This is a genomic window from Brevibacillus sp. HB2.2 (assembly GCF_013284275.1).
GTDB lineage: Bacteria > Bacillota > Bacilli > Brevibacillales > Brevibacillaceae > Brevibacillus > Brevibacillus brevis_D.
The window spans coordinates 1-57,671 of record NZ_JABSUV010000022.1 but is presented as its reverse complement, the minus strand read 5'-3'; the positions used below and the strand labels follow the sequence as shown (position 1 = coordinate 57,671).

Genomic DNA, 57,671 nt, shown 5'->3' with positions numbered 1-57,671 from the left:
GGGCAATCGACTATTACGCGATTGCGATGACGACCATGGTTGCGCTCTACTCGATGTTCTCTGCGAGTTACTTGTTCACCGGAGAGCGAACGAACAAAACATCCACACGATTAATGGCAGCACCTGTCAGCAAAGGTGTCATTTTTACCGGCAAAATTATCGGCAGTACGTTCGTCAATCTGTTTTTCGTGCTTGTCGTGTTCGTAGTCAGCAAGTTCGTGTTCCAAGCAGATTGGGGCAACCACTACGGAATGGTGATCCTCGTGCTTTTGACAGAGGTGCTGCTAGCCGTCAGCCTGGGTCTGGGGATCAGCTTTCTTTTCAAAGGTGAAGGGGTAAGGTCAATCAACAATATTTTTACGCAGGTCGCCTCCTTTGTAGGCGGTGCCTATTTTCCCGTTGATCAATCAACTGGTTTCTTTGGCCTCCTGTCCAAGTTCTCTCCCCTTCACTGGGCGAATACAGGTCTGATGCAAATCATTTACACAGACAATACGAGAGGCGCATGGTTTGCGATTGCAATGAATGTGAGCATCGCTACGGCGTTCATCATCATTTCTGTTATCACGATGCGCAGACGGGAGGGTGCTTTCGTATGAATGAAATGCTGTGGCTAATTCGGAAAACGCTGATGGAGACGTTTCGGAGTAAAAAAAGCTGGTTCACTTACTTGGGTTTGCCGATCGCTGGGGTTCTACTGTCTCTTACCCTGTACAGCAATGCAGGTAGCGGCACAATCCATGTAGGAATTATCAATCAGGACGGGGACCAGGTGATCACGCAGGACACGATCCGGTTTATCGAGGGATTGGAATCTATCAAAGTCACAGTCATCGACGAACAAACGATGCGTGAACAAATCGTTTCTGGTGAGCTGGATAGCGGAATTGTTTTCGAGTCAGGGTATGCTGCTAGTGTTCGAAATGGGGAGCCGGCACACTTGAATATTGTTTCCGTAAAGGGTGAACAGGTAACTGCCTACGTGAAGGCCATGCTGCACAGTTATATCGGCAATATTGCCGCGATTGGAAAAGTGGCACAGACAGATGAGGCAAAGTTCACGAAGCTGTATACGGCCTACCATGAGCAAAGCTACAAGCTCCATACGGTAACGCTTCAAGACACATCAAACGTGACGCGCATGACGAATCAATCGATTGGATTCCTCATTATGTTCATGATGCTTTCAGCGGTGAACATGTCAGAGATCATTTTAAAAGAAAAAGAGAATCGCACCTTTTTGCGCCTCCTTTCTTCGCCGATGTCGGCCAGATCCTATGTATTCTCGAATATTATCGTCAACATGTTTATTTTACTGCTGCAAATCATCGTGACCTTGCTTGTCATGAAAAACGTCTTTGGCATAGATGCAGGCGTCTCGTATGGTCAAATGATTCTGCCGTTGTTCGTGTTTGCGCTGGGCGCTATCGCCCTTTCTCTGATGACCGTTGCCTTTGCGAAGAGTAGAGCAGGTGCTGGAGCGATTTCCAACCTGATCATTGTACCGTCATGCCTCCTGGCCGGCTGTTTCTTTCCAATGGAAATCATGCCGGACACCGTGCGCAAAATTTCAACATTCTTGCCTCAGCATTGGTTGCTCGATGCAGTGAATAAGCTTCAACAAGGGTATAGTCTGGGGAGCTTGTATTTGAACATAGCTATTTTACTCGCATTCGCTACGGTTTTTGCCTTGATCGCCATCTATCGGTTTGGGCGGAATAACGATAGCAGACAGTTTGTGTGAGAAAAATAGGAAGAGGTGGACTGTAATTTGACAAGGGATAATTCGAATCGTGTCGAAAGATGATCTTACTATGATAAAGCAAAGCAACTATAATCGGAGTCATTCAAAAGCACTCATAAGTAAGCATCTTGTGATTCTTCTCTTGTTTTTAGCATTTCTCCTAGGTCTTCGAACGTTTTGGTTTTCGTTTCATGCATCACCAGATCATCCGCAAGCGATTCAAGGGGTTCTTGATATGCGCGGGTGGGACTTTGAAAATTCCCCGTCCATTTCACTGGATGGGGAATGGGAGTTTTACCCTGATTCTTTCATCACGCATGAAGATTTCAAGCAATCATCGAATGACGAACGACAGTACCTTGAAGTACCTGGCAATTGGAGCAGCGCTTTTTCCAGGGCCTCTCCTTCACCGTATGGCTATGGTACATACCGTTTGCGGATTTTGGTCGATCAACCACTAAATCAGCCATACACCTTATGGGTTCCGGAAGTGGAAGCATCTTCTACCGTAGAGGTTAACGGAGAGATATTAGCCAGAATCGGAGTGCCTGCGACAACAGCGGAGGAGTACACGCCGCAGAAGGCATCCTTCACGGCTACGTACATTGCGGGTGATGCAAAGGTCATTGAAGTGCTTGTCCGAACGGCCAACTTTCATAATCCAATCGAAGGAGGCATCGTCAGATCGATTTACTTCGGGTCGCAGGCCGCTGTTGACACCGAACGTTGGTACTCTATCGGCTTCCAGATGGCAACCTTCCTCATCTTGTTGCTTCATGGCTTGTATGCCGGCATCCTGTACGTATTGAATGCCCGCCACAAAGAGTTTCTGGTGTTTCTTCTGTTACTTTCCTGCGTAGGGATAAAGACTGTTTCTGATTATGACAATCTGCTGTTACTTTGGCTCCCGATCGATTATACATGGTCGATCAAGGTAGAAGTGCTCGCCTACATATGGCAGCCTCTGCTGATGATATTATTGGTCAGGAGTCTATCTGATCAGGAGGAGAAAGAATACTCCAAGCCGTTTCGGGCATATCTTTCCGTGCTCAGTCTTTATTCAGCAGTCATCATACTGGGAACAGCACAATGGGTGTATATATTAGCTGGAACGCCATTTTTAGTCATTATTTATTTTGGTCCGTTATTCTTGTTTATTTTCAAAATCAGCCGCATGCTTATGCATGACAAGAATGATGCTGTGTTTTTGCTCATTGCTGCAACGAGTATTTTGTCCAATGTCATATGGTCCGCCATTATCGAATATAAAATGATCGATATCAAGTACGTGTATTATCCGCTCGACCTGATTGCTGCACTTGTCAGTTTTTCTGCTTACTGGTTCAAGAGATTCTTTCGCAATTCAGAGGAAAAGGCAAAGCTAACGGAGCAATTGAAAGAAGCGGACAAGCTCAAGGACCAGTTTCTCGCCCATACCTCGCACGAACTGAGGACGCCGTTGCATGGCATCTTGAATATCGCCCAAACTGTCGTCAACAATGAAAAGCATGTCATAGGTGGTCGGAGCAAGCAGGATATGGAGCTCTTAATCACGATCAGCCGCAGAATGTCGCATTTACTAGATGATTTGCTAGATGTCGTACGATTGCAGGACAAGCATATCGTGTTGCAAAAGAAACCGTTGCGTATTCAATCGGTTGTTTCCGGCATCATCAGCATGCTCACTTATATGGTAGAAGGCAAGCCTGTTCAACTGAAAATGGACATACCAGAGTCCATCCCGCCAATCTTGGCAGATGAGAAGCGGCTAGTCCAGATTCTGTTCAATCTTGTTCACAATGCACTGAAATTCACGGAAGAAGGATCTGTCGTCGTTTCGGCTAAGAGCATGGACGGACAGGTGGCGATCTATGTATCTGATACAGGAATCGGGATGGACGAGTATACCAAGGCACGTATATTTTTGCCGTATGAGCAGGGAGCTCAAGCAACGAACGACGGCGGAGGAATTGGCCTCGGTCTTGCTATTTGTGCCCAGCTGGTAGAGCTGCATGATAGTGAGCTAAGAGTCGACTCTGAACCGGGCAAAGGTTCGGTATTTCGCTTCTGGCTGCCCGCGGTTAGTACAGATGAGATGAAAGCAGCAGAGAGTCAATATGTGGAGCAGATAGATAAGAGTAATCAAATGACGGCTATTAATCAGCTGGGGCAGAGTGAAGCTCCAGATATTTTGGCTGTTCAGCAAACGGCTGCACATGCGTTTGTAGAAAGAAAGGCGAACATATTGGCCATCGACGACGATCCGGTTAACCTAAGGGTGCTGGATCGAATGCTCTCCTCCTCGCATTATCAAATTACTACGTGCGCATCGCCAAGAGACGCGCTCGATCTGCTTTTTACAGAGCAGTGGGATTTACTTATTATCGATGTCATGATGCCCCATATGTCGGGCTATGAGCTGACGCAAAGGGTCAGGGAGCATTTCTCTGTTTCAGAGCTTCCGATCTTGCTCTTAACGGCGCGCAGCCAGTCTGAGGATGTATACACCGGGTATTTGTCTGGTGCGAATGACTATGTTTGCAAACCAGTCGATGGCATGGAGCTGAAATACCGCGTCTGGTCGTTGACGACACTCAAGCAAACCGTCGATGAACGACTGCGTATGGAGGCTGCCTACTTGCAGGCACAGATTCACCCACACTTCTTGTTCAACACACTTAGCTCGATTATGGCGTTGAGTGACATTGATACAGAGAAAATGCGTAAACTCGGGGATGCGTTTACCGCCTTCTTGCATATCAGCTTTGACTTTTTGAATACAGGAAAACAAGTAGCACTCTCCCATGAGCTGGAGCTCGTCCAAGCGTATCTTTACATTGAAAAGGAACGATTTGGGGGGCGGTTACAGATCGTGTGGGAGGTTGAGCCTGGTATCGATCTTCACATCCCACCACTGACCATTCAGCCGTTAGTGGAGAATGCAATCAACCATGGTCTTCTTACCCAAATAGAGGGGGGAACACTCCATATCCGCATCGTCCGGCAAAAGGCTGCCACTCTTTTTGAGGTGAAGGATGATGGTATCGGGATGGAGGAAGCGACTGTGCGGCAAATTCTTGACTTGTCGAAGAAGGAAAGAGGCGGAATTGGCGTGTCCAACACGAATCGGAGACTGACGCAAATGTATGGGAAGGGCTTGCGCATTACGAGTAAGCCGGGTGAAGGAACAACGGTGTCGTTTGTGATACCGGATCGGACGCAATAGAGTGTGTGGCTGTTTTTGCACCCTGCATCACTGTTACTGGTGAAGCAGGGTGCTTTTCGCGTTTTCTATATCGAGGAATGCTGTTCACCCGCCCTTACATTCTACGGAATTACAATAGTTACAGTCATAGTCACCAAACCGATTACCATATATGGCACATCTACTACAATGGTAACAACAAAAAGCCCCACTCGGATTATTCGGATTCAACTCATTACATTCATCCCTCAGGTGATTACTTAGGTCTCTACGACGTTCCAGAGAAGGTCCATATTGTACCAAGCATCTAAAGGCTTTCTTGAGACCCTTCGATTTTTTTCTTTTCAAGAATGCCCCCATCCTTTCATGACAATCTAATACAGAATATGCCATGGTTTTTTCATTGATTGGACATTCGGCTTCTTCTGTTGAAAATTATGGAGAAATCATAAGGGGTTGAAAATCGACATCATTGTCGTTTATGATAATCTCATCAACAAAAACGACACTCATGTATATTTTGCTCAAAGGAGGCTGACCCAAAACCCCATGGCCCCAAAAGTAAGCGACGAATACAAAACCAAAAAGAAAATCGAACTGCTACAAGCGGCAAAACGTGTGTTTATCACAAAAGGCTATACACGGGCCACCATGCAAGACGTCATGGACGAGGCAGGCGTATCACGAGGAGCCTTGTATGCCTACTTTGATAATCTGGAGCACTTATATTTAGAGCTGCTGCAATTCAAGGATCAACAGGATGCACAATTTTTCGCGCCTGTTGATGGTGAAAGGTCTTGGCAGCAAATCACCAAATGGGTTAACAAGCAACAGGGCGAGATCGAGAAAATCGATCAAACACTGTCCAAGGCTAACTCAGAGTTTTTCCTGTCACTGAAGGATCAGCAAAAGCAACAGAGCTATCCATACATCACGACTCGCTATGAAAAAATGGTCGACGTGTTGACAGCTTTCTTCGCGCATGGGACAGCGACAGGTGAGTTCAAGCCAAAGCTACCACCTGAGGTGATCGCTCGCTATTTCATCTCGGTTATCGATGGGCTGATGCTGGATACCGCGCATTTGGGCCCAGACAAAACAAAGGTGCCCGAGCAGATAGAAGCACTGTTGTTTTCTTTGAGAGCGATGCTGGGACCGACTCAATAAGGAGGGGTACGAATGTTGTTTCAAACAGAGAGAATCTATTTGAGAAAAATGACGGGGGAGGACGTGGACGTCTACCACAGGTGGAGAAATGACGAAGAAGTCATGCGGACAACGAATCCGTCCATGGACGTCTATACGTGGGAAGATACGAACGGGTTTGTGAATCAGGTCATTCTGCATGCAAGCGCCTCGAAGAGCTATATGATCGTAGACAGCCAAACCAATCGACCGATCGGGATTACCTCTCTCATCCAAATCGACCTGAAAAACCGCAATGCGGAGTGCATCATCGATATTGGGGAGAAGGAGTATTGGGGAGATGGGTATGGACGAGAAGCGCTGAAGCTGCTGCTGGATTATGCATTCCTGGAAATGAATCTGCATCGGGTATCGCTGCGTGTTTTTTCTTTTAACGAAAGGGCGATCAAGCTGTATGAGAGGCTCGGATTCAAGCAGGAGGGGATCTCGCGGCAGTTTTTGTTTCGAGAGGGAAAATGGCATGATATTGTCCACATGGGAATTTTGCAGCAGGAATATATCTCATGAAAAGAGGCTGGGGGTACGATGGGTACCACCAGCCTTTTGCGTATGAAGATGTCTCTTATTTTCCGTCGTAAATCGGTACTTCCCACTTCACATTTTTGTGTTCAACCATGCGTTTCTCGGAAGTAATGATCAGTTGTTTAGGCAGGGATGTGAGGTTTTCCAAGAAGATGGAACCACCAAAAATCGCCCGGCCATTTTCATACTCAGTCTTGTCGATCAAGTAGTTTCCATCTTCGTACTTTTTCCCAGTCTCGTCTGTAATGGTCCAGTATTGATATGGACCCATAGCGGCAGTATCTGGAGAGAGAGTTGCCTCGAATGTCAGGTGGTAGCCCTCCACTTTGGTGGTAGACCCATCGTCATTTACGCGGTGATACCCGTCATAGCCTTCAAAATCAACGACCGCGTTTGGATCCTTTTGATGTTTTTTGAAAGTAAACTGATCTCCCTGGTCTTCCACTGTGATGACTTCTTTCTTTTCGAGGCGATTGGTGTCCAACTTGGCGTTAAGCTTAGCGGATTCCTCTGTATAAACAGACCCGAGCTTGAAGGTAAGGCTTTGGCTTTCATCGATTGGATAGAAGTAATGAAAGTCTCTTGCTCCACTCTCGGTGGATTGAGTATGCTCCCATTTCACATCCCTTGTCACATTACTTCTTTTGTTGGCTTCATGAATAACCGCAGTCGAATCCCAAGCAGCGACCACTGTGCCCTTGTCGTTCACCAGCTCATAGCTGTATGCGTTATTCTCGTTAGCAGCAAGGGCTCGATCAATGACCATCTCCACTCCGCTTGGCGCAAACGTAATTTGTTTGACGTTCAGCTTGAGTCCTTGTGGGGTCGTGTAGGCTTTGTTAATTTCATGTGTCTTCATTGCTGCTTTTGCTTTTTTCATATCGACAGGTACGGACAGCTTCCAGTTCCCCTTGATGTCATCTAGTTGCTTGATGTTAAACTCTACGATCAGCTCGTCTGGCACCTTGTTTACATCATCAAAATAGCTTCGCAGCTCGCGATCCAAGATCATAACACCATTATCGACAAACATGGAATGATCCCATTGTTTATTGGGGTATTGAGCATTTTCTTCCTTAGAGGGTATAAGGATGTTTCCTTGTTTGTCTTTGATGATGATAAGTGGCTCTTTGTTAGATCTACCCACCATTTCCGATATAAAGCTGTCTAATGCCTTGCCGTTCTTGTCTTTTAAAGAAGCTGCTATGCTAATACGCAGCGGGTCAGCCACCACTTCATGCACGGTAAAAGTGAGGCCTTGATCGGTCGCACTTACATCAACGGACTGCGCGAATCCATTCTTGGCTGCTTGAGCAATTCCTTTGTCCGCTAATTTTTCTAGTAAGCTATTGCTCACAGGTGCTACAGGATCAGCCTTGCCAATCGGGCTGTTCGTAAAAGCAGCATGGACATAACTAGAAAAGGTCGGGGAGACGAGCATTCCTCCCGAGACGACGATGGTTAATGCAGCGGCGGCAAGCGTCATTCTTTTCATGATCGTGATACTCCTTTGTTTCCACGCGGGTGGTTGATGTGAAGGGGTTGCAGGGTTCAATACTCTCACGGGATGAGGGGAGAGCATCTGAATAATCTTTTGATCCATATTTGGTGAGAGGGAGTTTTCCCACATCGTTTCTTCTGTTTGGTGCAGCTCATCGATCCATTGCTCCAGCTGGTGCTGGCAGTGTGTGCAATGATCGAGGTGACTTTCGACATTTCGTTTGTTCACTGGCGTTAAACGATCTTCCATGTAGGCGATCAGCTGTCTTTGCGTAAGGCAATTCAAAGCGGGGTGCCCCCTTTTTTCTCCGGCTTGCTTAGCTGGTCTCGCAGCTTTTTCCTGGCATAGGAAAGGCGCATTCTCACGGTATCTACGGACAAAGATAGTTTGTTGCCGATCTCTCGGTAGCTTAAATGCTGGAGATAATGCAAATCGAGAATCGCCCTATGGTTCTTGTCCAGTGTCATCATCTGCTGTCGCAAAGCATGACGCTGTTCTTTTTCCAGATAATCTTCCTCTGGGATCGGACATTCGTCTTTGATCTCGACATCGATCTCCGTTACGGAAGGCATCCGCTTTCGTTTTCGCAGCTCGTCAATCCCGCGATTGATCGCGATTCGATACAGCCAGGCAGAAAAGGAGCAATTGGGTTTATAATCTGGCAGACTATAGTACGCCTTGATAAAAACCTCCTGCACCATGTCTTCGGCATCATGAGAATGATGGAGCGTGCGCTGGAGAATCGAAGCGATTTTTCCCTTGTATTTATTGACGATCAGAGCATAAGCTTCTTTATTTCCTTGAAGAACCTCCGCAATGACCTCTCGATCGTCCTGCATGTTTGTTACCTCCTTGCAAAAAGGTGCTGCGCAGCTTTCCTTTTTGTGAAAAACGTCTCGACGTTTTTCGCTTGTGGTCAAACAAAACGGACAAAACCGTTTTGCTGTTCATTACTATAGACGATGAAGAGAGGGGACCCCTCTCAAACTTTTTCATGATTTTTCAAAATGGCATAGGAAGAGGATGCCTCTCTTCGTTTGATAGAAGGGCATCCTCTTTCCATTTTACCGTGTAATCCGATAAACCTCGCCACTCAACCGTCCTCGAATTTTATAAACCTCGCCGACGGAAACAGCTATATCCTTCACACCTTTAATCAAAATTTCTTGCTCCAGTCCTTCTACATACAGTGGGAAGTGATTTCCGCCAATATCGTGTGTAAATAATCTGTTTACACGCCCGATGACCTCGTGCAAGGAGCGAGCTCCAATATGGCTAAGCGATGGTTCCATACTATTATCCAGTTGGGTCAGATCTAAAGCACTAAATGATACATGTTCCATGTAGAGGGAGACGACAAGGTGATCATTGACCTTGGTATACTCTGAATATCCCCCCGCAAGCATGAAATCACCCGGGCAAAAATATTCAAACTGAAGCAAAAAGTCATTATTCAGCTTGCGTACGTGCAAATCCCTAACATTTCCGCCAAGCTTCACATCGGTAATGACGCATTCAAATTTGTCGTTTTGTTCCAAATAGGCTAATCTTCGGGTCATCTGCTGATTCAGCCATTTGAGATAATACGCTGCAAACGAATCACTGACGAAACGCGCACCCTGTCCATTACAGGTATCGATGTAGTACAGCTTTCCGGCAAGCTCACCTGATACAATCAGGACAATAAAATACCCGCAACCATCGTTATGTAAGGTGATGGTACCGTGAAGTGCCTCCGTAATCATCTGATCATATCCATCGTCCGTAATCGTATCGTCTTCTGCTTCGTCTAAATCATCGTCAAAGCAACGGTTACATTTGTCCAAGGAAAAGGGGAGACTCATATATTCTAAGCCAACAGTTTTTCGTAAGCTTTCTTCCAAGCACCCATTTGCATGTGACAAGGACAGGGGAAACTGTTTGGCATGCTTCCCGCCATTTCCGATGTAGAGCAGGAAATCTTTGTAGTCTTGCGGTAATACTATGTGAGCCGAGGATTCGAACTGTTCGATTTGCTCCAATGTCAATCGTTCATTCAAAACATACGGACAATTTCCGTCATAGAGGCTGTGATATTGATCCAGCATTTCTTTAACCTTTGTAATAAACGCGCTTTTGGGGGCGGTATCTTTCATCCTGTCTAGCACCTCAATTGTAAAGGAGTATATGACCTTGAGCCAAAACAACCATTCCATCGCGGTGATTTCTGACGTACACAGCAACGCCTTTGCATTAGAAGCTGTTCTGCACGACATAGATTCCCGCGGAATTGAAACGATTGTGAATTTGGGCGATACCTTATTTGGACCGCTTGATCCGATCAAAACAGCAGAGCTCTTGATGGAGCGAGCTGAAATCATCCACATCATGGGTAATTGTGACAGATATTTACTGGGAGAGCAAATGGAGTCAATGACCTTCCAATACGTGAAACCACTGCTTACAAAAGAAATGCTCAGCTGGATCGGGTCGTTTCAAAAGCAATGGACACAGGATGATCTCTTATTTTGCCACGGGACACCTTTTGCCGATGATGTCTATTTATTAGAGAACGTCGCTCCATACGGAATAGAAGACAAAAGTGCGAATGCGCTAATGATTGAGCTGACAGGTATCCAACAAAAAGTCATTTTTTGCGGACACTCTCATGTGCCCAAATCCGTGTGGCTCCCAGATGGGAAGCTCGTAGTAAATCCGGGGAGTGTCGGGTTGTCTGCGTATTTTGAAGAAACGCCGTACCCGCATTCGATGGAATCGAAGACGCCCCATGCCAAGTACGTCACGGTAAAAAAGCAAGGCGGCTCGTGGTTAGTTGAGCACGTATTAGTTCCGTATGATTTCGAGCAGGCAGCCAGAAAAGCAGAGGAAAACGGGCGCAGAGATTATGCCTATGCAATCCGAACGGGAAGAGCAGAGCTGTAGCATGTGGCTCATACAGCAAATCCATACCCCATGAAAAAAAGGAAGAGGACAAGTGCCCTCTTCCTTTTCCCTATTAAGCCTTTCCTGCTTCGCCCTCCGGCTTCTGTCCCATTTTCCCACTACGCAGTGGAATTTCCTTTAGGAACAGTGCGATGATGACAGCTATGCCTGCTACAATCGCCCCAGTCAAAAACGTAGTCGTAATCCCATAGCTCATGGCTTCCCGGATCATATCCAGCATGTGAGTAAACAGCGGCTGTAAATCCGGTGGCAAACTAGCCAGCGCGGCTTCAATTTTCGGCTGATCCAACAAATTTTGTGGATTCGTAAAGAGCGACAGTTTCTCTGCCAGGGCAGGATCGGCTGCTGCGGGATTGTTCACCTGACCCATGGCTCCCGACAGTTGCGTCATTTTCGCAGTCATGCTAGCACTCATGACGGTTCCCATGACAGCAATTCCAATGGTCCCACCGAGGTTGCGGAAAAGCTGCGACGTTGCTGTAGCAACACCCAATTGCTGTGGTGCGACTGCATTTTGCACCGTCAAAGAGAAGACTGGCATCGCAATCCCGATCCCCAAGCCGAGAATGATCATGTAGATCACGAGCAAGTAAATCGGTGTGGTTGGCGACATGAAATACATCAGCACCATGCCCAAGGTCATGACGAGAAGTCCACCCAGCGCCATCTTTTTATATTTTCCCGTCTTGGTCATGATTTGTCCGGCGATTGCAGAGGTCGCGAGCATGGCAATCGACATCGGCATCGCTACATAACCAGCCATCGTCGGAGAGATGCCTTTGACCCCTTGGACAAAGAATGGCACATAAATGATAGCGCCCATCATCCCTGCGTTGAGGAAGAATCCGACCAGATTAGAGACAGTAAAAATACTGTTTTTGAACAAGCCCAGCGGAAGCACGGGAGTCTTTACTTTCCTCTCAATCATAATAAACACGATCAACGCAATGATTGTGGAGGCAAACAGACCAATAATTTGCCACGAGCCCCAAGCGTGTTTGCCTGGGCCATTACCTGTCCATGAGAAGGCGAGCAGCATCGGTACGATGGTGAGTGTCAGGAACAGCGAACCGAAGTAGTCCACAGACTCTCCTTCTTGCTTCGGTACTTTTGGGAAATGAATCATGATCAACAGAAAGGCAATTACGCCAATCGGCAAGAAGATCCAGAACACCCAATGCCAGTCGAGATGGTCGACGATATAGCCGCCCATCAGAGGACCAAGCACACTGGATACACCGAAGACGGCACTCATGATTCCGCCCCATTTGGCGCGCTCGCGGGGCTCGTACAGATCACCCATGGCGGTAAAAGCAGTGGACATGATGATCCCGGCACCCGCCCCTTGAATGCCACGATACGTAATCAGTTGAAAAATATCGGTAGAAAACCCGGATAACAAGGCTCCGATACTAAACAACGCAATACCCGTCAAAATAAACGGTTTTCTTCCATATATATCGGAGAGCTTCCCAACCAGCACAGAAGCGACGGTTGAGGTCAGCAAATAAATCGTAATCGCCCACGAATAGTAATCCATGCCACCCAGCTTCGAAATAATACGCGGCATGGCAACCCCGATAATGGTCTGGTTAATCGCGGCGAAAAACATGGCCGTAATAATCGCGATCATAATCGTCACTTTCTTTTTCTCTGTCAGCTGTTGCAATCTTGATTCTCCTCTCTTTGTTGATCTATATTCTTCAGAACCTGGTGATAGATGCGGACTAAGTGTTGTTTGTCTTCATCAGATACGCCTGCAAAAAACTGTTCAATCGTGCTCCTTACTACGGCTTTGTATTGCCGCAGGATATCTTTTCCTTGATCGGTTATGTCCAGTTGCACGACGCGGCGGTCCGTACTGTCACGATTTCTCGTGGCATAGCCGCAAGCAATCAATTTATCAGCGAGACTCGTAACGGCTCCGGGGGTAATATTCATACGTACTGCAATAGAAGATGCTTTCTGCGGACCGTTCATATCTAGGATTCGCAAAAGCATCGCTTGTGATCCTGATACGAGTGGATCCAAACGCTTGTGTGACTCAGCCGAAACCTTTCGTTGGAGTTGTATATAAAGTTCTTCAAAATTGACTTGGCTTTGCATCGTACCCTCTCCTGTTTTTATTGCTTAATTGTATATGGCGTTAAATGTTTACCCCCTAAAACATTTATGAGTATACATCGATTCATGAAGGAGAGTCAAATTAACCTTTTACCAATTTGACCAATTCAGGTGGTCATTATGTGATCAATTTCTCATGAATCGGGGAAAAATACTATTTTTCGACCGGACTTCATGGAATTTTCAGAGTTGCGATGCTACAATCAGTTTTGGCATTCTTTTCATCTTAGATAAATAGATAGGTGGGATTTTAACGTGTTTGGGAAAAAATTAACCAGCGCATTGCTCGCTACAGCGCTGATCTGCCCGATGTCGGCTTTTGCCGCCCAAGGGACAAAACAGCCAGCAGATGTCGTATTAACGAACGGTGCGGTCTACACAGTGGACAATAAGGACAGCTGGGCAGAGGCAGTGGCCATTCGCGGTGATGAAATCGTCTTTGTCGGCGCAGATGAATATGCGAAAGCACACATCGGCAAGAATACGAAAGTAATCGATCTGAAAGGCCAAATGGTATTGCCGGGCTTTATTGACAGTCATACGCATGCAAGCAAAACGACGGGACTCATTTACTCCATTGATTTGTTTGACGGAGGCTCTGTCGAGGAATACGTTGCGACCATCGGGAAATTCGTAAAAGACCATCCAAACGAACCAGCATTGCAAGGACGCGGCTGGAGCAATCCGGTAGTGCCTGGTATCGGTCCGCGCAAGGAAGTATTGGATAAAATCGTGCCAACGACTCCAATCGCGCTGACCTCCGATGATGGACATTCTTTGTGGGTGAACTCGGCAGCATTGAAGCTGGCCGGAATCACGAAGGGCACGCCAAACCCTGAGGGCGGCATTATCGAGCGTGATCCGAAAACAGGAGAACCATCTGGAACGTTGCGGGAAAGCGCAATGAATCTGGTGCTTTCAAAAATCGGCGGATACACCGTGCAGCAATACAAGTCTGGAATTGAAGCCTACCAGGAAAAAGCCGTTGAACGCGGTGTAACGACAGTGCGCGACCCGGATATGCTGCGCTATCCAAACGTATTGGAAGCGTACGAGGAGCTCGCGAAAGAGGACAAGCTGACCATCCGCTTCCGTAATGCGTTGACAGCGAATCCAGAAAAAGGACCTGAGCAGATCGCAGAATTTGTAAAAATCCGTGAGCGTAATCAAAATCAAAATCCGTTATTCCAGGTGAACGCCGTCAAAATCTTTTTGGATGGAGTCGTAGAAGGCGCCACAGCTTACTTGGAAAAGCCGTATGTCCATAAGGAAACAAACGGAGAATTAATCTGGAAGCCAGAGGTTTACAATCAAACAGCAGCCGCAGTAGACAAGGCAGGCTTCCAATTGCATGTCCATTCCATCGGGGATGCTTCTACCCGCATTGCACTAGACGGTATGGAGCTCGCTGAGAAACAAAATGGCAAGCATGACGCTCGCCACTCGCTCGTTCACTTGCAGCTGGTCAATGAAACAGACATCGAGCGCTTCAAAAAGCTGGGTGCAGTCGGAATCGTGCAGCCATTCTGGTTTATGCAGGAAGAGGGGTACTACGATGAGATCGAAGTGCCGTACTTGGGCCACGAACGCGCAGAAAAAGAATACCCGATGAAGAGCTTCCTGAAAAAAGGGGTGCATGTAGCTTCTTCGTCTGACTACATCGTAACGCCGGAATTCAATCCACTGCACGGCATTCAACAAGGTATTACCCGGATCGAGGAGGGTGTAACCGATCCGAGCAAAATTGCCAACCCAGACGAGCGTGCAACGCTTGCAGAAATGATCGCCAGCTTCACGATTGATGGTGCTTACGCCAACCACGTGGATGACATCACAGGCTCGATCGAAGTCGGCAAGAAGGCAGATCTCATCGTGCTCGATAAAAACTTGTTTAAAATTCCAGCCACTCAAATCAAGGATGCGAAAGTCGTGCTGACCTTGGTTGAAGGGAAGGAAGTTTATCGTCAGAAGGAAGCAAAGTAAGAGGGGAAAAATGGCTGTCCTTGTTGAGGCTGCTGTAAAAGTTAAAACAGTAAAAATTTTGGAGATACGAGTATCTCTCCTTAAACGCGAAGCGAGCCTTAGAAGCGATTCTTGAGGCTCGTTTTTCTTATAACTTGATACCCCCACCAAGAGATTTTCATCGAAAAACGGTGTCACCATGGTTTACGGGATATGATGCAGGAGACAACCCGTGTATGATGAATAATTGATTGATTTAATGTAGTCAAGGAGGAGGGACATTTCAGATGTTGAAGGATCTCATGACAACAATTAGCCATATAACAGGTGTGGAGTTTGTACAAGCCTCAAAAGAAGAGATTGCAAAATTAGAGTCACTCAATTTGCCTGAAGATTTCACGAACTATTTTTCTCAATATAATGCAACCAGAGTATTCGACTTAGGCGATTTAAGGATATGGTCAATTGCCGACGTACTGATAGAAAATTATGAATTAGTTCCGGGAAGAGATGTATTCAAATACAAGTATATTGTTTTTGCATCTAACTCATTGGGAGATGCCTACTGCTTTGACCTAAGCAAAGAAGGGATAGAATACACGTTAGATAACACCCCCATTGTCAAGTTAGATCATGAAGAAGACTATGAAATAATGAATAAACAACAAGTCAGTGAGTACGCTGAAAAGATTGCTGATAACTTGGTGATGTTCTTACAGAATGAGTTGAAGGAGAGCGATTAGGGATTACGAACTTCTCTCCCTGAACGGAAACGAGCCTTTGGAGCAATTCAACAGGCTCGTTTTTCTTACAACTTGATCCTTTCATCGAAAAACGGTATCACCATGGTTTACGGGATACGGTGCAGGAGACAATCCGTGTACTGATGAAATAATTAATTAATTAATTTAAGTGTAGTCAAAGAGCGCATCCAAAATGCTCCCCCTTGAACGACCGCTTTTCGCTAAATGAGCAGTACGATATCAATGACCGTTTGTATGTCGAAAACAAGAGCAATCGGAAAAGGGATAATCCCTGAAAACAGCCAAAAACGCCCGAAATTGAGGATTCAGACGTATGCTTTCATAATGCCTATTATCGGGACCCAACCAGCGTCCGGGGACTCAATTATGTTTGTATTCGTATCCTTTGGGTTTAAGCGTTGAATGTAAAGTTATTATTTTTCCGTTTTTTTCAGTATAAAAGTATTTTACATCGGGTTCATCAGCAAAAATAACTTCTACACTATAGAGCGGAAGCTTCCCAACAACGCCATCTACACTAACTATTGTTTTCTCATCAATATTTTTCTCGGTAATGAGATGTTGGCGTACCTGACTCTCTAAGCTTAACAAAGTTCCTTGAACATATATAACTGGAACAGAGATAAGGATTAAGCCTAGGAAAACTATAATCATTATTTTTTTGTTCATTTTGGTTATCCCCCCAAAAGTGATTTATATGGCCTTTGATAAACCACAATGTAGGACCGGACTACGATATAATTCACGTTCATCCAAAAGAACCCGTGATCGGTTCTAAGTGGGGGTTCAACCGAGATATACACGCCATATCTCGATTATAACCCAAATAAAGGGAAAATTATAAAGAAGAAGCCTTCTTTCCATACATCTAAAAGCCCATTTTTTGTGGACTGACAAACAGGGAGGGAGAGGATTATCCCTTGCTTTTAGGGAATCATTCATACCATTCAGATTCAAGCAAATGTGGAGGTGTCCGATTTGACTCAAACAGAAGGAATCAAAACGATCAAACTGGAGATGAACGCGGGAGGCAATCCATTCGTCGTCCACACCGCAGTCCTATGGGATGAGAATGAAGCCATTCTTGTGGATACAGGTATCCCTGGACAATTGGAGCTGATTCAGAACGTACTGGTGCAAGAAGCGATTCCTTTTGAAAAGTTGACGAAAATCATCATTACCCATCAAGACCGTGATCATATCGGCAGCTTGCCTGAAATAGTAGCAGCAAAGGAAGGAAGCGTACAGGTGGTTGCTCACGAGGTAGCGATTCCGTATCTGGCAGGAGAAACACCCTTGATCAAAAGTGGGGTACTGGCCCCTCCGGTAAAAGTGGATCATGCCGTACAGGATGGCGATGTTCTCCCTTACTGTGGAGGTATCCGGGTGATTTATACGCCCGGTCATTCCCCAGATCACATCTCTTTGTATCATATTCCCAGTAAGACGTTGATTTCAGGAGACGCCCTCACAGCACAAGATGGGGTACTGATGCCCTTCAATCCCGAATTCACGCCAGATCAACCGACAGCTCTGCAATCGATCCGCAAACTGCTCGAGTTCGATATAGAGACAGTGATTGCCTATCACGGCGGCGTTTGTACAGGGGGTATCAAACAACGACTAGCGGAAATCGTAGCAAAGGAGGGCATGGATTCAGATGAACATCCGCAGAGGGAAAGGACAAGAAGCAAGTGAACTGAGTGAGCTAGCCTATCGCTCCAAAGCTTATTGGGGGTACAGTGATGAATTCATGGAGGCCTGTCGCGACGACCTGACGCTATCATCTGCCTACATCGAGACGCAGGAAGTATATGTGTTAGAGGACGAGGGGAGCATCAAAGGCTTCATGAGTTTGGAAAAGGATGCAGAGCAAGAGCAGTGGCTATTAGGCTATTTGTTCATGGAACCGAAGGCAGTTGGAAAAGGTTACGGAAAGGCTCTGTGGCAGCACATGGTGGAGGTGGCACAAAAGCTGGATATCCCAGTCGTCACCATCCACAGCGACCCGTACGCAGAGTCGTTTTACTTGTCGAGAGGGGCAAAGCGGGTAGGAGAAATCGCATCTACCGTTTTCCCGGGCAGAACATTGCCGTTATTGGAAGTAGAAATCGAAAAGGGACGGAGTGTGGAATAGCTGCACTCTATTCCAAGCAGCATCAACGCTCAAGCATGTAAAATGCTTGGGCTTTTACGCTTCCTTCCTTATTTCACGATTTTATACCGGATCGCCTTGGCAACTGCCTGTGTACGATCTTCTACGCCCATTTTCTGCAAAATCCGATGGATATGCGTCTTGACGGTTCCACCTGAGATAAGCAGGTGCTGCGCAATTTGATCATTCCGTTTACCGTGGGATAGCTGCTCAAGTACGTCCCGTTCTCGATCGGTCAACTGATCAAACATGACAAGGGGTGGAAGCGCAGAGTCACAGTCGGCATCAGAGTCAGGCTCGTGATTCTTTTGTTGAAATTGTAGAACCTCCGCTAGAGCCTTGGCAGCTGTAGCCGTGTAGAACAGTGCCTCTCCCTGATGGGCCCTGCGAATGAGGTCCAACATCTCCTGTGAATCGGAATCCTTTAGCATATACCCGACAGCACCAGCGCGAATACCGTCTACGATGTAATCGTAGGTGTCAAAAGTAGTGAGGATTAATACTTTTATCGAAGGATGGAGTCGAGTGATTTCGCGTGTTGCATCGATTCCTGACATATTCGGCATTTGTACATCCATTAAGACTACATCAGGAATGATTTCCCCTACGATCTTCACGGCTTCTTCCCCATTAGAAGCCTCCCCGCTTACCTCCATATCCTTCTGCATATTGATGACATATCCCAATCCTTGGCGGATCATCGTTTGGTCATCGACCAGTACCACACGAATCGTCTCTTTTTTGTTTTGATTTTCCATGCTGGCATTCCTCCGTATTATCGCTATGTGTTTATCAAAGCGGAAAGCTGATGTCAATTTGAAAGCCGTGGGGCTCTCGTATGGAATAGGAAAGGTCTCCGTTTAATTCCTTGGTTTGTTCTGCGATACCTGTTAAACCAGAGCCGAGCTTGATTTTATGATGATTTGTCATATTCCCATTGTCCCAAATGGCCAGGAATAGGTAGTTTTGCTTTTTTTCAATCGTGATGAAAATTTCTGTTGCATCAGAATGTCGTATGGAATTGGTAATCGCTTCTTGGAGAATCCGGTAAAGCGTAATAGTCATCTGCTGAGAAAGAGGAATGTCTGGATTAGGACTGATCAGCTGCATTTTGATGTCGGTATGCTGTTGGGCTCGTGATAAGAGTATACGCAGTGGTGTGATTCCCAGAGAGGATTTGTCTGCAGCCAATGTATGTACAGACGAGCGTATATCATCGAGGCTTTGCTTAGATACCGTAAGCATGTCTCGGACAGCCTCCTGTGCGTCACTCGGTCCTCCTTGCAGCATGTATTTCAAAGCATTCAATTGAACGATTAAGGATGTGAGACTGTGTCCCAAGGCATCGTGAACATCGCGGGCGATTCGGGTCCTCTCCTCAAGGACAGCGGCACGAAGTGTATTCACAGAGGCCTCTTGAAGCTCAGAATGAGCTTCTTGAAGTCCAACATGCGCCTCTTGCAATTGTTTCAGATGCTGCTGACTCGATTCCTTTGCTTGATTTTGAATAGATAGTCCTCGTGCCCCGAGATACCATCCCATATAGGTCACGACATAGCCGATGACCTCCTCAAACATATAGTCTTTATGAAAGAACATGTAAGAAAAGGAGCATGCACCAAAAAAAATCGCGTAGTACAATGCTCGGCGTTCAAGGATATGGAATCCAATAAATGCCACCAATGGCAAGGATATACCGACTTCTTGCCCTACATATAGAACCTTTATAAATGACACGGTACCAATAACGATAATGGCGATGTCTTTTTGAAATGGTTTCCAATTTTTTTTGGGTCTGAGAAACATCAGCAGGTAGCAGAAGGTGATGATCATCGAGATGATAAATGGAATGGTGGGTTCATGAATGTAAGCACTTGGAATGAGAAAAAATGAGATCAATACAAAAAAACAAATGAGCAGGAAACGGGAGCGTAAAGATGCAGTTGAAGCGTTCAAGAAGACAACCTCCTTTCTTGGTATACGTACCCATTATAGTTTCATTTTAGCATGCGCTGTCGTCTATCTCCGGGTGTACGGTCTTCTATCTCTGGATAGATAAAATCAAATTCTACAATTTGACTACCCGATAGACTTCGGGGACGAATCGTATAAGTACAATTTGATCTATGGAGGGGAACACCCCAAACGATAGTCCGAAAAATAGAGAATGGGTAGGAGGCTTTTATGAACGAACTGTTTCAGTTAGCGAAGATTCTAAGAGAAACGAGCACCGTATTTACCACGCTTTCCATGCAAGCTTTGGATTCAAGTGATATCACCTGGCAACAAGTTCTCATTCTAGAGCAAATCGCGATCAGCCCGAAAACAATGGGAGAAATCAGCAAGGCGATTAATCTTTCCTATAGTACGACCTCAGGTTTAATCAGTCGGCTGGAACAGATGAACTTGGTACGCAGATTTCGCGATGAATCGGATCGGAGAATTGTGTGGGCAGCATTGACGGAGCGTGTACCAGCGAATTGGACGGAAGAAGAAGGAAGTGCTTGTACACCTATATTGCTGCATTCCTTGCGCGCGCTTATTTTGGAGAAAGAAATACTGAGCTGATACGCTGAGCTCCCTACAAACGAAGAGGTGAGAAAATTTTGAATATATCAGAGCTGTCCATTAAACGTCCAGTCACGATGATTATGATATCCATAGCCATCTTCATTTTTGGTTTGGTTACCTTTCCTCGCTTGGCTATTGAATTGATGCCATCGCTGAATGCTCCTGTCGCCGTAGTTGTTACCTCTGTGGAGGGGGCGGCTCCAGCTGAGGTAGAAAAGCTGGTTACCAAGCCGATCGAAAATGCACTAGGCACGGTTCCGAATTTAGACAAGGTCACATCAACCTCTGTGAACGGCTCCTCCTCGGTCATCCTCCATTTCAAGTGGGGAACAGACATGGATCAAGCGACGTTGAATATGCGAGATAAAGTAGATTTGGTCCGAGGGAGCTTGCCTGAGTCAGCTGGTTCACCAAGAGTGTTGAAATTTGATCCGACAAGTCAGCCGATACTTGATCTGGCTGTAACTGGCGATCAAGATGTCAACAAACTGAAAAAAATCGCGGACGATGTAATCAAGGCCCGTTTGGAACGAATTAACGGTGTTGCTTCTGTCACGGTCACGGGTGGGCAAGAGCGAATTGTCGATATCATCGTAGACCCAGCCAAACTAGCCGCCTATGGATTGACATTGGATCAAATAAAGGCAGCACTAGAAAACAGCAATGTATCAGGATCAGCGGGTGCGATACGGGAAGGTGACGCAAAGACCAGTATTCGCGTGCAAGGAGAATTCACCAATGTGGACACCATTGCACTCACGCCGATCTCTGTTGGTGGGAGCTTCATCCGATTGAGTGATATTGCCAACGTAACAGACACCATCAAAGAAGTGACCAATCTGAGCTACATTGATGGAAAGCCAAGCCTGGGAATTTCCGTGATGAAAGGCACAGGCGGCAATACGATCAAAATCGCAAAAGACGTAAAGGCTGAGCTGGAGAAGATTAATAGCACGCTTCCAGCAAATGTAGAAACAAGTATCGTTCTCGATACCTCTACCTATATCCAGAGTTCCGTTGACAACACGGTAGTACATGCTCTTGCAGGTGGTGCCATTGGCGTACTCATGCTGTTCTTCTTCTTGGGCAGTCTGTCGTCTATGCTTATTGCGGTCATTGTCCTGCCTGTATCGATCATATCAACCTTCCTGTTGATGTATATGACAGGCCAAACAATCAACCTGATTTCCCTGGCAGGTCTCACGCTCGGATTGGGATCATTAGTGGACTTCGCGGTTGTTATGCTGGAAAACATTTTCCGTCAGCGGGAACAAGGCAAAGGCATGATGGAAGCGGCATTGGTTGGTTCCAAAGAGGTAGGAACCGCGGTGATGGCATCCGCATTGGCACAAATTTGCGTATTCTTACCGATTGCACTGACAGAGGGGATTGTTGCTGAGCTTTTCGCACCGTTGGCATTGACGGTCGTTTTCTCACACATCGCAGCACTCGTTTTCACCTTCTTGCTGGTGCCAATGATGAGTGCTCGCCTGTTAAAAACTGTCCCGGAGCATACAAATCATGAAAACTATCGAGGCTTCAATCCACTAACCTGGTTTAACATCGGATTCCATAAGGTAGAAAAGGGCTATCAAAGGGTACTCAAATGGGCATTGGGTCATCGAAAAACCGTGATTGGATCTGCTTTTGCCATGTTGATTGGCTCTTTGATGCTAGTTCCCACTCTCGGAGCAGGGTTTTTCCCGGATATGGACCAAGGAGTAATCCAAGTAGAGATCAAGCTGCCGAAGGGTACTGTCTTGACGGAAACAGAAAAAGTAATGAAGCAAGTAGAAGAAGTGGTCAATCAAGTGCCAGAAAAGAAATTGGTCAAGTCCTCGGTCGGGGGTGGCGACGGTATTTCAGAGAGCGGTGCATCCACTTCTCATAACGCAACGATCGAACTGCACGTAGGAGAGATTACTACGAGACAGCGATCGACAGAGGCAATTGCTGTGGGCCTGCAAGAGCAAGTCAAGCATATTGCAGGAGCAGATATCAAGGTGAAATCCCTTTCCGGTGGTATGGGGGGCGGAGCAGCCATCTCGATTGAAATTCGCGGAGATGATCTGGACGTCTTAACGGAACTGAGCGAGATTGTAAAAGGGGAAATAGCCAAGGTACCGGGAACGATGAACGTATCTACCAGTGTTAAGGAAATGAGTCAGGAGTTCGATGTGAAGGTCGATACAGAGAAGGCGAGCTTGTACGGGTTGACAACAAATGAAATCCTTTCTGCTGTGCGAACTTCTTTCCAAGGTCAAACGGTTACCCAGTATCGTACGGGCGAAGATGAAATTGATATCAATCTCAAGCTGCCAGAAGATTATAAGGAAGATATCAATTACTTGAAGAACCTGCGTATTTCCACGCCAACAGGCGCTCAAATCAGCCTCACTTCCGTGGCGACCATTAGCAAAGTCGATGTACCACCATCGATTGAGCGCAAAAACATGACGCGTGAAGTGACGGTCACAAGCGATTTTATCGGGGATAACCTGCAAGCAGCCGCGACGGAGGTTACGAATATCATCAATAAGCTGAATGTTCCGGATGGTTACACCATCGAAATGGGCGGACAGAGCGAGGATATGGGAAATTCTTTTGTGAATCTGGGTCTCGCGATCATCTTGTCCGTCGTGCTTGTGTACATGGTCATGGCTGCTCAGTTTGAATCACTTTTCAGTCCATTTATCATCATGTTCTCGGTTCCTCCGAGCCTTACTGGGGTCATATTGGGGCTTCTGTTTACAGGAACACCTATTACTGTATCTGTTTTGATCGGGTACATTTTGCTGATCGGTCTGGTCGTGAACAATGCGATTGTGTTAATCGATTTGATCAATCAGTTGCGTGCAAAAGGTTGGGAGCTACATGAAGCGATTTTACATGCAGGACCTGCTCGTCTGCGTCCGATTTTGATGACAACCCTCACGACGATTATGGCTATTGCTCCGCTCTCCGTTGCTGCTGGGTCTGGTTTAGAACTGCAAGCGCCCATGGCTACTACCGTCATGTATGGCTTGATTTTCTCCACCATGATCACACTCATACTCGTACCTGTGGTTACCGTGTGGTTTGATGAGATGGGACAAAAGAGACGCAACAAACGAAAGCAAAAGCAGGAAAAGAAAATCCGTACTACGTTAGAATCGACAAATGCATGAGAAAAGAGGAGGAACCATTCATGATCATAAATAAAAGAATCGCGATTGTGGCGCTACTTTCCCTTACCTTGATCACAGGCTGCGCAAGCCAGGAGGACGCAGCGACGACTGCTGCCCCTCCAGCAGAAACGGTTACCCCTGTACAGGTTGCAACGGTGGCACACGGCGTGGTCACATCGGAGGCTGGACTGACTGCAAAATTGGCACCAAGTGAGGAAGTCCAAATGTCACCAAAAACTAGCGGGAAAATTGCATCACTCCCAGTAAAGCTGGGTCAGGCCGTAACAAAAGGACAATTATTGTTTACACTCGATACGAATGAGTTGTCTAACAGTGTAAGAGAGCAAGAAGCAGCTCTCCGTGTGGCAAAAGCGAACTTAACCCAAGCAGGCAGTACCTCTAACCAAAGCTTGGTTGAAGCACAAAATGATTTGACGGAAGCAGAACGAGCGCTTGCTGATGCACAACTGAATCAACAACGTAATCAGAAGCTGCTCGCAGAGGGAGCGATTGCTACTGAGAAAATGGAAGAGGTAAATACAACGCTCACAAAAGCCCAGATTTCCTATGACAATGCAAAGCAGAAGCTGCAAGGCGCGAAACAAAAAACGGGTGTGCAAGTATCGGCAGCGAGTGTAACGGAGTCCGAGGTCAGACTGCAAAATGCTCGTGAGCAACTGGCGAATGCAAAGGTTGTCTCCCCCATCGATGGATTTGTCGCAAGCGTGACCGGAGCAGTAGGGCAGATGGCAGGCCAGCAACCTATTGTGACCGTCGTCAAAACGAATCCACTTGTGGTCAAAGCGAATTTGTCTGAAGCAGATGTGACGAAAGTAAAAGTAGGAACAGTCGTCAAAGTAAACGTGCAGTCTACAGGCAAAACGATTGATGCAAATGTAACGGCGATTAGTCCGGTCATGGATTCGCAGCTCAAAGCCTATCCAGTAGAAATCACGATCCCGAATGCTTCACATGAATTGAAGTCCGATATGGTCGTGAATGTTACCTTCCCGCAAGGTTCAGAAGGAGCGAAGTCACTGGTTATTCCTCGCAAGGCCGTATTTGAGCGTGAAGGCAGACAATACGTGTTCAAGCTGGAAGGGGAAACAGCTAAGCAAGTGGAAGTGTCAACGGGCAACTCGACAAGCGAGTTGATTGAAGTAGTATCCGGCCTAGCGAATGGAGATAAAGTCGTGGTAAAAGGACAGACGCTGCTTGCAGATGGCGGCAAGGTGAGTATTCAGGAGTAAGTAGATAGGGAAGAAAAAGAGGCGGAGCAGATCCGTCTCTTTTTGTTATGAAATGGTAAAAACATTTACTCTACCAAATATGCCAAACAGAGTATAATTTTAGCTATGATCAATTGGGAGCAATGAGGGGATAAGGAGTCATACATGATTATATCTGCAAAACTGTGCAAAGGAATTGCACTGCTCATGACAGTCGTGTTCGTCTCTGGATGCTCGATGTTTGCGAGCAAAGATGAATCCACTGAGCGCCAGAAGACAGAGAAGAAACAGACTATCACTCGTTACACGGGTGAAAAAAGCAAGGTGCTGCCTTATGTATACACGGGGCGCAAGGAACTGGCCCTGACGTTTAACGGCATGGGCGACGATAAGATGATGAAAAGTCTTTTGGAGCAGCTAGATGCCCATAAGATCAAAGCCACTTTTTTTCTGCCGGGTATGCGTGTCGCCGAGGAGCCAAGCATTGCCAAGGACATTTTGTCCCGCGGTCATGAAATCCAGAACAACACATTGAATCAACTGGATATGAGCAAGCTCAGCTACGAGCAAATTTATCGGGAGATTCAGTTGAGTAATGAAGTCATCAAACGCGAGACGGGTATTTCCCCTCGCTATGTGAGAACCAAATCTGGTGATGTGACGGATGACGTCCGTTTGGCAGCCGCCCATCTCGGGATGGAAGCGGTCGTCAGCTATAACATCAACCCGAAGGACCGTGATTTGCAAAAAGACGCCAAAACCATTGGAGATTACATAACTCGCTACATGTCCAGAGGCAGCATTATCTCACTCAATACAGACATCAATCCTGAGGTGATCCCAGCCATTCCGTTGATCGCCAAGGCAGCAGCGGATATCGGCTACCAGTTTGTCCCGCTCAGTGAGATGGTGAAAAACGGCGGTGAACGCAAGCCGTTGGAACAAATACCAGGCTTTGACGCAGTAAAACTGAATCCGCAATTCGAAAATGCCGAGTACGAGATCATCTCTCAGGTCGACACAAATAAAAAACAGATCGCGCTCACCTTTGACGACTGGGGAAGCGACAAAACCGTAACGAAACTATTAGACATTTTGGCAGAGCATGATGTGAAAGCGACGTTCTTCTTGCGGGCAAAAGGGGTGGAGAACAATCCAAATTTGGCGAGAGCGATGGTGGAGAGTGGTCATGATGTGGCCAACCATTCGTATAGCCATCCGGTCATAACGACGCTGACAGCGGAAGAATTGCAGAAGGACGTGGTCAAAGCACACCAGGTCATTACCGAAGCGATCCAACAGCAGCCTGTCATGCTGTTCCGTCCGCCGACTGGCGTAGTAGACGATCACACAGCCAAAGTGATTGCAGCTACGGGATACAAGGTCATTGCGTTGTACGATGTCACCACATTAGATTGGGACAATAAAAACAGCGCCCAAGATATCGTAAATGGCGTCATGAGCAAGACGAAAAATGGCAGTGTCATTTTGCTGCATATGCTCGATGACATCCACACGATTGAAGCACTCCCGATTGTACTGGAAAGCCTGAAAAGCAAAGGCTACACCTTTGTAAAGATGGACGACATGATCAAACAAAGACGCTCCGGCAACTAATCCCTTTCTCAGAAAGGGATTTTTTTTGCCTTTTTTCGCAAAGCTCGGGCGATTGACAGTAAAAATACTCTTTGTTATAGTTTTATCGATAATGATAATCAATATCGTTCATGACATTACTTACATCTATCTTACAAACGTACATAAGGGAGGCTCATTATGCTTACGAACCAAACAGTAAAGGCTCTCCTTGCTGTCATTTTGGTGTTCTCGCTTTTTTTGACGGCATGCGGTGGAGCAAATACGGCAACGCAAGCACCCGCAACGGATTCTGCTTCCAAGCCAGCTGACAAGTCAACAGCAGCCCCTACTGAGAACAAAATGCGCAGCATCGAAACACCCAAAGGGACCATTCAAATTCCTGACAAGCCACAACGTATTGTGACGGATTACTACGCAGGCGAGTTGATTGCAGTAGGCGGAAATGTAATCGGCGCAGAGACGGAAGCTTTTAAAAGCCCGTTTACCGTTGAACCATTAAAAAATGCGCAGGACGTGGGTAGCCCGCGGATCAATGTGGAGAAAACGTTAGCGCTGGCTCCTGACCTCATCGTCGTCATGTATGATGACAATTATGAAGCCTTGTCCAAAATCGCTCCAACCGTTTATCTCCCGTACGGTACGGCGACCAACATTTACGATACGGTCAAATTGTTCGGAGAAGTGGTTGGCGACAAAGAAAAGGCAGACAAGTTCATTGTGGAGTTTGACAAAAAGGCTGCCGAGGGGCGCGAAAAGCTGAAAGGCATCGTGGATGAGAATGCAACGGTTGGTCTCTACGAGCTGACGAACAAAGGAGATTTGTGGATCTTCGGCGATCACGCTGGGCGCGGTGGTCAAACCGTGTACAATGCATTGAAGCTGAAAATGCCGCATGCAGACAAATCCAAAGAGCAAACCTTACAGCTGTCCATGGAAACCTTGCCAGAATACGCTGCGGATTACATGTTCGTGACTTTCTACAATCCGGAAAAAAATAGCGAAGCCTTGAAAACCTTACAGGAGTCCGCTGTATGGAATGCTACCCCTGCCGCGAAAAACAATCAGATTTTCTACAACGACTACGATACATTCTATCGGTATGATCCAATCGCGATCACAGCACAGATTGATATGTTCGTAGATATGCTGATCAAAAGACACGAAGAGAACAAGAGCAAAAAATAGATCACAAGAAAAGTCATCCCTCGCCGGATGACTTTTTTTCGTCTCACGTAATAAACCTTACAAAATGTAAAGAAAACTGTAAGGAACATCAATAGCTCCTATTCTGGAATTTGGTTACAGTTAATAGCGACCGAAACAACGAGCGCTAGCCAATAGATAGAATGGAGGAACGTAAGAATGAGTACTGCTGTACTAGAAGTGAAAGACGTTCAAAAAATATATGGGACAAAAGGTGAAAGCCAGTCGCATGCCTTAAAAGGCGTATCGATGACCATAGACAAAGGTGAGTTCGTGGGAATCATGGGGCCATCCGGTTCGGGTAAGACGACTTTGCTCAACGTGATTTCCACACTGGATCGTCCAACAGAAGGCTTCATTGAGATTGCGGGAACGAACATTACACAGATGAAGCGTAATCAGCTCGCAGATTTTCGTTCGCAAAAGCTCGGCTTCATTTTTCAAGATTTCAACCTGCTAGAGAATTTGTCCGTATATGAAAACATTGCATTGCCGCTGTCTCTGCAAGGTGTCCCTTCCAAAGAGATCAGCAACAAAGTAAGTAAAGTAGCACAAACACTCGGGATCGAAGAGATTTTGCAAAAATATCCGGTTCAAATTTCCGGGGGACAAAAACAACGCGCCGCGGCAGCACGCGCACTTGTGCATGATCCTGCGATTTTGCTGGCGGACGAACCGACAGGCGCCCTCGACTCAAAGAATGCGAAAAGCTTGCTGGAAACGATGACGGATTTGAACGAGAACCACCAAGTATCAATCATGATGGTTACGCATGACGCCTTTTCTGCGAGTTATTGCAAACGGATCTTGTTCATTCAGGACGGCAAGCTGTACACCGAGATTCAACGTACGGGAGATCGTCAGCAATTTTTCAAACAAATTCTGGATGTACTGGCCGAGCTAGGTGCATCACATGATGTACGCTAGGAGGTAACGTTTCATGCTTTTCAAGCTATCCTTGTCCAGTATGCGGAAGATGATGAAGGACTACCTGGTTCTGCTCGTGGGTCTGGTCATCTCCATTTCGATTTTTTACATGTTCCAGACGCTTGCCCTCAATTCTGATTACACGAAAAACAACGCGATGATTTCTTCGATTCAGATCGTTTTCAATGTAGGGGCATTCCTGCTGGCGTTTATCACGATTTTCTATATTTTCTATGCCAACTCATTCCTACTCTCGCTAAGGCGCAAAGAGCTCGGAATGTACATGGTCTTAGGAGCGAAGAAGGGGAAAATCAGCCAGATTTTGTTCCTGGAAACATTGACGATGGGGATTATTTCCTTAGTGATCGGTAGTTTGGTTGGTATTGCGCTCGCAAGCGGCATCGGCGTCTTGCTCATGAATCTGCTGGAGATTTCGACAGATGGGTACTATCCTTTTTATCTGCCAGCGGTTTGGGTGACATGGGGATTCTTCCTCATTCTGTTTATCATCACATCTACGATCAATGCGGCTCGTTTGGCTCGTGCAACTGAGCTCGCTCTCATCCGTGCTGAGCAACAAAATGACCAAATCAAGTCAAAAGGAATCGGAGCCATTTTGGTTGCTATCCTTGGCGTGATCCTGTTGGCTCTGGGCTATACATGCTTGCACTTGCTTATGTACCTGCAAGCACTCGGCTTTATTGTAGGGGCGATTTCATGCACCATCGGGACGTACTTGATTTTCATCTCGCTGTTGCCAGTTCTTGTACAGGCTTTGAAGAAAAATAAAAAGCTGAATGACAGCAAGTTGAACGCATTCACCTTTGCTCAGCTGCGCTTTCGGGTGAACAACTTGACCAAAATCCTTGGTACAGTAGCTATGCTGATCGGGCTTGGTGTTGGGGCGATGGCAGGGGGCTTGGCCTTCCAGCAAAACGTCAATTTGTTTACCACGGTGTTCCATGTGTATGACGTGAATCTGCATGATCCGGTTGAAGCGGATTATCAGGCACTGAAAAAAATGAACGTCCTGGAGCAAAATACGTATCGATACAAAGTCGACGACAAGGCGTATTACTACTTGAAGGAAGACTTGCTGGCAAAACCGTTGTTGCTTTCCACGAACAGCATTCAAAATTACTCTGCTGAAAACAAGCCAAAACTTGTGACTGATCCGCTTCCGAAAGAGACGTATATCGTTAGTTCGTCAAAAGATGACAAAGGTAAATACGATGCTATTCCTGAGGATTGGGACAAAGCGATATTCACCAACTTTATCAACTACCAGATGATTGAGGGTAAATCTGTTCTGGTTGTGGATCAGACGAAATATGAGCAAACTGCTGGAAGTGAACACAAGGTCCTTCTTGCCCAGGTTGACGACTATTTGAAATACACACAGGAATTAAAAGCAATGGATGAACGCCAAAAGCAACTGATTGGGTCTATCACAAATGTGGAAGCGAAAGACGTATACACTTCTTCCAAATACAGTACGTATGCGGGGATGTATATTTTCACAAGCGGAACGATGTTCATGGGCTTCTTCCTCGGAATTGCTTTCCTGGCGATGATGGCGAGCTGCCTGATGTTCAAAATCTTGTCCGGTGCTTCCCGTGACAAAGATCGTTACAGCATGCTGAGAAAAATCGGCGTACGTCAATCGTTGCTCGTAGGTTCGATCTATAAAGAGCTGTTCATGGTATTCATTTTCCCGGCGATCATCGGTCTGATGCACGTATTGATCGGTATGGAGATGTTCTCGTTCATCCTTTTGGATCCGTACCTGAACATCTGGATTCCAACGCTGATTTTCGTTGTGATCTATGCGATTTACTATTACATTACAGTTCAGCTTTATCGTGGAATTGTGTTGCCAAAAGAAGTGTAATTTTAAGAGAATCAATCCTCCTCATTAGAGGGGGATTTTTTCTTTTTTTACGGAAAGGGACGAAAACATGGGATAAGCTATATGACCAAAGAACTTTAAGAAAAATTTTAAGTTTATCCCACTATATATTTTAGAAGTTTTTTCTAACTTATACCTAGGAAAGAAATCATAAACGTGAAGGAGAATTGGTATGAAAATAAACCTTAAAAAAACATCCGTACGTTTGGCAGCTTTAGGATTGGCTACTGCAATTTCCCTATCTGGAGCTTTAGTAGTAAGTGCAAATGAAACCCCAACTCAAAAGACTGTAGCTCAAAACCAAGATTTGTATGCAGGAACTTACAAAAAGCTCTCAGCTTCCGAAGCTCTTGCCGACAAGGCTGTGAAAGCAGCAATCGATAACGTCTATGCACAGTTTCCAGAAACAAAATCTTATGAGATCACTGCTTATCAAGATGTGGTTTCAAAAGGTGAGTATGATAAGTATGTTATTAGACTTGAAAAAGATTCAAACAACTTTTTTCACTTTGCAATAGATTCGAAAACGGGGAAGGTTAGCTATACCATACAATCATTGGATGCTGCTACAGTTCTATCATACCCAAATGTAAAACCCGGGGTAGATAAATTCTATGCCTCACATCCAGAAGCAAAATCCTATGTGATTTCAAGTGCCAATATTGTAGACAACTTTGTAGGCAAATTTAGCAGATATAACCTTACGTTTACTGGAAAAGATCCCAAACAATCTATCACGATTGGAATAGATGTGAAAACGGGAGAGATTATGCCTACGAAGAAGCAAGAGAATTAGGAAATAGTGTTGTAGACTGAACCTGTTGAGATACCAAAGTTGCTTTGGAGTGAGGCTATCTAGAAAGTCGGCATAGACTGACTTTCTAGATAGCCCCTTTACGTTTTATCACGACCATAAGGCCAGGCCTGATCATGATTATGGTAAGCCTGGTACGATGATGACACTTATTTTTTGAATAGAATTTCGCCCACTTGTGTGGAAATGTTGAGCGTTGCATTCTCGGATTGAGCCTTACCCACATATCCATGGAGTTCTTTGGAAACAACCGATGTGGTATTTGTTGCTTTTTCAAGATTAACCTGATTATCGATATTTCCCATTTCTGTTGATAAACTTACATATAGAGGTGCTAATTGATCCGGTAGAGCGAATTCGACGTTTCCAAGGTTAGTAGATATGTTACTGCTTTCCTTGCCAATGACATCCGTTACGGTGATGTTGCCAGCACTGCTGCTTACATTTAAATGTTGGACCGACAATTCTGACTCAATGAATATGTCGCCAACTTCATTAACTATCTCAAGGGATTTGAAGTCTTTATAAGGAAGATGGATCGTTAAGGATGGCAATTGATCCGTATTTATCAACTTCTTTTGTTCCTGTTTAAGCATAATCTGTAATGTTCCATCTTGGATCGATGTAGTCACGTTGGTATCTATTCCTTGTGAACTGCCCTTGGATAATTCCCATTCTGCTTGAGTGATTTGTTTGTCTCCTATGACTTTAACTATAGCAGCGTTACTCTGAATTTTTAGGGAATGAATGTTAGTTACATCTATTTGAGAAATATCTCCTTTTCCTGCATTCGAGACATTCTTAATGTCCGATGTTTCTGAATTTGCAATTGTGTTCGTCGGTATAGAAGCGTTTTGCTGGGACGAACTTTGTGTACTAGTGACGGAGGATTCCTTCGTACATCCAGCTATTCCGATACTGGCAGCGGCCAGGAGAATCATTGCTAACTTCATGTTGTTGTTCAAACGTTTATCTTCCTTTCTTCTGCATATGCTAGACAGATCGTCATTTCAAATTACGTGATCTTGTTTGTACATTAATCGTACAGTGGTCAGAAAGATTTGGTAACGGACTTTGGCTTGAATAAGAACTGGACTTAAGTCTAGAAGAGCCTCCGCCTTTAAACCTAGAGGCACATGATGAATCGAATAGCGTAATTAAACAGCGGCGAGTCTAAGACTTTTTTTCAGGTCTTAGGTCGCTGCTGTTTTATTATTATTCGGGTTCAGTCAAAATTTTTCTGAGTCTGGAGGTTTTTTTAAGACTTTGAACACATCTCACCGTTGACAAAGATAATGATAATCATTATCATAATCAAAGGTTGGTTGGAAATCATGTCCATCATCCTTTCTCATTCGATGTAACACCTAGAAAAGTAAGGGGGAATTTTTTCATGCGTCTTATAAAACTACCAGTGATGCTTGTATTTATGTCTGCGATGCTGTTACTCGCTGCTTGCGGCAATGCAGGGTCAACTGCACAATCTGGTTCCAACCAAGCTGCTACAGCTCAGCCTGACGCCGCGAAACCGGCAGAAGAGCAAGTACGCATAGTGAAGCACATGATGGGAGAGTCGACTATCAAAGGTACTCCTAAGCGTATCGTTGCATTGGAATGGAGCTCAGCAGAGCATTTGTTGGCTCTTGGTATTCAGCCTGTAGGGATTGCAGATATTCCGAATATGAAAAAATGGGTCAAACTCCCGGTGGAGATTGCCCCGGAAGTAGTGGATGTAGGAAGTCGTACTTCCCCGAACCTGGAATCGATCATGATGTTGAAGCCAGATTTGATTATCGGTATTAAACGAAATGTAGAAGCCAATTACGACGAAATGAGCAAAATTGCTCCAACGATTGCTTTTGATACGAATCCTGCTGAAGGTCAGGGATCACAGTATGATCGAATGATCGAGATTTTCAAGCAAATTGCGGATATTACGGGTAAAAATGCAGAAGCTGAAGCTGCTTTGAAAGACCTCGACAAGACTTATGCGGAAGCAAAAGAAAAGCTAACCAAAGCTGGTGCAGATAAAGTTCCATTTGTCCTCGCGATGGGCTACAGCAGCCAAAATGCAGTAGAATTCCGTTTGTCTACGGATAACTCTACAGCAGCAAGCATCTTGATAAATATTGGTCTGACAAATAAGTATAAGCCTAAGAAATTTGAGCAAACAGGAATGACACTGGCAGATGTGGAGGCACTTCCAGCGTTGCAGGATGCGAATTTCCTCCATATCATTCAAAATGATGACAACGTGATTGAGAATCAATTGAAAAACAACCCAGTTTGGAACGGCCTTACTTTTGTGAAAGAAAATCGCGTCTATGCGCTGGGCGGAGATCTGTGGCCGTATGGTGGCACCATGTCTGCAAAGATTCTCGCAAATAAAGCTGTTGATCTGTTGGTAAAATAATGAGTTTAGCCAAAAATAAAATGTTCACACGAACTGACATCACTCCAGCCACTTCCTCACAAAGAGGGGGCTGGAGATTGTTCTTGATGTTAGGGAGTGGACTTGTCGCTCTGTTCGTGCTTACATTTGTCAGTTTGACACAGGGGATGGCAGACATTTCTCTGCGTTCTGTTATTCAGGCCATTATTGCTCCGCAGGACATTTCCGATCACCATATGATACAAGGTGTCAGGCTTCCGAGAACGGTCATGGGGCTTTTGGCTGGTGCAGCATTGGCGATTGCCGGAGCTTTGATGCAGACAGTGACACGAAACCCGCTCGCTTCGGAAACGACATTGGGCGTAAATGCGGGTGCCTATTTCTTCGTGGTGTTCGGGATGGTTTTTTGGCCATCATTCTTGCATGACCACCCGCTTCCATTTGCGATGGCGGGCGGAATACTCGCAGCCGTTACCGTATACTTCATGTCTGGCGGGCGAAAAGGCACGCCTGTGCGTGTGGCATTATCCGGGATGATCGTCACCTTGGTGTACTCCTCCTTGACGAGTGCCATCATCTTGTTTAACGAAGAAACGACAAATGGCATTTTCCTCTGGGGCTCGGGCTCCCTGAAGCAAAATGACTGGTCGGGTGTAGAATTCAGTTGGCCTTGGATTGTAGCTGGGATTTTGGTCAGCTTTTTTATGGCCAGGCAGCTTGATGTACTTAGTCTTAATGAAGAAACAGCGAAGTCATTGGGGCAAAAGGTGGCAAAAACACGGCTTTTCACCATGTTTATTGCGATCTTGGTTACATGCGTCAGTGTCAGTGTGGTCGGTCCAATCGGTTTCATCGGACTCGTGGCTCCGCATCTGGTGCGATTGTCAGGCATCACCCAGCATAGATGGCTGCTGCCACTATGTGCCATCTGGGGGGCAGCGCTGCTTGTGGCTTCTGATACGATTGCACGTATGTTCATCAATCATTATGGTGAACTTCCGGCAGGAGCCATCACGGCTGCTATTGGTGGCCCGTGGTTGATTTGGCTGGCTTTGCGTGTCTCGCGCAGTATGACTGCTGGGACTGGCGGCTCGATGAGTGTCGGTGGAGCACAACGCAAAGTTTCATATCCGCTGATTGTGTCCATGCTTGCAGTGCTACTCGTGGTCGTATGGATGCTCAGCTTGTCTAGCGGAAACTTGTACCTGCCCTGGACGGAGATCATCGCCATTTTCATGGGACAAGGAAACGAGATGTACAGTCAATTGGTGTTGGAGCTTCGGATGCCGCGACTGTTGACAGCGATGTTGGCAGGTGTGGCACTGGCGATCAGCGGAAGTCTCATGCAGAGTGCAGTGCGTAATCCACTGGCTGATCCGCAGATTGTCGGTGTCACGAGTGGTGCGGGTGTAGGGGCGATTATCGTGCTCCTCGTGCTTCCTCAATTCTCGGCTTGGATGCCCCTTGGGGCTGTTGCAGGGGGAATCATCTCCGCTGCGATTGTGTATGCAGTCTCTTGGAGAAGGGGACTCAATCCAATCATCTTGACGCTAGTAGGAATTGCGGTTTCTGCAGCAGGTGCCGCCCTTATTAATATCTTAATCGTACATTCGATGATCTTGGCAGCGCCTGCACTCACTTGGCTGGCAGGAAGTACATACGGGCGGGGATGGATGGAAGTAGGTCGCCTGTTGCCTGCGATCCTCGTTTTAGCACCGATTGCGTGGTGGTTAGGACGTCGGGTGGACCTCTTGTCATTTAACGACGAGAGTTCAACTGGATTGGGGTTAAAGGTGCGGATGACGAGGTTGTCTGTGGCAGTCATTGCCGTGTTGCTCGCTTCAGCGGCAGTTGCCAGTGTCGGAGCCGTAGGATTTATCGGCCTTCTCGCTCCACATGCAGCACGTATGCTGGTTGGCCCCCATCATCGCCGTGCAGTCGTCGTCTCAGCCATGCTTGGAGCTGTATTGTTGGCTGCTTCTGATTTGCTAGGAAGGATCGTCATGATTCCGAAAGATATTCCGGCGGGGGTCGTGGTGGCGTTGCTAGGGGCGCCCTATCTGTTCTTGCTGATGTTCCGTTCGAATCGTTCCTCGCAATAGACGTAGGCAAGTACTTGCCAAATACAAAGATCTTCAACATGATGAAAGTAGAACAGGCTGATTCCGGCAATCAGCTTGTCTACTTTTTCTTGCTATTTCCGATGATAGAGGGATGTGAATCCGTTGACGATTAATCAAGATTATCCTGGGTTTTTGATGACCGCCTTTCGCAAACAGCGATTGAAAAATTTTCATCTGCGTCAGGTGGAGATAAACACCCATGTCCTTTGCTATGTGGCAGAAGGAAGAGCAGAGATGACGGTTGATGGTCAAAAGCAGGTGCTCGACGCCGGAAAGCTCTTGTTGTTGCACCCGACGACGAAGATAGAAGAATTGCGGTGCCAATCAGGACCGTTGCACATATACAGGCTGCATTACGCAGAAGCGAGACACGATCAGCACGAGAGCGCTCCCGAGAGGAAAGAAGTCGAGGTTTTGGCTGCCTCTACACCCGCCTCATTTCTTACGGTATTGGAAGAGCTCTCGAAATTAACACGAAAACGGGATTACTCTTCTTTTTTGCGGAGCCAAGCGTTGCTCTACGAGCTGCTTGGTGTTGTTTATGATGAACAGAAAAAGAAAGAGGAGAAGGGCATTGGAGCGATTGAGGAGACCATCGCCTACATGCAAAAACATTACCGCGAATCACTGGAATTGGGAAGCTTGCCGAGTCTGGCGGGGTTGACCCCCAGCTCTTATTGCCGTGCTTTCAAACGTGTGACGGGAATGACACCCGGGGAGTATTTGACTGGGCTGCGGATGGAGCATGCCAAGGAGCTGCTTGCCCATTCTGGAGGAAGCGTGAAGGATGTAGCTCGTAACGTAGGTTATACCGATGAGCTGTATTTTAGTAGACTCTTCAAAAAACGCGAAGGATTGTCGCCGCAAATTTATATGAAGCAAAGTGACCAGCGGGTAGTCGTGGTCAGCAAGCTGTTTTTGCAGGATCATTTTCTTGCGATGGGAATTCAGCCGATTGCTGCCCCCTCCTTCCCGAGCTACTTTGAAACGAGGACGGGCTTTCCTTCTTATTTGCAGCAAAAGCTGCGCGGGACAAAAGCATTGAATGCAGAGCAGCTGATCGATCCGAAAGAAATTTTAACATTGTCGCCTGATGTGATTGTCAGGATGAACTTTTTCCACAATCGGGAGGCAGGAGACTGGGAGAAAATAAGAGGAACGGTCTTTTTTGACGGTTATCCGAATTGGATTGACTACCAGACCAGATTGGCGACGCTCTTCAAGAAAGAGAGTCAGGCAGAGAAAATCATCAAGCACATCGACAACGTGGAAAAACAAGCAAGAGATGCACTGTTGCCGGTTACACGCACGGGTGAATGGACGATGATTCGCGTCCTTGCGGATGAGGTGCGCCTATATGGTGTAGAGGGGCACGCCCTCGCTGATTTGTTTTATCACAAGCTTGGATTTGCGCCTGACCCGAATGTGACCCACGCGGCCTATAAACCAAATGCGCTCAACGATCTGATCGAATTAAACCCGGAGCGAATCATCGTGTTCTGGAGTGAACGGGAGCATGTGGCAGCACTGTGGAACAACCCGTTGTGGAGAGACATGCGTGCGGTGAGGGAAAACAAAGTGTACCATCCCGCCAATCACGAATGGGACCCATGGGGACCGTTTGGCAGAGAGCATACGATTCAAAGGAGCAAAGCGTATTTTCTCCAGGTCGCACAGGGGTAATCTGGTCCATGGGAATTAGACAATCACGTCCATAGAAAAGTAAGAGGAGTCTCTATATACTATCAATTGATAATTGTTATCACTAAGTAAGCAGAAGTGGGGGCATTCTCGATATGAAAAGTAAGACCAGTTTACGTACCATGCGCCACATCATGACCAGCTTCTTCGCGCTGTGCTTGCTGGTTGTCCTTGCCGGTTGTGGAGGCAATGCCAACCAAGCTCAACAAGCGCCAGCCGCATCGGGAACGACGACTGAGGCTACTCCAACATCAGCACCAGCCGATTCCAATGAAGTACGTGAAGTGAAACATGCAATGGGTACCACTCCGATCAAGGGAACACCAGAACGCGTGGTAATTTTAACAAATGAAGGTACCGAAGCCTTGCTTGCACTTGGCGTTAAGCCAATCGCTGCTGTACAGTCATGGGATGAAGATCCTTGGTATCCTCACATCAAGGATGAGATGACAGGTGTAGAAGTGTTGGGCTTCGAAGACCAGCCGAATCTCGAAGCGATTGTAAGCCTGAGCCCTGATTTGATCATCGGGAACAAAGTACGTCATGAAAAGATTTACGATCAACTGTCCAAAATCGCTCCAACCGTATTCTCAGAAGAGCTGTCCGGTAGATGGAAAAGCAACTTCATGCTTTATGCAGAAGCACTAAACAAGAAGTCGGAAGGCGAGCAAGTCCTGAAAGAATTCGATGATCGTGTAGCTGCTGCGAAAGCAAAGCTGGGTCCGAAAGCTTCTACCAAAGTATCCGTAGCGAAATTCTCCAAAAAAGGTGTACAAATCTATCAAAAAGATACCTTTAGCGGTGTGTTGCTCGATCAACTGGGACTCGCACGTCCAGCTTCCCAGGACGTAAACAACTTTGCAGAAATGATCAGTGAAGAAGGTATGTCCGCTATGGATGGGGATATCCTGTTCTACTGGGTAACGGAGCCAACGAAAGAATCTAAAGATGTTTCGAACAATGCGAAAAAATGGATGGAAAGCCCGGTCTTCCAATCTCTGAATGTGGCGAAGACCAATCAAGTTTACCAAGTAGACGAAACGGTTTGGAACAAAGCAGGCGGCATCAAGGCAGCGAATTTGCTGCTCGAAGATATCGTGAAGCGCCTCGATGTGAAGTAAGAACAATACGGCGTCAAAGCTAGAGACTTCATCCGAAGTATGGATGGGGTCTTTTCTTGGCATAATATGGGATGGCTGCTTAGTTTATGGACCTTACATTTTCAAGTCGCTTGTTTAACCATGACATTTGTCATGTCTCCGACTTGACGTTTATGACTACAGCGGCCAGACGCTATTTTCTACAATATAGATAGAATATAGTGTCCGGCGCACTCCACGTCTCATGCGCTTCGGTCGAGGAGGAAACGATTGATGCATCAAGCCAACATTGCCGAGTTGAAAAAGAATGTTGCCCCCTTTGAAAAATCAGACATGAAAAAGAGTATCCGACAGCTAATCAATACGTTAGTTCCGCTGATTCTGCTTTGGTACGGAGCTTATCTCAGTCTATCTGTGTCCTATTGGCTGACGCTGCCTATCGTCATTGTTGCAGCTGGCTTCGTCATCCGTACCTTTATCATTTGCCACGATTGCTGCCACCAATCCTTTTTCAAAAATCGTCGGGCGAATGACATCGTGGGGACGATTACTGGTGTGCTTACCCTCGTTCCGTATGAACAGTGGAAAAATAGTCACAATATTCACCATGCAACGAGCAGCAACCTCGACAAACGAGGCGTAGGCGATCTGTGGATGTTGACTGTTAATGAATATCTCGAATCTCCTATCTGGCGTAAAATTGCTTATCGGCTGTATCGTAATCCGATCGTTATGTTTGGCTTGGGACCTATTTTTGTCTTTTTGCTCCAATATCGTTTTAATGTAAAGCGTGCTCGCCGCAAAGAGCGGTTGAATACGTATTTGACGAATGTGCTGCTGGTCGGTCTTTATGCGGTCTTAATCTGGGCGGTTGGCTGGCAAGCATTTCTGCTGATTCAAGGTCCGATCTTTTTTGTCTCAGGATTGTTTGGGATTTGGCTGTTTTATGTGCAGCATACGTATGAGGATTCGTACTTTGAGAACGAAGAAGAGTGGAGCTACGTGAAAGCAGCAGTAGAAGGAAGCTCCTACTACAAGCTGCCAAAGGTTTTGCAATGGCTCACAGGCAATATTGGCTTTCACCACGTCCATCATTTAAGCCCACGTGTACCGAATTACAACCTGGAAAAAGCACATAACGAGACACCGCCGCTTCATATGGCGACAACGATTACACTGGCGGCCAGCGTGCAGTGCCTGCGTTTTCATTTATGGGATGAGAGCAACAAGCGCTTTGTGAGCTTCAAAGGCATCAAGCAATTGACTGCTGCTCGATCAGAAGCGATCATGGAGGCACTCCAAGGCTCCAAACCGAGTTTGGAAGGAAAATAAGCCTGCCATAAACCTTTGAATTCCGATACACTTGAGAGAGTGGCGAAGAAAAGGTGGGCAATCATGCAAAAGCAGAAGTGGTATCACATTCTTCAAAAAAATACGGGCTTGAGCCCTTATGTGTGGGTTGTCTTCTACATCCTGCCATTCTATTTCATCTTCCGATCATCCTCGACGTACGAAGCGGTGATCGGAATCATCATGATCATTCTGTTTTTCATTTGCTATGTTTTCTCCTTTCTGTCAAAGGGCTGGCTGATTTACTTTTGGACGGGTGTGCAGATCATCATATCCATCGCCATGACCTTGATGTTCGGCTATGTGTATTTCTCGCTCTTCTTGGCGTTTTTTATCGGGAATATCGAGAACAAGATCGGCTTTGTTACGCTGTACACGGTTCATTTGATTAGTACCGCCATATCGGTCAACATCGGTTTTTTCACCAAAAACGCGCAATTGATTGGCCAGCTCCCTTTTGTTTTGGTTAGCATGGTTGCTGTCATTCTCTTGCCCGTGACCACGTACAACTGGAATAAGCGCGAGAAGCTCCAGGGAGAGCTGGAGCATGCGAATAAGCGGATTTCAGAGCTGGTCAAGCTAGAGGAACGCCAACGCATTGCCCGTGACTTGCACGATACGTTGGGGCAGAAGCTCTCCCTGATTGGGTTGAAAAGTGATTTGGCGAACAAGCTGATCAACAAAAATCCTGCTCTTGCGAGAACGGAGCTGGAGGAAATCAGGCAAACGGCGCGAATCGCTTTGAAAGAAGTACGGGAAATGGTCACACAAATGCGTGGGACGCGGCTTGAGGATGAGATGTTTCGGATCAAACAAATTTTCAAGGCAGCGGATATTGAGTTCGTGCTGGAAGGTGACACGAATCTGACCAATACTTCGCTGATGACAGAAAACGTGCTGTGCATGTGCCTGAAAGAAGCGGTCAACAATATTGTGAAGCATAGCAATGCCACTGCCTCCTCCATTGTCATCGAACCCACTCGTACCGATCTCGTTGTAAGCGTAACGGATAATGGCATTGGAATGGCGGAGGAATTGGTTTACCGGGGCAACGGTTTGCGTGGGATGAAGGAACGGCTGGAATTTGTCAACGGAAGCATGGAAATCCAGTCCTCAGTCTCTGGAACACAGCTAGTGATCCGGGTACCCAACATCTTCAAACAACCGGAACAGGAGGCGGGAAGATGATTCGCATTGTCATTGCAGAGGATCAGAGAATGCTCTTGGGAGCCCTTGCTTCCCTGCTCGATTTGGAAGAGGATATGAAGGTCGTCGGAAAAGCAAGTAATGGTGAGGATGCGGTCAAGCTCGTGCATCAGCATCAGCCCGACATTTGCATTATGGATATCGAAATGCCAGTCAAAAGCGGATTAGACGCTGCCGAGGAATTGAAAGGCAGCGGGTGCAAGGTGATGATTCTTACAACCTTTGCTCGCCCCGGTTACTTCGAACGAGCTCTGAAGGCAGGAGCAAACGGCTACTTGCTCAAGGACAGTCCGAGCGAAGAGCTGGCTAGCTCGATTCGCAGCATTATGGCTGGGCGGCGGATCTATGCGCCTGAGCTGGTCGATGAGGCATACGGGCAGGAGAATCCGCTGACGGAGCGGGAAAAGGAAGTCCTGCTTTTGGTCGCTGACGGGAAGAACACCAAGGAGATTGCCAGTCAGCTGTACATTACGACAGGGACTGTGCGGAATTACATCTCCGTCATTCTCGACAAGCTCGGTGTGAGCAATCGGATCGAGGCGATTATGCATTCAAAGGAAAAAGGCTGGTTTAAGTAGCAGACCAGCTGGAGAAGGCCCTTTCTGTTTTTGCAGGAAGGGTTTCTTTTTTATGGGGTTATGATTGATGATCTGGTATATTTAGTATGATTTCATCACTATCGTATAGGAATGCTACTAGCCTATTTTTTATAGTTTTCATTGTTATGGTAAAGGGAGGCTTAACGTGAATCCAGAAACCGATGATCCTAAACAAGTTGTTTTACAGGTTGGAGGGGTATTAAAAAAAATTCGTAAAGAGAAGCATTTGAGCCTGGAAGATTTATCAGAATTATCCGGTGTGAGCAAGCTGACACTTGGAAATATTGAGCGTGGAGAAACCAACCCAACAATCGGGGTGTTGTGGAAAATTTCGAAATGCTTATCTATCCCACTCTTGGCGCTATTCTCAACCGAGAACAGTGTAAATCTGTCCAGAGCTGGGAAGGGACTCAGAATTGCTGGGGATAATAAAGATTGGGTCATTGAGCCAATCTTTCAAAACGTAAGTAATGAAATTGAAACGTGTAGAGCTTATTTACAGCCGAATAGCTCATACTATCCAGAGAAGCATCACCACAATACAACGGAAATTGCGACGGTCATGTCAGGAACCCTTTCCATCCATGTAAATAATGAGTCATACGTCTTGAATCAGTATGATTCGATTAGTTTTTGTGCAGATGGCACGCATTCCTATATAAATCAGTCTGACGAGCTTGTTGTTCTCCATATTATATTGAAATACGGGGTTTAATATCGATCCCTTGTATGTTCATAGGCTACCACGACTATGACCCTTTATCGACCGAATGGTTGCTAGAGGGCTTTTATTATATTATAGTATGCTTAATTGATTAAAAAGTATATTATAATATGCTTTTCGAATGAACTCCTGTATTCAATCTAATAGACAAAGAGGGAAAATAATGAGCACGCAAGAGATGAAATCAAATCCAAACGTTACTAGATCAGCAGTTTGGGTGGTTATTGTAGGAATCATATTTATTGCAGCTAATTTACGGGCTCCTTTAACCTCGGTGGGGCCTCTAGTTGGTCTTATTAGGGACGATGTTCATATTTCGAATACGCTGGCGGGTATGATTACCACGTTGCCCCTATTAGCTTTTGCACTTTTTTCTCCTATTGTTCCTAAATTAGGACGAAGGTTTGGAGTAGAAAGAATCATTCTAATTTCCATCATCCTTCTTACTTTTGGGGTTATTTTGCGTTCTTTCTCAGGAATCGGTACTTTGTATATCGGTACCGCTGTTCTTGGATTGGCAATTTCCGTTTCTAATGTATTGTTGCCAAGTCTTATAAAGCGGGAGTTTCCTAGACAAATTGGTTTAATGACTGGTGTATATTCCATTTCTATGAATTTATTAGGGGCAATTGCATCTGGTATTAGTGTTCCCATTGCAGTTGGATTAGGAGTTGGATGGCGAGGGGCGTTGGGAATATGGGCCATTCTTAGTTTGGTATCCGTATTATTTTGGTTACCTCAAATAAAACGCCGCAATAGGGAAACAGCCACTGTTCAAAATCAATCGGCGGATAGCAGTGTGAATATATGGCGTTCCGCACTAGCGTGGCAAGTAACCTTGTTTATGGGACTCCAATCTACGTTTTTCTATGTACTGATCACATGGCTACCTGAAATCTTAAAACAGCAAGGAATAAGTTCAGATCAAGCTGGTTGGTTCCTATCCGTTATGCAGTTAGCCTTGCTTCCCTTTACTTTTATCGTTCCGATTATCGCTGGGCGTATGTCCAGCCAACGTTTATTAGTTACGATTACGGCCATTTTGCTTTTAATAGGAACGCTTGGATTACTTTACGGTAGCGCAAATTTCATTGTTTGGTGGATCATCATGCTCGGAATTGGTGGAGGTTTTGCATTTAGTTTATCGATGATGTTTTTTGGTTTACGTACAGAGAATGCTCAACAGGCTGCAGAGCTGTCCGGTATGGCTCAATCAGTTGGATACCTGCTTGCCGCAATAGGCCCGACCCTTTTCGGATATCTGCATGATGCAACGGATAGCTGGACGGTTCCCCTTCTACTTTTGGTTTGTGCGTCAATCTTGCTCTTTGTATTTGGTCTAGGTGCAGCTAGAAATCGTTCTATTGGTTCAAAAGCAACGATTCCACCGAGTAACACTCCGCCAAAAGCGAAGTAAGCAAACCAGGCGTGCACTTTTAGCTTTCCCAGCCTATGGCCAAAAAGAAAAGGAAACAAGCTGATGTCGATGGAGTTTCGACGTCAGCTTGTAGATGAGAGGATGCTATGTTTTTATCTATTATGGATACAGTTATCCAATTGGTCTGATTAGCCTAAACGTTTGATCAGGTTCATATTTCCAGAACTTCTGATCACAATCCATCCGTCAGGAATAGGCGAGCCTAGCATCACCCATACCTCCTGATTAGAGGGAGCGTTGTTCAGATTTTTAAGCAGGTTCATGGTTCCGGTACTTCTGATCACAACCCATCCGTCAGGCATAGGGGAACCGAGCATGACCCAAACTTCCTCATTAGAAGAGGCGCTGTTCAGATTTTTAAGCAGGTTCATGGTTCCGGTACTTCTGATCACGACCCATCCAGGTGGCATAGGGGAACCGAGCATGACCCAAACTTCGTAACCAGCCGGAGTATTGTTCATATCCTTAATCAGGTTCATATTGCCAGAAGATCTGATTACGACCCATCCGTTTGGAATAGGGGAGCCGAGCATTACCCAGACTTCCTGACCAAATGCGGCATTTTTGATTATTGTTTTTGCGGAGGCTGGCGCCTTCTCCTGTAAAGGTAGAGCGGCCCCATGGGCTTCTGCGGCTAAACATGGTACAGCCACAACTGAGCTTAATGTCAGGATGATCAAGGCTTTCTTAAACATGAACATCAACCTTTCTTGACAATGATAATGTAGCTCTGAAACGCTCATTGAGTGGATGCTAAGAGATGGATATCATCGCCCCTCCCCAAAAATCCCTATATATACCATTTTATAGGATAAATCTCTCTTTTACTTTAGGAGATATTGTCGAATAGTAGATAAAATATAAAAAGCACCCAAAAAGGGTGCTTCATTTCACGGAAGATGTAACGCGGTCTGGATATTTTGCTGATCCAATTCAATCTGCTCGGCAATATTCCATGGATGGTACCAGCCTCGCTCAATCATGTATAGGCTGATCTTTTCGTGCAAATCGATTGCTTCTTCCAATTGCTTGGTTAGTGTTGCTTTAATTTCCGGGGTGCCTGTTTCTGTCAGTGCCATCGCATAGTTCCGTACACCGCTCTTTGCGGAGATGAGAAAGTCCATGGCGATTACTTGATCCGTCAGGCCACCCATACCAGCTAAGCTTTGAAGAATGCTAGTCATGCGTTTGTCCCCCTATGAATTTGTTTTTGTCAGTAGAGAGCTCAGCTCCTGAAGCTGTCTGGTGGATACGAGAACATCGTCAGCCAAAAGCTGTCTCAACTTCTCATCGGAAACGAGGCCTTGCATTGTCTTGGACTTGGTCATGCAAATGGTTTTAAAAGTAGCAATTTCATGCAGTTCAAGCTGTTCGTGCAATCCGTAACTCATCGCAGAGGTACCCTCCTTCTCATCATTTGATCAAGGCTTTAGAACGACTTTGATGCAATTGTCCGTTTTCGTATCAAACGCTTCGTATCCACGCTTTGCTTCAGCCAAGGGAATGACGTGCGTGATGATGTCGCCTGGATCGACTTTTCCGGTGGTAATGAGCTCATACATATAGGGCATGTAGTGGATCACAGGAGCTTGTCCGGAACGTATGTTGACATTACGCTGCATGATGTCTCCAAGAGGGAAGGCATTATAGCGCCCGCCATAAACACCGGTAATTTGGATAGTACCGCCTTTGCGGACTGCTTGGGAAGCGATGACGATTGCGCCCATAGCGCCTCCTTGCAGCTTCAAGCCACTCGCTAGAAACTCCAGGTCGGACATTTTTCCATCCATACCAACAGCATCGATGACAACATCAGCGCCACCCTTCGTGATTTCTTTCAGGTAGTTACCGATATTTTCCTTTTGCTCAAAGTTAACAATTTCTACGTTGTTCGTACGTTTTGCATGTTGCAGGCGGTACTCGATATAATCAACCGCGATCACACGTTTTGCACCTTTCAGCCAGCAAAACTTTTGGACAAGAAGACCTACGGGTCCGCAGCCCAGAACGATCACGGTATCCCCGTCTTTGACACCTGCGTTATCTACGCTCCAATAGGCAGTTGGCATGGCATCGGCAATCAAGCACAGCTTTTCATCCTCTACTTCGCAGTTTTCAGGTAGCTTGAAATGGGTAAAGTTCGCAAACGGCACCCGCAAATACTCTGCCTGTCCCCCAGGATAACCGCCAGTTGTACCGGAATATCCGAAAAAACCACCCATATCGCCATTCTCGTTTGAATTGTCACATTGGCTTTCTAAATGGTTTTTGCAATAAAAGCATTCGCCGCAAGCGATCGTAAATGGAATGATTACGCGATCGCCCTTTTTCAGCTTGGTTACACCAGGGCCAACCTCTTCGACAATACCCATTGGTTCGTGACCGATAATATAATCCTCATGCAAATTGGGGATCATGCCATGAATTAGATGGAGATCGGATCCGCATATGGCGGTGCTTGTCAATTTCACGATCATATCATCGGGCTTTTCAAGCTTAGGATCGGGCACCTCTTTTACTACTACGTTTTTAATGCCTTGGTATGTAACAGCTTTCATCGATAAGTTCCTCCATCAGTGGTGTTCATCTGGTGTCCGATCGAACATGCTTTTTCGCGAAGTATCTTCAGGGAAAAGGTTCATTTGCCCGATTTGGATCGTTTCCAAGGCTGCGAGGTGGTCTAGTTGATACTGTTCATGAAGCTCGTAGGGATGGAACCATTTTTTACTGAGCATCAGCTCGGCGATTTCTTGATGGAGAGAAATTCCTTGGTGGAGTTGTTTCCGCAATACGGCTCTTGCTTCCGGAGTAATGGTTTCAGTCAGAGCGATTGCTGTGTTTCGGACGCCTTCCTTGGCACGAATGAGGAAGTCCATAGCAAAAGTCATATCTGCCTTCTCCGGCATGTTTAACGCGTTTATAGGATCTTGATAATCGTTGTTCATCGGATTTTCACCTTCAGTTTATGATGGGGGTCGGGCGAGTTTGCGGGATCGGTGCCTGAAAGGGTGCGTTCTTGTAAATAGCCTGAAGCTCCTCGATTGCTTGCAAGGATTGTTCTACGTCTTTTTGCATCAGCGCTCGTAAATCCTGATCGAATACGATGCCTTGCATCAGCTTGGATTTGGCGAGACAGAGTGTTTTGAAGTTAAGTACTTCATGAATATCCAGTGATTCATGGGCAGCCAGCGTCTGTTTATTCATCCTACAATCCTCCTTTTGGGCGTTTTTACAGTTCTATTCTGTCCTATACACATCTTGGTATTCGAAAGAAGTCTTCCGGCGGGGTTTATTATTAGAATAATCTGAATATAAAAAAGAGAGACGATCATGGCAAAAGAGGGATATGCGATTGGGCTGGGTGTTTGGGTACTCCCGAACTGCCGTTTTTTCTTTGGGCCAAAATAAAAAACCTCTCCCTTATGAGGAGAGGCGATGGAGATATTAAAATGATTGCGAAGTTTTAGGATTCGCACCGTACTGGTTGTCTCCCTGGCTGTCTTGGCACAAGAATACGATCAAAATAATTGCACCGATAAAAGGAATAAACGTGAGAAGGATCCACCAACCGCTTCTTCCCGTATCGTGCAATCGGCGAGCAGTTACACTCAAACTTGGCAGTAAAACAGCCAATGAATAGATTATGCCCAAAACAGATGCAGTACCAATTAATGAGTCTACGAGACCAATTACCAAAGATACAATGATGTTGAACAAAGTGAACATCCAATATTCTTGACGTCTAGCTCTTCCTGCAAAAGCGACGTATTGTTTTAATACGTTTGTATACCAATGCATGATAATTTCCCCCTTTCTTCTAAAATTTGACACACTTCGATATTTTATCACTAAACCATGAGGATTAGAACCATATTCTGTTAAGTTTCCCTGATGCTATGGAATCATTTTTGGGTAGGTCAAAAGTAATGGGTATTTATGAACGAGATAGAGGAAAAAGTAAGACAAACCGAGTTTTGGATGCTACTACAGGGGGAAATGACGCTTGGAACAAAAAACAGAACATAACGTTACGCTGCATGGCTTCAATAATTTGACCAAGTCACTCAGCTTCAACATGTACGACATCTGCTACACGAAAACAAAAGAGGAACGGGAAGCGTATATCGAATACATAGATGAACAATACAATGCAGAGAGATTGACGAGTATCCTGAAAAACGTGTCGGATATTATTGGCGCCCATGTACTGAATGTGGCCAAGCAAGATTATGTACCTCAAGGCGCGAGCGTCACTTTTCTTGTATCTGAGGGGCCTGTCGTAGAAGTCCCTACTGAATCTTATGAAGAATCCCCCGGACCTTTGCCTGAAAATGTGGTACTTCAATTGGACAAGAGTCATATTACGGTGCATACGTATCCAGAGTACCATCCAACAGAGGGCATCAGTACATTCCGGGCCGATATCGACGTGTCGACTTGTGGCGAAATTTCTCCGCTCAAAGCGCTCAATTATTTAATTCGTTCGTTTGATACAGACCTGATGACAATTGATTACAAGGTGCGCGGTTTTACCCGGGATATCCATGGATATAAGCTGTTTATCGATCACGACATCAGTTCCATCCAAAATTATATTCCCGAGGAAATTAAGGAATTGTTCCACATGATTGATGTGAATGTGTACCAAGACAATATTTTCCATACCAAATGCAAACGCAGGGAATTTGATCTGAACAATTATTTGTTTGGATACACGAAGGATAGGCTGACACCAGAGGAGCAGGAGGATATTACGAAGCAATTGCAAATAGAGATGGACGAGATTTACTATGGGAAAAATTTTGTGAATTAGTAGCTGTAGTGGGGGAAAGAAGCGCATTTCCAGTCTACCCTTCGGCCTCCGCCCCGAAATGAATGTCGGGAGCGCTTCAAACCAGAAAACGCAAATGCGTTTTTGTATGTAATAAAAGCTGAAATTCCCCGCCATTCATTTCGGAGCTAAGTAGGGCTCCAGAGGCGCTTGGACTGGAAATGCGCTTCTTTCTACGCAGCTTAAGAAGCTCTGAAATATGAATCGAGATGTCTAAAATACACCAGAAGATGAAGCAAAAGATATCTACCTCAAAAGACTTCCAGACATAACTGAAAAAAGCTCTAATCCCCGAAATAATCTTCAGCTGTTCGAAAGTCATGGCACATGTTTGGAAGGAGACCGCCCGAACGAAGAGAGGATATAGGCGACTGGAAAACATGTGCCATGGCTTCCCCCGACCTCAACAGTTGGAAGACATCGTTCTTTTATCTTCTCGAAGAGTTGGGTTAAGGTAGAATGCCCGGATCTCCTCCAGCGTTTTTCTAGCAGGCTGCACGAATTCGCGGTCCCAATCTTCCGGAGGGGAATCCAATGATATGCCTTTTTCCTGCAAGGTTCGAAACAGCTCTTTATCCGCTTGTGTAGGTATCCACCAGGTGTAAACGGGATTCGTTTTGCCATTGATCAACGATTCGAACATAAATTTCACATAGGTAGCTGTAGAGAGTTCGCCGTAATTGACGTCGAATTCAGGCCCGGGAGCCGGATAGTCCTCTGGATAGCGGAACGGGCCGAAGTGAATGGAAATACCCAAAAAGCCGACAGGTGGAATGTTGTTTCCATACCCCGGAAGGGAGAATGGCAGATCGGCTGCGAAGTGCAGGCGAATCATGACAGAGTTGATGAATTGTCGTTCGAAGAAACTTTCTTTTTGCCAAATGCCGAGTTCTCGTGAAAGAGTATCCCAGTGAATAATGGATGTATTATGCGCAAGCCAGAAGGCGGACGACATCTGTTCAAACGTTTTGTAAAATTCCTCGTCGTGATCGTGGAACGGATCGAGCATGTCGAACAGGCTGAAGCATCCGTGTTTTCTCCTCCATTTTTGCGCGATGATTAGAAAATCAATCAATCGTTGAATTCGTAGCTCCGGGCTACTCTCATTATTGGCAAACAGAAACGTTGCTTCTATTAAATCGGCAGTGAAGTTGCCGTTAACAAAATCCCAGTAATTGATTTCACCAGCTTCTACTCGTTCTTCGTTAATCCGCTTCGTATCGGTTTCCCATCGAGCAAAAGTGGTGACATCCATGCCGAAATAAAGCTCAGGTAAGAGATCGCCCAAAATATGAAAGCGATAAGGGCTAGACTGCTGGAACCAAGTTTTGATGAAGTCCAGGCGAGAAGAGGGAGACACGACTGCGGCCCGCTCCACATAGTCCGCTTTGGCAACCATTGACTCGAATTCTTCAACGGATGAGGCGATCGCTACAAAAGGGGCTGCTGAGGTCAAAAATTCCGCGCCGTCTTCATCGTTGTCGTATTGCACAATGATGTGCTGGAAGGTTGCCTCAGCCAAGGGAGATAACACGAGCTGAGTCCAACGGTGTGCGGTTGTATCGTCAATGGCTCCGATGACGACGACAGGTTTGACTGGTTCACCGCGAAAAGAAACAGAGGCACCGTTTTGGACGACGATCTTGTTTTGACACCGTACATTGATGGATGTTCCTGCTTCAAAGCTGATAGATGTCCCAGCAGCTATGATGACATCCTCTGGTCCGATCATGTACGGACCATTTTCTGCGGTGAATTCCTCCGATTGATTCATGAGCCCCGATAGGCGTTTGTACTTATCCACGTGCAATTGATAGGTGTGCTGCGGGTCTGGATCAGGCCCAATCGTCAGCTGTACATAGTAAAGACCATCTTCCTTTGGAAAAAACGGAAGGATAATGGGGGCGTTCAGACTATATTCAGCTTCTGCAAGTTTTGTTCGATGGATGTCATAGATTCTAATAGTAGTTAATGGATGCGTCAGGTTATTGATGTGGATTTCAATAGCGTCTGTAGAAGCGAGAAAGAGCTTGTACATCTCCACCTTAGCTTCAAGGTTAGGAGAAGCTTTTCGGATTCGTATATCCGTTTCCAGAATCGATGTATACGAGCTGACGGTCATGTAAAACAGGCTCCTGTCAAAATGGTATAGGCATAATGGAATGATTTACTAGTAGTAGACGCCTAAATATAGGAAAAGTTTTGATTTTTGCAGGGGCTTTTGGGCTAGAAAATAAGAAAAAGGATAGGGGTCAGATGAGTTCTGACGATCCTATCCTTTGTTTCTTCCATAAAGGTGGTTCAAAAAATCGACTTGGGTTATCTTCTTATTTTCCGCCAGCCTGCGTGAGCATTTCCATCATTTCTTTGTAGCCATGCTTCTTCGCATGCCCGAGAGGCGTCACACCATCGTGATCAGCGAGATTGACATTCGCATTGTGCTCGATCAAGAGCTTCACGATTTCCTGATGCTTCTTGCCACCATCACCCAAAATCACTGCTTCTAAGAGCGCGGTCCAGCCCAATCGGTTGACGTGATCAATGTTGACATCGGAGGTGGTGAGCAGTTCCTTAACGATCTCGACATGTCCACGATCAGCCGCAGGAATCAAGGCCGTTCCGCCGAAACGGTTCGTAATGGTAGTGTCAGCACCTGCTGCTATCGAGGCTTTTACGAATGCGAGCTGGCCTGCTGCACTGGCAAAGAGCAGGGGATTGTCTAAGTTGTTGTCTCGGATGTTGATGTTGGCTCCGCGTTCAACCAACAAGTTGAAAACGTCTAGTAGACCAGAGTGGACCGCGATCATCGCAGAGGTGCGGCCTCTACTATCGGTTGCGTCAATATCCGCGCCTTCTGCAAGCAGCCTCTCAATCGCTGCTTTGTCTCCTTGACTAGTTGCTGTCAATAAGGCTTGATTCAGCTTATCCATTTCAACTTTCACCGCCTGGGTTGCTTGCTGCTCGCCACTCGTCAGGAGGGTGTTCCAATTCATCTCACACCCTGACAGAGTGATGGCGATCGTCATAAGACCAATACGCAGTATAGCGAGCCCACACCTTTCTTTTGATTTGGATACCTGCATAATACAAAAGAGGTAGTTCATAAAGTCATCTTTTGATCACGAAGTAGTTTTGAGAGCAAACTCGGCATTGAAAGTAACGTTCACCTTCGAAGTCCGGTGCTCATGTAGGTTTCCTACACTCCGCTCCTCCTTCTTCAAGGTTCACGTTACTTTCTCGGTGCTGAAAAGCCGACTTTTTGAACTCTCATAAAAAGACTACTCGACTGTCAGCTCGGCAGAAGATTTGCCAGCCCAATCGCCGACAGGTGTTACTGTGTATGTGGTATCTGCTTTCAGTTTACCATCTTGCTGGATGTCAAACACGCCTGTGGTACCTTTGCGGCTGGAATATTTGTACGTTGCCAGCAGTTTTTCTCCATCTGCACTAGTGAGTTCTACGCTGCGTCCGGAGAACAGCTCGTCTCCCGGGTCCTCTGTCAGGGAAACGGTGATAGAAGTTTCACTAACTGCTTTGGCTTCGCTGATTTCGAGCGGAGCGATTTCTTTTGCGACGAAGGTTGGATTCGCGATATTCGCCCAGTCGGAGGTAATGGTGAACGTAACGCCCGGAGTCAGGACTTGGCCTTCTGGCAGACGGAATTTAATTTCTTGCTTGCCGTCTGTTGATTGTGTGAAAGGCACGTATTTCGCTACGATTGGTTGTCCGCCTTCTGGTGTAATGGTCACTTGTCTTGCTTGCATGGAAGAAATGATTTGATACGTTTTGCCGTTTGCATTGTTGTTTTGATCCAGCACCAATGCATTTGCACCGCGCCCTCCGCTGTAGGCGGAGATGACATATCCATAATCGATGACACCATTTGTTTGCAGGGACTCGACTTCAAACGTATCGTTTGTTACTTGGCGCACTTCTGTCATGTTGATCTTGGTTGCGTTGCCCGCGAATGTGCCGGCCTTTTTCCCTTTGTATGTCAAGCTGTAGGTGATTCCTGGCTTTTGAACAGAGGTCGGCACGATGTAGGTATTGGTAGAACCTGTTTTCAGACGTGGCATATTGGTCAGTGTCAGTCCATCGCTAAAGACAAAGTCTTCTTTTGCTTTGGCAAATACTTCATTTTCTGCGGTCAACGGAGCATCGAACGTCACAATCAATGTAATTTCGTTCAAGGCGTGTACGCTCGTGATGGTCGCTTTATCAGAAGGGATTGCCTGGCGAGCCACATTCAACAGATAAGCGGCTTCACCGCGAGTAACGTTGCTGTCTGCGGAGAAGAAGCGTTCCGCCCAGTAGTTAACCGACTTCACATCACGCTTGAGCGCTTTTGCGACGATTTGCACGAATTCAGCATCTGTCACGGTTCCACGTGGATCAAAATGGCCATCTTTTGCTTGCATGATATCGAGGGATACCAGATCTACCGCGTATTTATAGAACCAGTCATTTGCTTTCACATCCGTAAACGCTACGGATTTATCTGTTTTGCCGCCTTGCAAGCCAAAGGTGTGTGCGACCATTTTTGCCAGCTCGGCACGCGTAACCTGATTATGAATGTTACTGCCTTGCATGACTTTCAGCTTGGAGAGTTCAGTAACGGCTTGCTGAATTTCTTGAGCATTCAGGGGAGTGGAAGCTGCTTGCACATTCAGTGCAGCGTAAGGAAGGGATGCTGTGCCCATAACAGTTGCGAGCATCATGATCGCGATTTTATTAGAAAACTTTTTCATCAGTTGGTCCTCCTCTAGATCAGTTGAGTGGGTGTTGCTTGATTACTTGTAGGATAGTCGAGAGACCTAAACTGCCAAGAAACAAGAGATTAATAGAATCTAAAAAAGTTCTTAAAAAAAGATAAAATGATCTTTATTGCACCTTCTTACACGTAAAAAAACCTTCAGCTTTGACGTAGAGCGGAAAATCCGTCTTCGTTTTCGCTGAAGGTTTTTGTGATGATCATGGTATTCACCTTTAGACAGTAAATCGGTAACCGGCACCCCAGACCGTCTCGATGTACTGCGGATTGGATGGATCGACTTCGATCTTTTCCCGCAGCTTGCGAATGTGCACCGTAACGGTGGCGATATCTCCGCTGGAATCCATACCCCAGATTCGTTCGAACAGCTCGTTTTTGTTAAAAACCCGATTCGGGTGAGTCGCTAGAAATTCAAGCAGATTGAATTCTCTTGTCGTGAAAATAACTTCCTGATTTCGTACGTAGACTCTTCGAGAGACTTTGTCGATGACGAGACCGCGAATGTGAATCTCTGCGTTCGATGGCTCAGCTTGTCGGGCTGTCAAACGCTCGTATCTTGTCAGATGGGCTTTGGCTCTGGCAACCAATTCGCTGGGGCTAAACGGCTTTGTAATATAGTCATCGGCACCGAGATTAAAGGCGCGGATTTTATCGATCTCTTCTTTTTTGGCGGAGACGATCAGGATCGGCACTTCCTTGACTTGTCTGATCTGGCTGCACAATTCGAAGCCGTCCATGCCCGGAAGCTGCAAATCAACGATGATCAAACTGTAGTCACCATTGATGGCAAGCGGCAAGCCTTCGCTGCCAGAGTGGCATAAATCGACCTGAAAGCCGTTCAGTTCAAAATAATCCCGCTCAAGTTGAGCGATAGTCGTCTCATCTTCAATGATGAGGATACGTGAAGACATGGGAATGTGCACCTCCTATTGTTTGTGGGTACGTTTTAGCGTAAAGAACACGCTGGTACCTACGCCTTGCTTGCTCTCCACCCAAATTTTTCCGCCGTGACCCTCGACGATCTGGCGCGCGATGGACAGTCCCAGACCGCTACCGCCCGTAGAAGAATTACGGGATTGCTCCACCCGATAAAAGCGTTCAAACAGGTGAGGAATGGCTTCTTGTGGAATACCGATGCCGTTGTCTTTTATTTCAATGGTAGCCCAATGAGCGTCCGCTTGAACCGAGACACAGATGACTTTTTCAGGTTTATCCATGTATTTTTGCGAGTTGCCAATGATGTTTAAGACGGTGCGCTTGATTTTTTCCAGATCGGCGATGACCAGGGTGCCTTCTGCTGTGCGTTGCTTCCACTGAATCGTAATTCCTTTCTTTTCCAGATCGTAGTGCAGCTCGTCGATGCAGTCATCCAAAAACTGGACGATATCTACATGTTCAAACGTAAAGGGCACTTGCTTCAGATCGAGCTTGGAGTAGAGAAACAGCTCATCAACGAGCAAGTCGAGGTCTACTGCCTTGGAGTAAATGATGTTGACGTACTTTTCCATTTTCTCCGGGGTATCAGCTACGCCATCGCGGATTCCCTCGATGTAGCCCTTGATATTGGTAATCGGTGTACGTAAATCATGCGAGATGTTGGAAATCAACTCTTTGCGGCTTTCTTCGTCCGCAAGGCGCAGTCGCACTGATTCTTGCAATCGTTTGCGCATGTTTTCGAACGCTTCGTTCAGTTGTCCAATCTCGTCCTTCGTGTACAGATGGAGCTCAAAGTCCAGATTGCCTTCCTTGATGTTCTCAGCTGAATTTCGCAGTAAATCGAGCGGCTTGACGACACTGCGAGTAATCCAGCGGTACAGCAAGACGTTTGCGATGACAAGGACTCCGAGGAGGAGGAACACAAGCATCGGCAGCAGTTTGCGGATCACCTCACCAAATGGACTGCGTTCGCGGATTACAAAAACACTGCCTTTTGCGCCATCCGAAAACTTGAAGTCAAACTTGGCATACGCATAAAATCTTTCGCCGATGTTGAACGTGTTGCGAATCTGGTTGTTGTTCAAGTCATAGGGCGGCAAGCTGTTTTCCAGTTCGGGCTGATTGATGGTCGGGGAGGTAAAGACTTGATTGCTCTCTCTGCGGACATACAGGCCGGCTCGTACCGTTTTGAGCTTAAAATCATAATCGGCAAGCAGCTCCTGGTTTTGCAATTGATCCGGCTCATTCTTGGCGAGATATTTCAATTCAAGGAAAATATTCTCTTCTTGTTCTGTCAGCGGATTGAGCTGATAATGCACTTTATAAAAATCGCGAAAGCTGTTGAAATCACCTGTCGCCGCAATCGTAAATAGGCTGGCGGCTACAAAAAATGTCAGCAAGCTGATGACTAGCATCCCTGTGTAAGAGAGCAGCAGCTTGATACGGATGGACATGGACTCACCTACTTTCAATAGGGTGAAAATTTATACGCAAGATGACAAGTCCATTATATACAAGACGTCCAGCTGGTAAAGCATATTTACTTGGAACTCGGTCAAAATCAGTTATACTAGCAAGTAAGAAAACGAGAGCTTTGTATGAAGAGGAAGGACGGGGATATTCATGAAAGTAGCCATTGCACAACTGACAGCGACGATGGATAAGACGAAAAATTTGCAAAAAGCAGCCGATTACATTGCAAAAGCAAAGGCAGCAGGAGCAGATTTTGTAATCTTGCCAGAAATGTACAGTGCACCTGCCACGCCAAAGTCGGGAGTAACCCCAGCAGAGGTAGCGGAAAAGCTGGATGGTCCATTTGTTTCCGGCTTGGCAGAGCTCGCTTCGGAGCACGGAGTTTATGTGGTTTGTGGTGTGTTCGAATCCATCGAGGGTGATGAGAATCGTGCCTACAATACGACCGTTTTTCTAGGGCGTGAAGGTCAGCTGCTACATGCGTATCGCAAGACACATTTGTACGATGCCTTTTCCTACACAGAATCGGACTTCATAGCGCCTGGGGATAATCCGTATCAAGTGGTGGAAACGGAATTTGGCAAAATCGGGCTGATGGTATGCTACGAGGTGCGCTTCCCGGAAATCGCGAGACAGTTTGCGTTACAGGGTGCCGATATTTTGTTTGTGCCAGCAGGCTGGGTAGCGGGAGCGATGAAAGAGGATCACTGGGAGACGCTGGTTCGTGCGCGTGCTATTGAAAACACAATGTTCGTATGTGCGGCTGATCAGGTCGGAAATATTTTTGCCGGACGCAGCATGTTCGTCGATCCGATGGGTGTCGTGATAGCAAGTGCAGGGGAAGAAGAAACGTTATTGGTCACAGAACTGGATGTAAGTCGGATTGAACGAGTACGGGGCAAATTGCCAAGTGTTGCTAACCGCCGAGCAGAACTGTATACCAATTAAATGCCTATGCACACTTTCTCTTTTGTTCAATATGATGGTAACAGGTAACTAGTCATTATTTTGGCCCTAATGTAAGCGTCACCATCATAAGAGAGGGAGTGTGTACGAATGTTTTGGTTCGTATGGGCTGTCGTCGGTGTGGTCGTTTGGTGGGCAATGAGCTTGATCTGTAAAGGAAAAGCGACAGGATCAGGCTGGTGGGCTTCGCTCATTGCTGCTCTTTTGGGTAGCTGGCTGGGCGATTTGGTACTGGGTGATTGGCTGTGGATGTGGGCAGGCTTCAACGTCATTGCCGGAGCCATTGGTGCGGTCGTCATCACTTGGTTGTGGTGTTTGGTGGTGAAGCAATTAAAATAAGCGAAATGATTTCGTATTATAACGAACCAGGAATCGTCCAAATGGGCGGTTCCTGGTTTTTTCATTGGTCACTTGATATGTGGCTGCGGTGGGGAGAAGAATATTTCCAGTCTAGGCTTCAGTGCTCCGTCCCGCTGGGGGGTAAGACTGCCCGCTCCGAAGGGATTCGCGGGGAAA

The 57,671-nt window shown here is 46.1% G+C and carries 51 protein-coding genes (1 of these 51 running past the window's edge); 30 read left to right on the top strand and 21 right to left on the bottom strand.

Features of this window, described 5'->3' with window-relative positions; genetic code table 11:
• From HP401_RS17155 to HP401_RS17135, 5 genes are all read left to right on the top strand, one after another.
• Window positions 1–599, top strand: the 3' portion of a protein-coding gene (locus HP401_RS17155) for an ABC transporter permease (protein ID WP_173605853.1). 532 nt of this gene lie to the left of the window's left edge; the window shows 599 of its 1,131 coding nt (coding positions 533–1,131); its start codon lies beyond the left edge, outside the window; its stop codon occupies window positions 597–599.
• Window positions 596–1,744, top strand: a complete 1,149-nt coding sequence (locus tag HP401_RS17150; RefSeq protein ID WP_173605852.1) for an ABC transporter permease — start codon at window positions 596–598, stop codon at window positions 1,742–1,744. The genes HP401_RS17155 and HP401_RS17150 overlap by 4 nt, the downstream gene beginning before the upstream one ends.
• Before the next feature lie 70 nt (window positions 1,745–1,814).
• Window positions 1,815–4,970: a hybrid sensor histidine kinase/response regulator gene (locus HP401_RS17145; RefSeq protein WP_217366123.1), complete on the top strand. Its 3,156-nt coding sequence runs from the start codon at window positions 1,815–1,817 to the stop codon at window positions 4,968–4,970.
• 528 nt (window positions 4,971–5,498) lie between these two features.
• Window positions 5,499–6,116, top strand: a complete 618-nt coding sequence (locus tag HP401_RS17140) for a TetR/AcrR family transcriptional regulator (protein WP_173605899.1) — start codon at window positions 5,499–5,501, stop codon at window positions 6,114–6,116.
• 12 nt (window positions 6,117–6,128) lie between these two features.
• Window positions 6,129–6,662, top strand: a complete 534-nt coding sequence (locus tag HP401_RS17135; RefSeq protein WP_173605850.1) for a GNAT family N-acetyltransferase — start codon at window positions 6,129–6,131, stop codon at window positions 6,660–6,662.
• Window positions 6,663–6,717: 55 nt separating this feature from the next.
• On the opposite strand, the gene HP401_RS17130 is transcribed toward HP401_RS17135, so the two are convergent.
• The 3 genes from HP401_RS17130 to HP401_RS17120 form a co-directional block, all read right to left on the bottom strand.
• Entirely contained in the window at window positions 6,718–8,463 is a 1,746-nt protein-coding gene (locus tag HP401_RS17130; protein ID WP_173605849.1) for a DUF4179 domain-containing protein, read from the bottom strand.
• The gene (locus tag HP401_RS17125) at window positions 8,460–9,017 is read right to left on the bottom strand and encodes an RNA polymerase sigma factor (protein WP_173605848.1); all 558 of its coding nucleotides are present in this window, start codon (window positions 9,015–9,017) and stop codon (window positions 8,460–8,462) included. Before HP401_RS17125 ends, HP401_RS17130 begins: the two co-directional genes overlap by 4 nt.
• A gap of 225 nt (window positions 9,018–9,242) precedes the next feature.
• Entirely contained in the window at window positions 9,243–10,313 is a 1,071-nt protein-coding gene (locus tag HP401_RS17120; protein WP_173605847.1) for an SMI1/KNR4 family protein, read from the bottom strand.
• A 31-nt stretch (window positions 10,314–10,344) separates the two neighbouring features.
• Here HP401_RS17120 and HP401_RS17115 point away from each other — a divergent pair, with 31 nt between their 5' ends.
• Entirely contained in the window at window positions 10,345–11,100 is a 756-nt protein-coding gene (locus HP401_RS17115) for a metallophosphoesterase family protein (protein ID WP_173605846.1), read from the top strand.
• A gap of 73 nt (window positions 11,101–11,173) precedes the next feature.
• Here HP401_RS17115 and HP401_RS17110 read toward each other — a convergent pair whose 3' ends face one another.
• Window positions 11,174–12,790 carry a DHA2 family efflux MFS transporter permease subunit gene (locus tag HP401_RS17110; RefSeq protein WP_173605845.1) on the bottom strand — a complete coding sequence of 539 codons (1,617 nt, stop codon included), beginning with the start codon at window positions 12,788–12,790 and terminating at the stop codon, window positions 11,174–11,176.
• Window positions 12,778–13,227 carry a MarR family winged helix-turn-helix transcriptional regulator gene (locus HP401_RS17105; protein ID WP_217366122.1) on the bottom strand — a complete coding sequence of 150 codons (450 nt, stop codon included), beginning with the start codon at window positions 13,225–13,227 and terminating at the stop codon, window positions 12,778–12,780. Before HP401_RS17105 ends, HP401_RS17110 begins: the two co-directional genes overlap by 13 nt.
• A 273-nt stretch (window positions 13,228–13,500) precedes the next feature.
• Here HP401_RS17105 and HP401_RS17100 point away from each other — a divergent pair, with 273 nt between their 5' ends.
• Window positions 13,501–15,228 (top strand): amidohydrolase, encoded by a 1,728-nt coding sequence (locus HP401_RS17100; protein ID WP_173605844.1) that lies wholly within the window; start codon window positions 13,501–13,503, stop codon window positions 15,226–15,228.
• Between the two features lie 266 nt (window positions 15,229–15,494).
• Window positions 15,495–15,950: an SMI1/KNR4 family protein gene (locus tag HP401_RS17095; protein ID WP_173605843.1), complete on the top strand. Its 456-nt coding sequence runs from the start codon at window positions 15,495–15,497 to the stop codon at window positions 15,948–15,950.
• 381 nt (window positions 15,951–16,331) lie between these two features.
• Here the strand turns inward: HP401_RS17095 and HP401_RS17090 are convergent, their stop codons facing one another.
• Window positions 16,332–16,640, bottom strand: a complete 309-nt coding sequence (locus HP401_RS17090) for a DUF3139 domain-containing protein (RefSeq protein ID WP_173605842.1) — start codon at window positions 16,638–16,640, stop codon at window positions 16,332–16,334.
• Between the two features lie 309 nt (window positions 16,641–16,949).
• On the opposite strand from HP401_RS17090, the gene HP401_RS17085 reads away from it, so the two are divergent.
• Entirely contained in the window at window positions 16,950–17,669 is a 720-nt protein-coding gene (locus HP401_RS17085; RefSeq protein ID WP_173605841.1) for an MBL fold metallo-hydrolase, read from the top strand.
• Window positions 17,632–18,108, top strand: coding sequence for a GNAT family N-acetyltransferase (locus tag HP401_RS17080; RefSeq protein ID WP_173605840.1), 477 nt, complete (start codon window positions 17,632–17,634; stop codon window positions 18,106–18,108). The genes HP401_RS17085 and HP401_RS17080 overlap by 38 nt, the downstream gene beginning before the upstream one ends.
• Window positions 18,109–18,176: 68 nt before the next feature.
• Here HP401_RS17080 and HP401_RS17075 read toward each other — a convergent pair whose 3' ends face one another.
• Window positions 18,177–18,884: a response regulator transcription factor gene (locus HP401_RS17075; RefSeq protein WP_173605839.1), complete on the bottom strand. Its 708-nt coding sequence runs from the start codon at window positions 18,882–18,884 to the stop codon at window positions 18,177–18,179.
• 34 nt (window positions 18,885–18,918) lie between these two features.
• Window positions 18,919–20,082: a sensor histidine kinase gene (locus tag HP401_RS17070; RefSeq protein ID WP_173605838.1), complete on the bottom strand. Its 1,164-nt coding sequence runs from the start codon at window positions 20,080–20,082 to the stop codon at window positions 18,919–18,921.
• Window positions 20,083–20,310: 228 nt separating this feature from the next.
• Between HP401_RS17070 and HP401_RS17065 the strand changes: the two genes are divergently transcribed.
• From HP401_RS17065 to HP401_RS17030, 8 genes are all read left to right on the top strand, one after another.
• Window positions 20,311–20,694 carry a MarR family winged helix-turn-helix transcriptional regulator gene (locus HP401_RS17065; protein WP_173605837.1) on the top strand — a complete coding sequence of 128 codons (384 nt, stop codon included), beginning with the start codon at window positions 20,311–20,313 and terminating at the stop codon, window positions 20,692–20,694.
• 38 nt (window positions 20,695–20,732) lie between these two features.
• Window positions 20,733–23,864 carry an efflux RND transporter permease subunit gene (locus HP401_RS17060; RefSeq protein ID WP_173605836.1) on the top strand — a complete coding sequence of 1,044 codons (3,132 nt, stop codon included), beginning with the start codon at window positions 20,733–20,735 and terminating at the stop codon, window positions 23,862–23,864.
• A 20-nt stretch (window positions 23,865–23,884) separates the two neighbouring features.
• Window positions 23,885–25,114: an efflux RND transporter periplasmic adaptor subunit gene (locus HP401_RS17055; protein ID WP_173605835.1), complete on the top strand. Its 1,230-nt coding sequence runs from the start codon at window positions 23,885–23,887 to the stop codon at window positions 25,112–25,114.
• Between the two features lie 144 nt (window positions 25,115–25,258).
• On the top strand, window positions 25,259–26,710 hold the full coding sequence (locus HP401_RS17050) for a polysaccharide deacetylase family protein (RefSeq protein ID WP_173605834.1): 1,452 nt from the start codon (window positions 25,259–25,261) through the stop codon (window positions 26,708–26,710).
• 159 nt (window positions 26,711–26,869) lie between these two features.
• Complete coding sequence (locus tag HP401_RS17045) at window positions 26,870–27,877, top strand: ABC transporter substrate-binding protein (RefSeq protein ID WP_173605833.1); 1,008 nt, start codon at window positions 26,870–26,872, stop codon at window positions 27,875–27,877.
• A 177-nt stretch (window positions 27,878–28,054) separates the two neighbouring features.
• On the top strand, window positions 28,055–28,822 hold the full coding sequence (locus HP401_RS17040) for an ABC transporter ATP-binding protein (protein WP_173605832.1): 768 nt from the start codon (window positions 28,055–28,057) through the stop codon (window positions 28,820–28,822).
• Between the two features lie 13 nt (window positions 28,823–28,835).
• Window positions 28,836–30,713 carry an FtsX-like permease family protein gene (locus HP401_RS17035; RefSeq protein WP_173605831.1) on the top strand — a complete coding sequence of 626 codons (1,878 nt, stop codon included), beginning with the start codon at window positions 28,836–28,838 and terminating at the stop codon, window positions 30,711–30,713.
• Between the two features lie 190 nt (window positions 30,714–30,903).
• Entirely contained in the window at window positions 30,904–31,527 is a 624-nt protein-coding gene (locus HP401_RS17030; protein WP_173605830.1) for a hypothetical protein, read from the top strand.
• A 167-nt stretch (window positions 31,528–31,694) separates the two neighbouring features.
• On the opposite strand, the gene HP401_RS17025 is transcribed toward HP401_RS17030, so the two are convergent.
• On the bottom strand, window positions 31,695–32,510 hold the full coding sequence (locus tag HP401_RS17025) for a DUF4097 family beta strand repeat-containing protein (protein WP_173605829.1): 816 nt from the start codon (window positions 32,508–32,510) through the stop codon (window positions 31,695–31,697).
• A gap of 428 nt (window positions 32,511–32,938) precedes the next feature.
• Here HP401_RS17025 and HP401_RS17020 point away from each other — a divergent pair, with 428 nt between their 5' ends.
• The 9 genes from HP401_RS17020 (at window position 32,939) to HP401_RS16980 (ending at window position 44,157) form a co-directional block, all read left to right on the top strand.
• Window positions 32,939–33,958 (top strand): ABC transporter substrate-binding protein, encoded by a 1,020-nt coding sequence (locus HP401_RS17020; protein ID WP_173605828.1) that lies wholly within the window; start codon window positions 32,939–32,941, stop codon window positions 33,956–33,958.
• Between the two features lie 20 nt (window positions 33,959–33,978).
• Window positions 33,979–36,039, top strand: coding sequence for a Fe(3+)-hydroxamate ABC transporter permease FhuB (gene fhuB, locus HP401_RS17015; protein ID WP_173605897.1), 2,061 nt, complete (start codon window positions 33,979–33,981; stop codon window positions 36,037–36,039).
• Window positions 36,040–36,162: 123 nt separating this feature from the next.
• Window positions 36,163–37,743 (top strand): helix-turn-helix domain-containing protein, encoded by a 1,581-nt coding sequence (locus HP401_RS17010; RefSeq protein WP_254457102.1) that lies wholly within the window; start codon window positions 36,163–36,165, stop codon window positions 37,741–37,743.
• Between the two features lie 113 nt (window positions 37,744–37,856).
• Window positions 37,857–38,882: an ABC transporter substrate-binding protein gene (locus HP401_RS17005; RefSeq protein ID WP_173605827.1), complete on the top strand. Its 1,026-nt coding sequence runs from the start codon at window positions 37,857–37,859 to the stop codon at window positions 38,880–38,882.
• Between the two features lie 252 nt (window positions 38,883–39,134).
• Entirely contained in the window at window positions 39,135–40,193 is a 1,059-nt protein-coding gene (desA, locus tag HP401_RS17000) for a Delta(5) desaturase DesA (protein ID WP_173605826.1), read from the top strand.
• 63 nt (window positions 40,194–40,256) lie between these two features.
• Entirely contained in the window at window positions 40,257–41,399 is a 1,143-nt protein-coding gene (locus HP401_RS16995) for a sensor histidine kinase (RefSeq protein WP_041749242.1), read from the top strand.
• A complete protein-coding gene (locus HP401_RS16990; RefSeq protein WP_012684534.1) occupies window positions 41,396–41,995 on the top strand; it encodes a response regulator transcription factor in 600 nt (199 codons plus the stop codon). The genes HP401_RS16995 and HP401_RS16990 overlap by 4 nt, the downstream gene beginning before the upstream one ends.
• Window positions 41,996–42,161: 166 nt before the next feature.
• Window positions 42,162–42,731, top strand: a complete 570-nt coding sequence (locus tag HP401_RS16985) for a helix-turn-helix domain-containing protein (protein WP_012684536.1) — start codon at window positions 42,162–42,164, stop codon at window positions 42,729–42,731.
• Window positions 42,732–42,903: 172 nt separating this feature from the next.
• A complete protein-coding gene (locus HP401_RS16980) occupies window positions 42,904–44,157 on the top strand; it encodes a CynX/NimT family MFS transporter (RefSeq protein WP_173605825.1) in 1,254 nt (417 codons plus the stop codon).
• 149 nt (window positions 44,158–44,306) lie between these two features.
• On the opposite strand, the gene HP401_RS16975 is transcribed toward HP401_RS16980, so the two are convergent.
• From HP401_RS16975 to HP401_RS16945, 7 genes are all read right to left on the bottom strand, one after another.
• Window positions 44,307–44,873: a hypothetical protein gene (locus HP401_RS16975; protein WP_173605824.1), complete on the bottom strand. Its 567-nt coding sequence runs from the start codon at window positions 44,871–44,873 to the stop codon at window positions 44,307–44,309.
• Between the two features lie 195 nt (window positions 44,874–45,068).
• A complete protein-coding gene (locus HP401_RS16970) occupies window positions 45,069–45,362 on the bottom strand; it encodes a spore coat protein (protein WP_173605823.1) in 294 nt (97 codons plus the stop codon).
• Window positions 45,363–45,374: 12 nt separating this feature from the next.
• Window positions 45,375–45,569 (bottom strand): hypothetical protein, encoded by a 195-nt coding sequence (locus HP401_RS16965; RefSeq protein WP_173605822.1) that lies wholly within the window; start codon window positions 45,567–45,569, stop codon window positions 45,375–45,377.
• A 30-nt stretch (window positions 45,570–45,599) separates the two neighbouring features.
• On the bottom strand, window positions 45,600–46,736 hold the full coding sequence (locus HP401_RS16960) for a zinc-dependent alcohol dehydrogenase (RefSeq protein ID WP_173605821.1): 1,137 nt from the start codon (window positions 46,734–46,736) through the stop codon (window positions 45,600–45,602).
• A 15-nt stretch (window positions 46,737–46,751) separates the two neighbouring features.
• Window positions 46,752–47,123: a spore coat protein gene (locus HP401_RS16955; protein ID WP_173605820.1), complete on the bottom strand. Its 372-nt coding sequence runs from the start codon at window positions 47,121–47,123 to the stop codon at window positions 46,752–46,754.
• A 13-nt stretch (window positions 47,124–47,136) separates the two neighbouring features.
• On the bottom strand, window positions 47,137–47,382 hold the full coding sequence (locus HP401_RS16950) for a hypothetical protein (RefSeq protein ID WP_012684543.1): 246 nt from the start codon (window positions 47,380–47,382) through the stop codon (window positions 47,137–47,139).
• Between the two features lie 240 nt (window positions 47,383–47,622).
• Window positions 47,623–47,976 carry a DUF805 domain-containing protein gene (locus HP401_RS16945; RefSeq protein ID WP_173605819.1) on the bottom strand — a complete coding sequence of 118 codons (354 nt, stop codon included), beginning with the start codon at window positions 47,974–47,976 and terminating at the stop codon, window positions 47,623–47,625.
• A 205-nt stretch (window positions 47,977–48,181) separates the two neighbouring features.
• Between HP401_RS16945 and speD the strand changes: the two genes are divergently transcribed.
• Window positions 48,182–48,991, top strand: a complete 810-nt coding sequence (gene speD, locus HP401_RS16940) for an adenosylmethionine decarboxylase (RefSeq protein ID WP_012684545.1) — start codon at window positions 48,182–48,184, stop codon at window positions 48,989–48,991.
• Between the two features lie 421 nt (window positions 48,992–49,412).
• Here speD and HP401_RS16935 read toward each other — a convergent pair whose 3' ends face one another.
• The 5 genes from HP401_RS16935 to HP401_RS16915 form a co-directional block, all read right to left on the bottom strand.
• Window positions 49,413–51,131 (bottom strand): hypothetical protein, encoded by a 1,719-nt coding sequence (locus HP401_RS16935; protein ID WP_173605818.1) that lies wholly within the window; start codon window positions 51,129–51,131, stop codon window positions 49,413–49,415.
• 205 nt (window positions 51,132–51,336) lie between these two features.
• Entirely contained in the window at window positions 51,337–52,002 is a 666-nt protein-coding gene (locus tag HP401_RS16930; RefSeq protein ID WP_173605817.1) for an ankyrin repeat domain-containing protein, read from the bottom strand.
• Window positions 52,003–52,287: 285 nt separating this feature from the next.
• Complete coding sequence (locus tag HP401_RS16925) at window positions 52,288–53,757, bottom strand: S-layer homology domain-containing protein (protein WP_173605816.1); 1,470 nt, start codon at window positions 53,755–53,757, stop codon at window positions 52,288–52,290.
• A gap of 238 nt (window positions 53,758–53,995) precedes the next feature.
• Window positions 53,996–54,691, bottom strand: a complete 696-nt coding sequence (locus tag HP401_RS16920; protein ID WP_012684550.1) for a response regulator transcription factor — start codon at window positions 54,689–54,691, stop codon at window positions 53,996–53,998.
• A 15-nt stretch (window positions 54,692–54,706) separates the two neighbouring features.
• Complete coding sequence (locus tag HP401_RS16915) at window positions 54,707–56,170, bottom strand: sensor histidine kinase (protein WP_173605815.1); 1,464 nt, start codon at window positions 56,168–56,170, stop codon at window positions 54,707–54,709.
• 169 nt (window positions 56,171–56,339) lie between these two features.
• On the opposite strand from HP401_RS16915, the gene HP401_RS16910 reads away from it, so the two are divergent.
• Both HP401_RS16910 and HP401_RS16905 read left to right on the top strand, forming a co-directional pair.
• Window positions 56,340–57,137 (top strand): carbon-nitrogen hydrolase family protein, encoded by a 798-nt coding sequence (locus HP401_RS16910; protein ID WP_173605814.1) that lies wholly within the window; start codon window positions 56,340–56,342, stop codon window positions 57,135–57,137.
• 108 nt (window positions 57,138–57,245) lie between these two features.
• Complete coding sequence (locus HP401_RS16905) at window positions 57,246–57,494, top strand: hypothetical protein (protein WP_012684553.1); 249 nt, start codon at window positions 57,246–57,248, stop codon at window positions 57,492–57,494.
• Window positions 57,495–57,671 lie beyond the last annotated feature (177 nt).

Coding starts and splice junctions, on each gene's coding strand:
- HP401_RS17150 (WP_173605852.1), top strand. CDS start 596: ATGAATGAAATGCTGTGGCTAATTCGGAAAACGCTGATGGAGACGTTT.
- HP401_RS17145 (WP_217366123.1), top strand. CDS start 1,815: ATGATAAAGCAAAGCAACTATAATCGGAGTCATTCAAAAGCACTCATA.
- HP401_RS17140 (WP_173605899.1), top strand. CDS start 5,499: ATGGCCCCAAAAGTAAGCGACGAATACAAAACCAAAAAGAAAATCGAA.
- HP401_RS17135 (WP_173605850.1), top strand. CDS start 6,129: ATGTTGTTTCAAACAGAGAGAATCTATTTGAGAAAAATGACGGGGGAG.
- HP401_RS17125 (WP_173605848.1), bottom strand. CDS start 9,017: ATGCAGGACGATCGAGAGGTCATTGCGGAGGTTCTTCAAGGAAATAAA.
- HP401_RS17120 (WP_173605847.1), bottom strand. CDS start 10,313: ATGAAAGATACCGCCCCCAAAAGCGCGTTTATTACAAAGGTTAAAGAA.
- HP401_RS17115 (WP_173605846.1), top strand. CDS start 10,345: ATGACCTTGAGCCAAAACAACCATTCCATCGCGGTGATTTCTGACGTA.
- HP401_RS17105 (WP_217366122.1), bottom strand. CDS start 13,227: ATGCAAAGCCAAGTCAATTTTGAAGAACTTTATATACAACTCCAACGA.
- HP401_RS17095 (WP_173605843.1), top strand. CDS start 15,495: ATGTTGAAGGATCTCATGACAACAATTAGCCATATAACAGGTGTGGAG.
- HP401_RS17090 (WP_173605842.1), bottom strand. CDS start 16,640: ATGAACAAAAAAATAATGATTATAGTTTTCCTAGGCTTAATCCTTATC.
- HP401_RS17080 (WP_173605840.1), top strand. CDS start 17,632: ATGAACATCCGCAGAGGGAAAGGACAAGAAGCAAGTGAACTGAGTGAG.
- HP401_RS17075 (WP_173605839.1), bottom strand. CDS start 18,884: ATGGAAAATCAAAACAAAAAAGAGACGATTCGTGTGGTACTGGTCGAT.
- HP401_RS17065 (WP_173605837.1), top strand. CDS start 20,311: ATGAACGAACTGTTTCAGTTAGCGAAGATTCTAAGAGAAACGAGCACC.
- HP401_RS17055 (WP_173605835.1), top strand. CDS start 23,885: ATGATCATAAATAAAAGAATCGCGATTGTGGCGCTACTTTCCCTTACC.
- HP401_RS17050 (WP_173605834.1), top strand. CDS start 25,259: ATGATTATATCTGCAAAACTGTGCAAAGGAATTGCACTGCTCATGACA.
- HP401_RS17045 (WP_173605833.1), top strand. CDS start 26,870: ATGCTTACGAACCAAACAGTAAAGGCTCTCCTTGCTGTCATTTTGGTG.
- HP401_RS17040 (WP_173605832.1), top strand. CDS start 28,055: ATGAGTACTGCTGTACTAGAAGTGAAAGACGTTCAAAAAATATATGGG.
- HP401_RS17035 (WP_173605831.1), top strand. CDS start 28,836: ATGCTTTTCAAGCTATCCTTGTCCAGTATGCGGAAGATGATGAAGGAC.
- HP401_RS17030 (WP_173605830.1), top strand. CDS start 30,904: ATGAAAATAAACCTTAAAAAAACATCCGTACGTTTGGCAGCTTTAGGA.
- HP401_RS17020 (WP_173605828.1), top strand. CDS start 32,939: ATGCGTCTTATAAAACTACCAGTGATGCTTGTATTTATGTCTGCGATG.
- fhuB (WP_173605897.1), top strand. CDS start 33,979: ATGTTCACACGAACTGACATCACTCCAGCCACTTCCTCACAAAGAGGG.
- HP401_RS17005 (WP_173605827.1), top strand. CDS start 37,857: ATGAAAAGTAAGACCAGTTTACGTACCATGCGCCACATCATGACCAGC.
- desA (WP_173605826.1), top strand. CDS start 39,135: ATGCATCAAGCCAACATTGCCGAGTTGAAAAAGAATGTTGCCCCCTTT.
- HP401_RS16995 (WP_041749242.1), top strand. CDS start 40,257: ATGCAAAAGCAGAAGTGGTATCACATTCTTCAAAAAAATACGGGCTTG.
- HP401_RS16990 (WP_012684534.1), top strand. CDS start 41,396: ATGATTCGCATTGTCATTGCAGAGGATCAGAGAATGCTCTTGGGAGCC.
- HP401_RS16980 (WP_173605825.1), top strand. CDS start 42,904: ATGAGCACGCAAGAGATGAAATCAAATCCAAACGTTACTAGATCAGCA.
- HP401_RS16975 (WP_173605824.1), bottom strand. CDS start 44,873: ATGTTTAAGAAAGCCTTGATCATCCTGACATTAAGCTCAGTTGTGGCT.
- HP401_RS16970 (WP_173605823.1), bottom strand. CDS start 45,362: ATGACTAGCATTCTTCAAAGCTTAGCTGGTATGGGTGGCCTGACGGAT.
- HP401_RS16965 (WP_173605822.1), bottom strand. CDS start 45,569: ATGAGTTACGGATTGCACGAACAGCTTGAACTGCATGAAATTGCTACT.
- HP401_RS16960 (WP_173605821.1), bottom strand. CDS start 46,736: ATGAAAGCTGTTACATACCAAGGCATTAAAAACGTAGTAGTAAAAGAG.
- HP401_RS16955 (WP_173605820.1), bottom strand. CDS start 47,123: ATGAACAACGATTATCAAGATCCTATAAACGCGTTAAACATGCCGGAG.
- HP401_RS16950 (WP_012684543.1), bottom strand. CDS start 47,382: ATGAATAAACAGACGCTGGCTGCCCATGAATCACTGGATATTCATGAA.
- HP401_RS16945 (WP_173605819.1), bottom strand. CDS start 47,976: ATGCATTGGTATACAAACGTATTAAAACAATACGTCGCTTTTGCAGGA.
- HP401_RS16935 (WP_173605818.1), bottom strand. CDS start 51,131: ATGACCGTCAGCTCGTATACATCGATTCTGGAAACGGATATACGAATC.
- HP401_RS16930 (WP_173605817.1), bottom strand. CDS start 52,002: ATGAATTGGAACACCCTCCTGACGAGTGGCGAGCAGCAAGCAACCCAG.
- HP401_RS16925 (WP_173605816.1), bottom strand. CDS start 53,757: ATGAAAAAGTTTTCTAATAAAATCGCGATCATGATGCTCGCAACTGTT.
- HP401_RS16920 (WP_012684550.1), bottom strand. CDS start 54,691: ATGTCTTCACGTATCCTCATCATTGAAGATGAGACGACTATCGCTCAA.
- HP401_RS16915 (WP_173605815.1), bottom strand. CDS start 56,170: ATGTCCATCCGTATCAAGCTGCTGCTCTCTTACACAGGGATGCTAGTC.
- HP401_RS16910 (WP_173605814.1), top strand. CDS start 56,340: ATGAAAGTAGCCATTGCACAACTGACAGCGACGATGGATAAGACGAAA.
- HP401_RS16905 (WP_012684553.1), top strand. CDS start 57,246: ATGTTTTGGTTCGTATGGGCTGTCGTCGGTGTGGTCGTTTGGTGGGCA.